At 64.3% G+C, this 57671-nt stretch carries 48 protein-coding genes and 2 pseudogenes (1 of these 50 running past the window's edge); 20 read left to right on the top strand and 30 right to left on the bottom strand.

Annotation, left to right across the window (positions count from 1 at the left end; translation table 11 throughout):
• Positions 1-232 precede the first annotated feature (232 nt).
• Complete coding sequence (locus ACTJLC_RS27665) at positions 233-523, top strand: co-chaperone GroES (RefSeq protein ID WP_006052637.1); 291 nt, start codon at positions 233-235, stop codon at positions 521-523.
• An 18-nt stretch (positions 524-541) separates the two neighbouring features.
• Positions 542-2182, top strand: a complete 1641-nt coding sequence (gene groL, locus ACTJLC_RS27670) for a chaperonin GroEL (protein WP_310133610.1) — start codon at positions 542-544, stop codon at positions 2180-2182.
• Between the two features lie 72 nt (positions 2183-2254).
• Here the strand turns inward: groL and ACTJLC_RS27675 are convergent, their stop codons facing one another.
• From ACTJLC_RS27675 to ACTJLC_RS27700, 6 genes are all read right to left on the bottom strand, one after another.
• Positions 2255-3598 (bottom strand): LLM class flavin-dependent oxidoreductase, encoded by a 1344-nt coding sequence (locus ACTJLC_RS27675; protein ID WP_310133613.1) that lies wholly within the window; start codon positions 3596-3598, stop codon positions 2255-2257.
• A gap of 139 nt (positions 3599-3737) precedes the next feature.
• Complete coding sequence (locus tag ACTJLC_RS27680) at positions 3738-4817, bottom strand: substrate-binding domain-containing protein (RefSeq protein ID WP_374710309.1); 1080 nt, start codon at positions 4815-4817, stop codon at positions 3738-3740.
• Between the two features lie 45 nt (positions 4818-4862).
• Complete coding sequence (locus ACTJLC_RS27685; protein WP_310133616.1) at positions 4863-6305, bottom strand: LLM class flavin-dependent oxidoreductase; 1443 nt, start codon at positions 6303-6305, stop codon at positions 4863-4865.
• 78 nt (positions 6306-6383) lie between these two features.
• Entirely contained in the window at positions 6384-7622 is a 1239-nt protein-coding gene (locus tag ACTJLC_RS27690) for an SfnB family sulfur acquisition oxidoreductase (protein WP_440845829.1), read from the bottom strand.
• Between the two features lie 145 nt (positions 7623-7767).
• Positions 7768-8832, bottom strand: coding sequence for an ABC transporter permease (locus tag ACTJLC_RS27695; protein ID WP_310133620.1), 1065 nt, complete (start codon positions 8830-8832; stop codon positions 7768-7770).
• Entirely contained in the window at positions 8829-10352 is a 1524-nt protein-coding gene (locus ACTJLC_RS27700) for a sugar ABC transporter ATP-binding protein (RefSeq protein WP_374710313.1), read from the bottom strand. The genes ACTJLC_RS27695 and ACTJLC_RS27700 overlap by 4 nt, the downstream gene beginning before the upstream one ends.
• A gap of 299 nt (positions 10353-10651) precedes the next feature.
• On the opposite strand from ACTJLC_RS27700, the gene ACTJLC_RS27705 reads away from it, so the two are divergent.
• Entirely contained in the window at positions 10652-12004 is a 1353-nt protein-coding gene (locus ACTJLC_RS27705) for an LLM class flavin-dependent oxidoreductase (protein WP_310133625.1), read from the top strand.
• A gap of 61 nt (positions 12005-12065) precedes the next feature.
• On the opposite strand, the gene ACTJLC_RS27710 is transcribed toward ACTJLC_RS27705, so the two are convergent.
• The 7 genes from ACTJLC_RS27710 to ACTJLC_RS27740 form a co-directional block, all read right to left on the bottom strand.
• Positions 12066-13826 carry a dipeptide ABC transporter ATP-binding protein gene (locus ACTJLC_RS27710; RefSeq protein WP_440845831.1) on the bottom strand — a complete coding sequence of 587 codons (1761 nt, stop codon included), beginning with the start codon at positions 13824-13826 and terminating at the stop codon, positions 12066-12068.
• The gene (locus ACTJLC_RS27715; RefSeq protein ID WP_310133629.1) at positions 13823-14692 is read right to left on the bottom strand and encodes an ABC transporter permease; all 870 of its coding nucleotides are present in this window, start codon (positions 14690-14692) and stop codon (positions 13823-13825) included. The genes ACTJLC_RS27710 and ACTJLC_RS27715 overlap by 4 nt, the downstream gene beginning before the upstream one ends.
• Positions 14689-15618, bottom strand: coding sequence for an ABC transporter permease (locus tag ACTJLC_RS27720; RefSeq protein ID WP_310133631.1), 930 nt, complete (start codon positions 15616-15618; stop codon positions 14689-14691). Before ACTJLC_RS27720 ends, ACTJLC_RS27715 begins: the two co-directional genes overlap by 4 nt.
• Before the next feature lies 1 nt (position 15619).
• Positions 15620-17287: an ABC transporter substrate-binding protein gene (locus ACTJLC_RS27725; RefSeq protein ID WP_310133634.1), complete on the bottom strand. Its 1668-nt coding sequence runs from the start codon at positions 17285-17287 to the stop codon at positions 15620-15622.
• Positions 17288-17422, bottom strand: coding sequence for a hypothetical protein (locus ACTJLC_RS27730; protein ID WP_310133636.1), 135 nt, complete (start codon positions 17420-17422; stop codon positions 17288-17290). It abuts the gene before it with no gap.
• A gap of 91 nt (positions 17423-17513) precedes the next feature.
• Complete coding sequence (locus ACTJLC_RS27735) at positions 17514-18404, bottom strand: CmcJ/NvfI family oxidoreductase (protein ID WP_440845835.1); 891 nt, start codon at positions 18402-18404, stop codon at positions 17514-17516.
• A gap of 18 nt (positions 18405-18422) precedes the next feature.
• Positions 18423-19178 (bottom strand): SDR family NAD(P)-dependent oxidoreductase, encoded by a 756-nt coding sequence (locus tag ACTJLC_RS27740; protein ID WP_310133641.1) that lies wholly within the window; start codon positions 19176-19178, stop codon positions 18423-18425.
• Positions 19179-19691: 513 nt separating this feature from the next.
• Here ACTJLC_RS27740 and ACTJLC_RS27745 point away from each other — a divergent pair.
• The 6 genes from ACTJLC_RS27745 to ACTJLC_RS27770 all read left to right on the top strand — a co-directional run bounded on the left by ACTJLC_RS27745 (position 19692) and on the right by ACTJLC_RS27770 (position 25191).
• Positions 19692-20531: an ABC transporter permease subunit gene (locus tag ACTJLC_RS27745; protein ID WP_310133643.1), complete on the top strand. Its 840-nt coding sequence runs from the start codon at positions 19692-19694 to the stop codon at positions 20529-20531.
• Positions 20528-21268 (top strand): ABC transporter ATP-binding protein, encoded by a 741-nt coding sequence (locus tag ACTJLC_RS27750; RefSeq protein ID WP_374710310.1) that lies wholly within the window; start codon positions 20528-20530, stop codon positions 21266-21268. The genes ACTJLC_RS27745 and ACTJLC_RS27750 overlap by 4 nt, the downstream gene beginning before the upstream one ends.
• Positions 21269-21301: 33 nt before the next feature.
• Entirely contained in the window at positions 21302-22306 is a 1005-nt protein-coding gene (locus tag ACTJLC_RS27755) for an NrtA/SsuA/CpmA family ABC transporter substrate-binding protein (RefSeq protein WP_310133646.1), read from the top strand.
• 195 nt (positions 22307-22501) lie between these two features.
• Complete coding sequence (locus tag ACTJLC_RS27760; RefSeq protein WP_310133649.1) at positions 22502-23533, top strand: aliphatic sulfonate ABC transporter substrate-binding protein; 1032 nt, start codon at positions 22502-22504, stop codon at positions 23531-23533.
• Positions 23534-23539: 6 nt separating this feature from the next.
• Positions 23540-24430, top strand: coding sequence for an ABC transporter permease (locus ACTJLC_RS27765; protein ID WP_310133651.1), 891 nt, complete (start codon positions 23540-23542; stop codon positions 24428-24430).
• On the top strand, positions 24430-25191 hold the full coding sequence (locus ACTJLC_RS27770) for an ABC transporter ATP-binding protein (RefSeq protein WP_310133653.1): 762 nt from the start codon (positions 24430-24432) through the stop codon (positions 25189-25191). Before ACTJLC_RS27765 ends, ACTJLC_RS27770 begins: the two co-directional genes overlap by 1 nt.
• A 206-nt stretch (positions 25192-25397) precedes the next feature.
• Here the strand turns inward: ACTJLC_RS27770 and ACTJLC_RS27775 are convergent, their stop codons facing one another.
• The 8 genes from ACTJLC_RS27775 to ACTJLC_RS27810 all read right to left on the bottom strand — a co-directional run bounded on the left by ACTJLC_RS27775 (position 25398) and on the right by ACTJLC_RS27810 (position 35356).
• Complete coding sequence (locus ACTJLC_RS27775; RefSeq protein ID WP_440845839.1) at positions 25398-27056, bottom strand: ABC transporter substrate-binding protein; 1659 nt, start codon at positions 27054-27056, stop codon at positions 25398-25400.
• A 10-nt stretch (positions 27057-27066) separates the two neighbouring features.
• Complete coding sequence (locus ACTJLC_RS27780) at positions 27067-27999, bottom strand: ABC transporter substrate-binding protein (RefSeq protein WP_310133655.1); 933 nt, start codon at positions 27997-27999, stop codon at positions 27067-27069.
• Positions 28000-28020: 21 nt separating this feature from the next.
• Complete coding sequence (locus ACTJLC_RS27785) at positions 28021-29844, bottom strand: amino acid ABC transporter permease/ATP-binding protein (protein ID WP_310133658.1); 1824 nt, start codon at positions 29842-29844, stop codon at positions 28021-28023.
• Positions 29845-29895: 51 nt separating this feature from the next.
• The gene (locus tag ACTJLC_RS27790; RefSeq protein ID WP_440845842.1) at positions 29896-31215 is read right to left on the bottom strand and encodes an LLM class flavin-dependent oxidoreductase; all 1320 of its coding nucleotides are present in this window, start codon (positions 31213-31215) and stop codon (positions 29896-29898) included.
• A 76-nt stretch (positions 31216-31291) separates the two neighbouring features.
• Positions 31292-32233, bottom strand: a complete 942-nt coding sequence (locus ACTJLC_RS27795; protein ID WP_310133712.1) for an ABC transporter substrate-binding protein — start codon at positions 32231-32233, stop codon at positions 31292-31294.
• Between the two features lie 32 nt (positions 32234-32265).
• Positions 32266-32817 (bottom strand): GNAT family N-acetyltransferase, encoded by a 552-nt coding sequence (locus ACTJLC_RS27800; RefSeq protein WP_073428017.1) that lies wholly within the window; start codon positions 32815-32817, stop codon positions 32266-32268.
• A gap of 183 nt (positions 32818-33000) precedes the next feature.
• The gene (locus ACTJLC_RS27805; RefSeq protein ID WP_310133664.1) at positions 33001-34029 is read right to left on the bottom strand and encodes a succinylglutamate desuccinylase/aspartoacylase family protein; all 1029 of its coding nucleotides are present in this window, start codon (positions 34027-34029) and stop codon (positions 33001-33003) included.
• A 10-nt stretch (positions 34030-34039) separates the two neighbouring features.
• Positions 34040-35356, bottom strand: a complete 1317-nt coding sequence (locus ACTJLC_RS27810) for an NtaA/DmoA family FMN-dependent monooxygenase (RefSeq protein ID WP_244219901.1) — start codon at positions 35354-35356, stop codon at positions 34040-34042.
• Between the two features lie 314 nt (positions 35357-35670).
• Between ACTJLC_RS27810 and ACTJLC_RS27815 the strand changes: the two genes are divergently transcribed.
• The 6 genes from ACTJLC_RS27815 to ACTJLC_RS27840 all read left to right on the top strand — a co-directional run bounded on the left by ACTJLC_RS27815 (position 35671) and on the right by ACTJLC_RS27840 (position 42752).
• Positions 35671-36735: an LLM class flavin-dependent oxidoreductase gene (locus tag ACTJLC_RS27815; RefSeq protein ID WP_310133668.1), complete on the top strand. Its 1065-nt coding sequence runs from the start codon at positions 35671-35673 to the stop codon at positions 36733-36735.
• Between the two features lie 30 nt (positions 36736-36765).
• Positions 36766-37338, top strand: coding sequence for a GNAT family N-acetyltransferase (locus ACTJLC_RS27820; RefSeq protein WP_310133670.1), 573 nt, complete (start codon positions 36766-36768; stop codon positions 37336-37338).
• A gap of 62 nt (positions 37339-37400) precedes the next feature.
• Positions 37401-39050: an ABC transporter substrate-binding protein gene (locus ACTJLC_RS27825; RefSeq protein ID WP_310133672.1), complete on the top strand. Its 1650-nt coding sequence runs from the start codon at positions 37401-37403 to the stop codon at positions 39048-39050.
• Between the two features lie 38 nt (positions 39051-39088).
• Positions 39089-40129: an ABC transporter permease gene (locus tag ACTJLC_RS27830; protein ID WP_310133675.1), complete on the top strand. Its 1041-nt coding sequence runs from the start codon at positions 39089-39091 to the stop codon at positions 40127-40129.
• Positions 40130-40203: 74 nt separating this feature from the next.
• Positions 40204-41010 carry an ABC transporter permease gene (locus ACTJLC_RS27835; RefSeq protein WP_310133678.1) on the top strand — a complete coding sequence of 269 codons (807 nt, stop codon included), beginning with the start codon at positions 40204-40206 and terminating at the stop codon, positions 41008-41010.
• Entirely contained in the window at positions 41007-42752 is a 1746-nt protein-coding gene (locus ACTJLC_RS27840; protein ID WP_440845846.1) for a dipeptide ABC transporter ATP-binding protein, read from the top strand. The genes ACTJLC_RS27835 and ACTJLC_RS27840 overlap by 4 nt, the downstream gene beginning before the upstream one ends.
• 68 nt (positions 42753-42820) lie before the next feature.
• Here the strand turns inward: ACTJLC_RS27840 and ACTJLC_RS27845 are convergent, their stop codons facing one another.
• The 4 genes and pseudogenes from ACTJLC_RS27845 to ACTJLC_RS27860 all read right to left on the bottom strand — a co-directional run bounded on the left by ACTJLC_RS27845 (position 42821) and on the right by ACTJLC_RS27860 (position 46850).
• Entirely contained in the window at positions 42821-44011 is a 1191-nt protein-coding gene (locus tag ACTJLC_RS27845; RefSeq protein ID WP_073428011.1) for a porin, read from the bottom strand.
• A gap of 358 nt (positions 44012-44369) precedes the next feature.
• Positions 44370-44481: pseudogene (locus ACTJLC_RS27850) on the bottom strand (LysR family transcriptional regulator); the annotation flags it as partial.
• Positions 44482-44487: 6 nt separating this feature from the next.
• Positions 44488-45660, bottom strand: a complete 1173-nt coding sequence (locus tag ACTJLC_RS27855) for an MFS transporter (protein ID WP_310133684.1) — start codon at positions 45658-45660, stop codon at positions 44488-44490.
• Entirely contained in the window at positions 45657-46850 is a 1194-nt protein-coding gene (locus ACTJLC_RS27860) for a serine hydrolase domain-containing protein (protein ID WP_310133687.1), read from the bottom strand. The genes ACTJLC_RS27855 and ACTJLC_RS27860 overlap by 4 nt, the downstream gene beginning before the upstream one ends.
• A gap of 116 nt (positions 46851-46966) precedes the next feature.
• Between ACTJLC_RS27860 and ACTJLC_RS27865 the strand changes: the two genes are divergently transcribed.
• Entirely contained in the window at positions 46967-47869 is a 903-nt protein-coding gene (locus tag ACTJLC_RS27865; protein WP_310133689.1) for a LysR family transcriptional regulator, read from the top strand.
• Positions 47870-47922: 53 nt separating this feature from the next.
• Here the strand turns inward: ACTJLC_RS27865 and ACTJLC_RS27870 are convergent.
• Positions 47923-48297 (bottom strand): annotated as a pseudogene (locus ACTJLC_RS27870) (FAD-dependent oxidoreductase); the annotation flags it as partial.
• A gap of 40 nt (positions 48298-48337) precedes the next feature.
• Positions 48338-48874: a carboxymuconolactone decarboxylase family protein gene (locus tag ACTJLC_RS27875; RefSeq protein ID WP_310133692.1), complete on the bottom strand. Its 537-nt coding sequence runs from the start codon at positions 48872-48874 to the stop codon at positions 48338-48340.
• 130 nt (positions 48875-49004) lie between these two features.
• Here ACTJLC_RS27875 and ACTJLC_RS27880 point away from each other — a divergent pair, with 130 nt between their 5' ends.
• Complete coding sequence (locus ACTJLC_RS27880; RefSeq protein ID WP_440845850.1) at positions 49005-49985, top strand: cupin domain-containing protein; 981 nt, start codon at positions 49005-49007, stop codon at positions 49983-49985.
• Positions 49986-50208: 223 nt separating this feature from the next.
• Here ACTJLC_RS27880 and ACTJLC_RS27885 read toward each other — a convergent pair whose 3' ends face one another.
• The gene (locus ACTJLC_RS27885; protein WP_440845852.1) at positions 50209-52278 is read right to left on the bottom strand and encodes a G1 family glutamic endopeptidase; all 2070 of its coding nucleotides are present in this window, start codon (positions 52276-52278) and stop codon (positions 50209-50211) included.
• Positions 52279-52929: 651 nt separating this feature from the next.
• Here ACTJLC_RS27885 and ACTJLC_RS27890 point away from each other — a divergent pair.
• Both ACTJLC_RS27890 and ACTJLC_RS27895 read left to right on the top strand, forming a co-directional pair.
• The gene (locus tag ACTJLC_RS27890) at positions 52930-53727 is read left to right on the top strand and encodes an alpha/beta hydrolase (protein ID WP_310136277.1); all 798 of its coding nucleotides are present in this window, start codon (positions 52930-52932) and stop codon (positions 53725-53727) included.
• Between the two features lie 3 nt (positions 53728-53730).
• Positions 53731-54072, top strand: a complete 342-nt coding sequence (locus tag ACTJLC_RS27895) for a hypothetical protein (RefSeq protein WP_310136278.1) — start codon at positions 53731-53733, stop codon at positions 54070-54072.
• Between the two features lie 465 nt (positions 54073-54537).
• Here the strand turns inward: ACTJLC_RS27895 and ACTJLC_RS27900 are convergent, their stop codons facing one another.
• Positions 54538-55428 carry a LysR family transcriptional regulator gene (locus ACTJLC_RS27900; RefSeq protein WP_310136280.1) on the bottom strand — a complete coding sequence of 297 codons (891 nt, stop codon included), beginning with the start codon at positions 55426-55428 and terminating at the stop codon, positions 54538-54540.
• 149 nt (positions 55429-55577) lie between these two features.
• Here ACTJLC_RS27900 and ACTJLC_RS27905 point away from each other — a divergent pair, with 149 nt between their 5' ends.
• Entirely contained in the window at positions 55578-57185 is a 1608-nt protein-coding gene (locus tag ACTJLC_RS27905) for an MFS transporter (RefSeq protein WP_440845855.1), read from the top strand.
• Between the two features lie 222 nt (positions 57186-57407).
• Here ACTJLC_RS27905 and ACTJLC_RS27910 read toward each other — a convergent pair whose 3' ends face one another.
• A protein-coding gene (locus tag ACTJLC_RS27910) for a lanthionine synthetase C family protein (RefSeq protein WP_440845857.1) crosses the window boundary here: on the bottom strand, positions 57408-57671 show its final stretch. 1020 nt of this gene lie beyond the right edge of the window; the window shows 264 of its 1284 coding nt (coding positions 1021-1284); the start codon falls outside the window, past its right edge; it ends in the stop codon at positions 57408-57410.

The raw sequence follows: 57671 nt of genomic DNA on the forward strand, positions 1-57671 counted from the left end.
ACTGTCCAGCTTCGCGTGAAATCGCTGTCCAGCTTGCCGTGAAATCCGTGCCCACCTTCGCGTGAAATGCCTGTCCAGCTTGGCGCGAAATCGCTGTCCAGCTTGGTGTGAAATACGCAGATAAGGATCGCTGAATCTGTTATTGGAGCAACGCGCGCTCTTTTTTCTATACTCGATTCCGGTCAGCACTCACCAACGACGAGTGCCAAAACTCATACGCGGAATTCGAACCATGAGCCTACGTCCCTTGCATGACCGCCTGATCGTCAAGCGTCTCGACCAGGAAACCAAAACCGCTTCCGGCATTGTGATTCCCGAAAGCGCCGCCGAGAAACCCGATCAGGGCGAAGTGATCGCGATTGGGCCGGGCAAGCGCGATAGCGATGGCAAGCGCGTCGAACCCGATCTTAAAGTCGGCGAGCGCGTGCTGTTCGGCAAATATGCGGGTCAGTCGGTCAAAGTGGACGGCAACGAATTGCTCGTGCTGCGCGAAGAAGACGTGGTCGCCGTCGTCACTCAATAAAGAACGGAGCTTTCAATCATGGCAGCCAAGGAAATCATCTTCAGCGACATCGCCCGCTCGAAACTCGTGGAGGGCGTCAACACCCTCGCCAACGCGGTCAAGGTCACGCTCGGTCCGAAGGGACGCAACGTGGTACTGGAACGCAGCTTCGGCTCGCCGGTCGTGACCAAGGACGGCGTATCGGTTGCGAAGGAAATCGAATTACCGGATCGCGTGCAGAACATCGGCGCGCAACTCGTGAAGGAAGTCGCGTCGCGCACCAGCGACGCCGCCGGCGACGGCACGACGACTGCAACCGTGCTCGCGCAAGCCATCGTTCGCGAAGGACAGAAGTACGTCGCGGCGGGGCTCAATCCGCTGGACCTGAAGCGCGGCATCGACAAGGCCGTGGTCGCCGCCATCGACGAACTCAAGAAGATCAGCAAACCGACCACCACCAGCAAGGAAATTGCGCAGGTCGCGACGATCTCGGCTAACGGCGAAGAGTCGATCGGGCAGCGCATTGCCGAAGCGATCGACCGTGTCGGCAAGGAAGGCGTGATCACCGTCGAAGACGGCAAGTCGCTCGACGACGAACTCGACGTGGTCGAAGGCCTGCAATTCGATCGCGGCTACCAGTCGCCGTATTTCATCAACGACCAGGACAAACAGGTCGCCGTGCTCGACAACCCGTTCGTGTTGCTGCACGACAAGAAGGTGTCGAACATTCGCGATCTGCTGCCGATTCTGGAACAGGTCGCCAAAGCGGGCCGGCCGCTTCTGATCATCGCGGAAGACGTGGAAGGCGAAGCGCTGGCCACGCTCGTGGTCAACAACATTCGCGGCATCCTGAAGACGGTCGCCGTCAAGGCACCGGGCTTCGGCGATCGTCGCAAGGCGCTGCTCGAAGACATCGCGATTCTGACCGGCGGCCAGGTGATCGCCGAGGAGACGGGACTGTCGCTCGAAAAAGCGACGCTCGCGGAACTCGGTCAAGCCAAGCGCATCGAGGTGGGCAAGGAAAACACCACCGTGATCGACGGCGCCGGCGACAGCAAGAATATCGAAGCGCGCGTCAAACAGATCCGCGTGCAGATCGAGGAAGCGACCTCCGACTACGATCGCGAAAAGCTCCAGGAACGTGTCGCGAAACTCGCGGGCGGCGTGGCCGTGATCAAGGTCGGCGGCGCGACCGAAATCGAGGTGAAGGAAAAGAAGGACCGCGTCGACGACGCACTGCACGCCACGCGCGCCGCGGTTGAAGAAGGCATCGTGCCGGGCGGCGGCGTCGCGTTGATTCGCGTGAAACAGGCGATCAGCGGCCTTCGGGGCGCGAACGCCGATCAGGACGCGGGCATCAAGATCGTGCTGCGCGCACTGGAGGAACCGCTGCGCCAGATCGTCACGAATGCCGGCGAGGAAGCCAGCGTGGTCGTCGCGAAAGTGGCCGAAGGCACCGGCAATTTCGGCTACAACGCGCAGACCGGCGAGTACGGCGACCTCGTGCAATCAGGCGTGCTCGATCCGACCAAGGTCACGCGCACCGCGCTGCAAAACGCGGCATCGGTGGCGGGTCTGCTGCTGACTACCGACGCGACCGTGCATGAAGCACCGAAGGAGGCACCGGCCGCAGGACAGCCGGGCGGTCCGGGCGCAGGCGGCCCCGGACTGGACTTCTAAACGGTTGAGCTTGTAACGGACTCGAGAACATACACACGCCGGCATGCGCCGGCGTGTGTCGTTTCACCTTCATCACTTCGGAAAGAAGCGGTTTTCCGGCCGCCGCAAACCGAGGTTTTCGCGCAGCGTGCTGCCTTCGTATTCTTCGCGAAACAGTCCGCGTCGCCGCAATTCCGGCAATACCAGTTCGACGAAATCATTGAGCCCATTCGGCAATACCGGCGGCATCACGTTGAAGCCGTCCGCGCCGTAGTTCATGAAACGCTCTTCGAGTTGATCGACGATCTGCGCCGGCGTTCCGACCAGTTGCCAATGACCGCGGGCGCCCGCCACTCGCAGATAGAGCTCGCGTATCGTCAGATTCTCGCGGCGCGCGAGTTCGAGTGTGAGCAGTTGGCGGCTCTTGCTCGCATTCGTATCGGGCAGTTGAGGAATCGGACCGTCGAGCGGATAGCCGGACAGATCGAACCCGCCCGTGAGTCCCGATACCAGCGCGAATCCCACCTTCGGATCGACGAGCGACTGCAACTCCTCGAACTTCTCCTTCGCCTCGCTCTCGCTGCGGCCGACGATCGGGAACACGCCGGGCATGATCTTCAGATCGTCAGGCCGGCGGCCACGGGATTCAAGCCGCCCTTTCACGTCCGCGTAGAAATCGATCGCGTCCTGCAAAGTCTGTTGCGCGGTGAAGATGACTTCGGCGGTTTTTGCGGCCAGTTCGCGCCCCGCCTCCGACGATCCGGCCTGCACGACGACCGGATGCCCCTGCGGAGACCGCGCGACATTGAGCGGCCCTCTGACCTGGAAGAAGCGTCCCCTGTGGTCCAGCACGTGGCGCTTGCGCGGATCGAAGAAGCGGCCTTCGGTTTTGTCGCGAACGAACGCGTCGTCTTCCCAGCTGTCCCACAGGCCGGCCGTGACTTCGGCGAACTCGGCCGCGCGCTCATAGCGCTCGGCGTGGTCGAAATGCTTGTCGCGATTGAAGTTCTTCGCCTCGTGCTCGCTTGACGACGTGACGAGATTCCAGCCCGCGCGGCCGCCGCTGATGTGATCGAGCGACGCGAATTTACGGGCGATGTGATACGGCTCGTTGAAACTCGTCGACGCGGTGCCGACGAGCCCGATGCGCTCGGTCACCGCCGCCAGCGCGGACAGCAGCGTGATCGGCTCGAACTGCGCGACATAGCTGTGGGCGGTGCGGCTCAGAAAATCGACATCGTCGCCGCGCGTGCCCACGCCGTCGGCGAGAAACACCAGATCGAACTTCGCGGCCTCGGCCGTTTGCGCGAGCCGCACGTAGTGACGGAAATCGACGCCGGCGTCCGCCTTCGCGTCAGGGTGGCGCCACGCCGCGATGTGGTGGCCGGAAGGATAGAGAAATGCGCCGAGGCGCAGGTGTCCGCTACGTCTGCTCATGGAAGTCCGCGATAGAAATGACGACAGGAGGAATTGGCTACAAGTGGTGCGCGGCGTCGAGCCGGCCACGCGAGCGTTGCGTGAAGGAGGTGTTGATTCCGTGCTCGATGCGATGTGCCATCGCCCAGGTCCGCGATGCTCAGTCGGCCGCCGGAATCCATGCAGCGGTGGCCGCGTCGCTGGCGCGGAATGCCGGAAACTTCTGGCCGAGCTCGGCGATCGTCCTGATGTTGTTCTTCACCAGATCGTCGCGCGTGATCAACGTCGGCTTGACGACGATCCGGTGCTCGGGTTCCTGCCCCGCCAGCAACAGCGCGGCGGCGCGCACCGACACCGCGCCAACCACCGCCGGGTTGGTCGCCGCGGTCGCGACCCATGCGCTGTTCGGCGCGCGAATCGCCTCGATGTCGGACGTCGAAATGTCGGCGCTGTAGATGCGCAGCTTCGACGCGAGGTTCGCCTCGTCCGCGGCGAGCTTCGCGCCGCGCGCGAATTCGTCGTAAGGCGCGAACACCACGCGAATCTCGGGATGCGCGCGATAAGCGGCCGCGGCCTGATTGGCGACGGACTGCGCGATCGGATTGTCGACCGTGCCCCAGCGCGCCTTCTCCTGAACCTTCGGATGCGCGGCCTTGAAGTCGCGCCACACCGCATCGCGCCGGTCGAGCGGCGCAAAACCGGCGACATACACGTAGCCGGCCGAGAACGCGTCGCCGTTGTCTTTCACCGCCTGGTCGAGCAGCAGCGCGGCGAGGTCGTGATCGCTCTGCTCGATCTGGGGCACCTTCGAATTGCCGAGGTCGACGTCGAACGCGACGACCTTGATGCCCTTGTCGAGCGCACGTTGCACGACGTCCTTCAGCGATTCGGGCAAGCCGTGATTGACGATGATCGCCGACACGCCGAGGCTGATCGCCTGCTGGATCTGCTCGCGTTGCTCCGCCGCGTCCTGGCGGCCTTCGTAGATGCGCAGATCGATGCCGAGCGCCTTCGCCTGCTTCTGCGCGCCGGCCTCGTAGGCCTGGAAGAAATCGCCGGTGGACAGATAGTTGACGAGCGCGACTTTCACGCCGCCCTTGTCGAACGGCGCCGGCGCGCCCTTGAGCGGCGCGGCGTGCGCGGCGGCGCCTGCCAGCATCGTGGCGGCCGTGGCGACGACGACGGCAAGCGCGCGCGCCTTCAGGCTCGTCTCGAACTTACGACGCGGAAATGATTTCATCAGCGATCTCCAGACCGGAAAGGACAGCGTTGTGATGGATAGTTTTTATCCGGCATGTGCCGGTGTGTGGGTCGGCGCATCGGCCTGCCCATTGGCACTCGCTTGATTCAGCGCTTGATTCAGCGTCCGAGTTCGATAAGCCGCGCCCGGATGCGGCTCGGCGAGCCGCGGACCGCGCCCGTGCAGCTTCTCGCGCAACGAGCCCGCCGCGTAGTCGGTTTTATAAACGCCGCGCCGTTGCAGTTCGGGCACGACGAGGTCGACGAAATCACTGAAGCTCTCGTGCGTCAGCGCATACGCGAGGTTGAAGCCGTCGACATCGGTTTCCTCGACCCACGACTGCAACTCGTCGGCGATCTCCTGCGGGCTGCCGACCGACAGCGGCCCCAGGCCGCCAATGCCACCCCACTTCGCGATCTCGCGCACGGTCCACACGCGCGTCGGATCGGCGCTCGACAGCGCCTCCACCGCCGATTGCACCGCATTGCTCTCGACATAGCGCAACGGCTCGTCGAGGTCGTATTTCGACAGGTCGATGCCGGTCCATCCCGACATCAGCGCGAGCGCGCCCTCGTCGCTCGTATAGCGGCGATAGTCGGCGTGCTTCGCGTGCGCCTCGGCCGACGTGTTGCCGGTGATCACCGTGTGCAGATTGAAGATCAGCACGTCGTGCGGATCGCGTCCGAACGACTTCACGCGCGCGCGGATATCGGCGACGAAATGCTTCAGGATCGTGCGCGACGGCGCCGCGATAAAAATGCACTCGGCGTGCTGCGCGGCGAAATCCTTGCCGCGCTTCGAGGCGCCCGCCTGGTACAGCACCGGCGTGCGCTGCGGCGACGGCTCGCAGAGGTGGATGCCCGGCACGTCGAAATAGGGGCCGAGGTGGTTGATCGGGTGGACCTTGGACGGCTCGGTGAACACGCGCCGCCCGGCGTCGCGCACCACCGCATCGTCTTCCCACGACGCTTCCCAGAGCTTGTAGCAGACTTCGAGATATTCCTCGGCGAGCGAATAACGCTCGTCGTGACTCACCTGGGCGGGCAGGCCGACATTGCGCGCCGCGCTATCCAGATACGACGTGACGATGTTCCAGCCAACCCGGCCGTCGGTCAGATGATCGAGCGTCGACATGCGCCGCGCGAACGGATACGGATGTTCGTACGACAGCGAGCAGGTCAGGCCGAAGCCGAGATGCTCGGTCACGTTCGCCATCGCCGACACCAGCAGAATCGGATCGTTGACGGGCACCTGCGCGGCCTGGCGGATCGCGGCCTCGCCGTTGCCGTTGAAGACGTCGTAAATACCCAGCACGTCGGCGATGAACAGGCCGTCGAACTTGCCGCGCTCGAGCAGCTTCGCGAGGTCGGTCCAGTAGTCGATCTGCTTGTAACGCCACGATGCATCGCGCGGATGCGCCCATAAGCCCGGCGACTGATGCCCCACGCAGTTCATGTCGAAAGCGTTGAGGCGGATTTCTCTAGCCATGTTCGGATTCAGTGGAAGATGACGACGGCGCGCCGGCAGAGCCGGCCGCGAGCGATAGCGCGAAGCACGGTCATCCCGTCAATTCCACGGATGCCGCACCGGTTTGACGCCGTTCAGATAGTAGTTGCCGACCAGGTGATATTTCCAGCGCACCGGATCGTGCAGCGTATGCACGCGCGCGTTGCGCCAGTGACGATCGAAGTTGTGCTCGGCGAGCGTCGACTGCGTGCCGGCAAGCTCGAACAGCTTTTCGCCCGCGAGCAGCGCGACTTCCGTGGTCAGCACCTTCGCCTCGCCGACCGCGACCGACGCGCGCGCGACGTCGTCTTCGGTCATTTCAGGCTTTGCCGCGCTCGCGTCGAGCACGCGCGCCGCCCGTTCGAGCAGCGCTTCGGCCGCATGCAACTGGATATGCAGATGACCGATTTCGCGCACCGTCAACGGATCGTCGCTCGCGCGTTCGACCCCGCTGTCGATCCACGGCCGCGAGCGCGCGCGCACGAACGTCAGCGTGTCGGCGAGCGCGGCCTGGGCGATGCCCGCATCGATCGCGGCCTGGATGATCTGCGAGATCGGCCCGTTGAGCGTCGGAAAATCGGTCACGCGATGCGCGGGCAACACGAGCGATGCCGGCACGCGCACGTGGTCGAGCGTCACCGTGCCGCTGGCGGTCGTGCGTTGGCCGAAGCCCGACCAGTCGTCGATCACGCTCAGCCCCGGCGTGCCCTTCGGAATATAGGCGAGCCAGCCCTTGCGCTCGGCGTCGAGTCCGAGCACCGGTACGAAGTCGGCGAACAGCGCGCCGGTCGAATAGAACTTCGTGCCGTGCACCACGTAGTGATCGCCGTCGCGCGTCACGCTCGTCTTCAGATCCAGCACGTTCTTCGTGCCCTTCTCCGAAAAGCCGTTGCCGAAGCGTTTGCCGCCCAGCACCTGCGCGAAGAAATACCGCTTCTGGGCTTCGCTGCCGGTCAGCGCGACCACGTCGACGAGACCGAAGTGGTTTTGCGGCAACTGTCCGAGCGACGAATCCGCTGCTGCAATGATCTTGATCACCTCGGTCAGCGTGACGAAGGACACGCCCGCGCCGCCGTATGCCTTCGGCACGGTGATCGCCCACAGGCCCGACTGCGAGAACCATTCGATTTCGTCGTACGGCAGACGGCGCTCCGCATCGCGCCCGGCGGCGCCTTTCGCGAGACGGGCCGCCAGTTCGTGGGCCACGGCGAGCGCTTTGGCGTCGTCGGCAATCACATGCGCCGCGGACCGGTTTGCATCGAACGTTTTCGAGGAAACCGCTTCGTCAACTTCTGCCATGGGAGTCTCCGTTTGCATGACCGTTCGTTCAATCTATCAGCGGCCATCACGCGCGCAAACTGAACGATTCCGCAATCGATATTCCTTGGCGAATGCAAAGGATTTGCGCGCAGCGCGTGCGCGGCCGTGGCCGCTCCCAGGCGGCTTACGCGCGCGAGTCCGTACGCCGCCCGACGCTGAACGTGAATGCCAGCGCGAGCACCAGCAGCACGCCCTTGATGAAATCCTGCATGTAGTAAGGCGCGTTGAGCATCGTCAGCCCATTGAGCAACACGCCGACGAACACCGCGCCCACCACCGTGCCGAACACGTTGGGCCGCTTCGCGCCCCACACCGCGTAACCCATCAGCGCCGCCGCCACCGCATCGAGCAGCAGCGAGTGACCGGCGCTGACATCGCCACGCCCGACCCGCGCGGCGATCAGCACGCCGCCCAGCGACGCGATCGCGCCCGACGCCACGTAGGCCGCGATCCGGTAACGCGCGCTCGGCGCGCCCGCGAGTCGCGCGGCCGTCTCGTTGCCGCCGATCGCATAGATCACGCGTCCCCAGCGGGTCGTTTCCATCACGATGCACGCGAGCACGGTCAGCACCGCGAGCACCAGCACGGGCAACGGCACCACGTCGAACAGACGCAGGCGGCCGAGCGCCAGAAACGCGTCGGGGAACATCCCGCTCGCCTCGGAGCCGTCGGGCAAGATCGTGCCGGTGGCAAGAGAGCGCCCGCCGGTCGGAATCAATTGCAGCCCGGCCAGCAGGAACAACGTGCCGAGCGTCGCCAGTTGATCCGGCACGCGCAGCCGCGTGATCAGGAGGCCGTTGAACAGGCCGGCTGCTACGCCGAGCACGAGACACGCGGCGACCGCTTCCAGCATCCCGCCATGCCAGACGATCAGCACGTAGCTCGCCGCCATCTGCGCCGACGCGGCCACGCTGCCGACCGAAAGATCGAAGCCGCCCGCGGCCAGCGTGATCGTCACGCCGATCCCGAGCAGCGCAACGATCGATACCGCCTGGAGGATGCTGAACAGATTGTCGATGTTCAGGAACGCGGGTTCTTTCCTCGCGAACACGGCGATCAGGATCGCAAGCACCAGCAGGATGCCGGTGCGCTCCAGATGGTCGCGCAAGCTACGTAGGCCGCGCAGCGCGGGACGCGCACGGCGGTTGCCGGCCGCATCGCGCACAATGGGAGGGGTGACGGATTTCATCGATCGGAAAGAGCACTCAGGTCGTGGGTGGGATGATGATCGAGCGTCGCGCGATCGAAGCGGACCACGCGATCGGCGATCTCGAAGGCCTCTTCGAGATCGCTGACGAACACGATCGTCGCACGCTGTGGCGCATGGTGCCGCAACGTATCGGCGATGTCGGCGCGCGCGCCCGCGTCGACGCCCTGAAACGGTTCGTCGAGCAGCAGCAGCCGCGCGGGTTCGACGTGCCAGCGAGCCAGCACGACCTTCTGCTGATTGCCGCCCGATAACCGCGTCAGGCGATCGTCGGGGCCGGTGCAGCGAATCCCGAAACTGGCGATCGCCTGCGTGGCGACTTCGCGTTCCGTCGCCCGTTTCACCGTGCCGCGCCGGAACCAGCGCGACAGGAACGGAAAGCTGAGCGTGCCCGCGATCGACGCGAACGGCACGCTGTCGGGAAACAGCGAGGACCGCCAACGGTCTTCGCCGGCGAGGAACACGCCCGCGCGAATCGCCGCGGCTGGCGAGCGCGGACGCCACGGCTGTCCGTCGAGCAGCATCCGGCCGCCGCTCGCGCGCGTCGCGCCGAAGATCGCGCTCGCGAGCCGCGACTTGCCGCCGCCGACCGGACCCGCGATCGCGACGATCTCGCCGCGTCGCACGTCGAGGTCGAACGGCACGCTGTGCGGCGTCAACTGGAAATCGCGGAGGCTGAACGACGGTTCGAGCGGCAGCGTGCCGGCCGTCCGCCGAGTGCGCGCATCCGGCAACGGGCGCCCGATCATCGTTTCGACGGCGGCGTCGAAATCGATCGGCGGATGAAGGTCGGCAACCAGGCGTCCATCGCGCACCACCGCGACCCGGTCCGCGATACGCCGCAAATCGCCGATGCGATGCGAGACCAGCAGAATCGCGACGCCCTCCTCCCGCAACGGTTCGAGCTGCGCGAACAGCCGCTCGGCTTCGGCGGCGGACAGGCTCGCGGTGGGTTCGTCGAGAATCAGCAGCCTGGGGTGCGAAGCGAGCGCCCGGGCCAGCGTCACGCGTTGCTGATTCGCGAGCGACAGCGAACCCAGCGGCGCCGCGAGGTCGACCCGCAGACCGACGCGTTGCGCGAGCGGTCGGGCCGCCGCGCGCCGCGCGGCAGGCGGCACGCGCCACGGCGAACCCGGATCGCACAGGCGCTCGAGCAGCAGGTTGTCGGCGATCGACAGCGCGGGCACGACCGCATCGGCGATCGACTGGTGCACCGTCGCGACGCCGAGTTGCTTCGCGGCCTGCGCGGACGTGGGGCGGTACGGTTTGCCGTCGAGCGTCAACGCGCCGCTGTCGGGTGAATAAATGCCGCTCAGGATCTTCACGAGCGTCGACTTGCCCGCTCCGTTGGCGCCCATCAACGCGACGACTTCGCCCGGATGAATCGACAGATCGAGGTTCGACAGCGCGAGCGTCGCGCCGAAGCGTTTCGTCACGGCGGTGGCGCTTAAAAGCGGTGCGCGCGAAGCGCTACCTGCCGGCTGCGCCGCGACGCCGGCAATCCGTTCCTGCGTTGCGTTTTCCGTGGCGCTCTCCTGAACGATCCGATCGACTAGCTTGTAATCACAGCAGCCTTCAAGCGAACCATGCTAGCGGCGATTCAAGCGCGACAGAAACGATCATTTGTGATTTGAATATGGCGCCGGTCCTTAGTCCCTGCCGACATATCGATACCAGAATTGATTGATGGTCCAGGATCGCCGGGCGATCGACAATGGAACGATTCGCCAGACGCAGTCGCGCGCAGTCGCATCTTCGCAATCGATCTTCCCGCCGGCCTCTTCCGTATTCGAAACGATCCATGACAAGCTCTCCGCGTCGCCAGCTCCATCTGAACGTCAATATTCTCCACTCGGGCTTCGTCCCCTCCGCATGGCGCGTGGACGAAGCCGATCCGCGCGCGTTCGTCGACATCGACCATTACGTGCGCGTCGCGCGGATCGCGGAAGCCGCGAAATTCGACGCGGTGTTTCTCGCGGACAACGCGTCGATTGCCGATCAGATCGACTTCCGCCCGATCACCGCGCTGGAGCCCACCGTGCTGCTGGCCGGCATCGCGTCGGCCACCTCGCAGATCGGCGTGATCGGCACCGCGTCGACCAGTTACAACGAGCCGTACAACATCGCGCGGCGCTTCGCGACGCTCGATCATCTGAGCGGCGGACGCGCCGGCTGGAACATCGTGACGACCGCCGACCTCGGCTCGGCACGCAATTTCGGCCGCGACGCGGTGCCGAATCACGCGGCGCGCTACGAACGCGCGGCCGAGTTCACCGACGTGGTGAAAGCGCTATGGGATAGCTGGGAAGACGACGCGTTCATCGGCGACAAGGCGAGCGGCCGTTTCATCGATACGGCGAAAGTGCACCGCATCGAGCATCGCGGCAAGTACTTCAGCGTCGACGGTCCGTTCAATCTGCCGCGCAGCGCGCAAGGACATCCGGTGCTGATCCAGGCGGGCGGCTCGGCGGACGGGCGCGATCTCGCCTCGCGCCATGCGGAAGCGGTGTTCTCGGCGTCGCAATCGTTCGATGAAGCGGCTGCCTACGCGCGGGAACTCAAATCGCGCGCCGCGGCGCTCGGGCGCGGCGACGAAGCGATTCGCGTGCTGCCGGGCCTCACGACGATCATCGGCGCGACCGAAGCGGACGCACTGCGCCGTCGCGACGAACTGGTCGACCTGATTCCGTGGAGCTACAGCCTCACGCGGCTGGCCGGCATCCTCGGCGTGGGCGTCGAGCGGCTGAAACTCGACGAGCGTCTGCCCGACGATCTCACGCTGCCCGGCGGCGGCAACGGCAATCACACGTTCTTCCACGCGACGCTTGCGCAAGCGCGCGGCAACGGCTATACGGCGCGTCAGTTGATCCGGGCGCTGGCGGGCGGCGGCGGACATCGCGTGGTCGTCGGCACGCCGGAACAGATCGCCGACGATATCGAGCACTGGTTCAAGGGCGGCGCCGCCGACGGTTTCAACCTGATGCCGGACGTGCTGCCCGGCGGCTTGCAGGATTTCGCGGACGGCGTCGTGCCGCTTCTGCAACAGCGCGGCATTTTCCGCACCGAATACGAAGGACGGACGCTGCGCGAGCACTTCGGTTTGCCGCGGCCGGCGAGCCGCCACCTGGAAGCCCGGCAAGCCGCGGCTGTGTGAACGCCGCGCGGCGGCCGTGGCGGCCGTGGCGGCAACCGCGAGCGGCAACGCGGCCCTGAGTTCAGCCCGTTGCCGACTCCACTATCCGAGCCGCGGCGGCCGCGCGCTTACCGCGCCGCAGCGACGGCGAGGCGGCCATCAATTCGCGCGTATAGGCGTGCCGCGGCGAATCGAAAACACTTTGCGCGTCGCCGGCTTCGACCACGCGTCCGTTGCTGAACACCAGCACGCGATCGCTGACATGACGCACGACATCGAGGTCATGTGAAATGAACAGCAAGGACATGTCGAGCCGCGCCTGCAACGCGGCGAGTAGATCGAGCACCTGAGCCTGCACATAGACGTCGAGCGCCGAGACCGGCTCGTCGCAGACGATCAATGCCGGCTCCGGTGCGATGGCCCGCGCAATGGCGACACGCTGACGCTGCCCGCCCGAGAGCGTGGCGGGCCGCCGCCCGAGATAGCTCGCGTCGAGCCCGACCTGTTCGAGCAGTTCGACGCTGCGATCGAGCAACGCGCGCTTGTCGAGCCGCGCTGAAAACAGCCCCTCTTGCAGCAACTGCTGCACGGTATGGCGCGGATCGAACGAGCTGAGCGGGTCTTGCGGGATGTACTGCAATCGCGGCCGCAGCGCGCGCCGCGAGCTTTCGCTCACGTTCGCGCCGTTCCAGTGCGCGCCCAGAAAAGTCACGTCGCCCGCCGATGGTGGGACGAGCCCGAGCACCACGTTCGCGCACGTGCTCTTGCCGGAACCCGATTCGCCCACAATGCCGACCACTTCCCCTTTGTGCACGCTGAACGATACATCGGCGAGCGCGGTGAATGTGTCGTTACCGGCCCTGCCGACGCCGCGTTTTGCATATCGCTTGCCGATGGCGGACACCTGCAGCACCGCTTCATCCGACCGTGCCGCCCGCGCCGGCAACGGCTCGCGCACGATCGACAATTCTCCGCTACCGCTCAATCCGTCCACATCGGCGGCAATGCGCGCCGAGCTGAGCTTATGGCCGCGCGACAACGCGGACGGCTGCGCGGCGAGCAGTTGCCGCGTGTACGCATGCGACGGATTGTTCAGCACGCTTGCGGTCGTCCCGCTATCGACGACTTCGCCCTCATGCATCACCAGCACGCGGTCGGCGATATCGGCAACCACCGCGAGATCGTGTGATATCAGCAGCACGCCGACGCCTTCGCGCAAGCGCGCCGCGAGCACGGCGAGAACCTGCGCCTGCACGGTCACGTCGAGCGCCGTGGTCGGCTCGTCGGCGATCACGAGCGCGGGCCCCGCCGCAATTGCCGACGCGATCAGCGCGCGCTGCCGCAATCCGCCCGACAACTCGTGCGCATATTGATGCGCGCGCCGCTCAGGCTCGGGAATGCCGACATCGCTCATCACGTCGCGCACCCTTGCCGCGCGCTCTGCGCGCGAGCGCAGCTTCGCGTGCAGCGCGACCGCCTCGCCAATCTCCGCGCCGACGGTGCGCAGCGGATCGAGCGACACGAGCGCGTCCTGCATCACGAGCCCGGCAAACGCGCCGCGCAGCGCGCGCCAGTCGTGCTCACCGAAGCCGAGCGCGGAGCGGCCGTCGATCTCGAAACGCTGCGCGTCGATCCGCGCGCCCTGGCCGGCGAGGCCGATCAGGCTGCGCGCAGTGAGGCTCTTGCCCGAGCCCGATTCGCCGACCAGCGCGACGCACTCGCCCGCGCGGATCGTCAGATCGACACCGCGCACCAGTGGCCGGCCTTCGTTCGCGTGCGGGAAACGGATGCTCAGACCGCGAATATCGACGAGCGGCCGGAGCAACGGCAGATCTGTTTTCATCGTGCTCGCACTCCACTCACGCGGGACAGGAATTTGCCGATCAGCGAAAACGCCATCACCGTGAGCGTAAGCGCCATGCCGGGAAACACGCTCGGCCACCACGCGACACGCAGCACGTCGCGCCCCTCGGCCAGCATCACGCCCCACTCGGGCGTCGGCGGTTGCGGTCCCAGACCGAGAAAGCTCAATCCGGACACGGCGATGATCGCGCTGCCGATGTCGATTGTCGCGATCACCGGCACGGCCGCGAGCACGTTCGGCAGGATGTGCCGCACGAACACCTGGCGGCGCGACAGGCCGAAGGTCACCGCGTGCGTCACGTAGTCCGTGCGCCGCACTACCAGCGTCTGCGAGCGCAGGACGCGGCCGAACTTGGGAATGCCCGCGATGCCGACCGCGACCGCGATGTTGACGATCCCCTGACCGAGAAAAGTCACCACGAACAGCGACAGCAGAATCGGCGGAAACGCGGACAGCACGTCGAACACGCGCGACGCGCCTTCATCCACCGCGCGGCGGCCGAGGCCCGCCGTCACGCCGATCACGAGGCCGATCAACAGGCTCACGAGCATGCTTGAGAGGCCGATCAGCAGCGAATAGCGCGCGCCGTGGATCACCCGCGCGAACACGTCGCGGCCGATCCGGTCGGTGCCGAACCAGTGGCCCGCGTCGGGCGGCTGCATGGCGTGCGCGACATCGCTGACGAGCGGATCGTAGGACGTGACGACGCGCGGAAACGCCAGCGCGAACGCGAGCACCAGCAGGAACGCGGCGGCCAGCCACACCGGCGGCGGAATGCGCGAAGCCGTGCGGGCACGCGCACGCGACGAAGCGCGGCCAGGAGGAGAAAGCGGAAGGTCGCTCATTGGCTGCGCAGTCGGGGATCGATGAAGAGATAGGCGACATCGAGCAGCGTCGACATGAGCACGTGGACGAACGCCGCCAGCAGGACGACGGCCAGCACCACAGGCACGTCCTGCGACGTGACCGCCGTCAGCGTGACGCTGCCGATGCCGGGCCGGCCGAACATTTTCTCGGTAATCACCGCGCCGCCGAGCAGGCTGCCGATCAGCCAGCCGCCCAACGTGACGACGGGCAGCAGCGCGTGACGGAGCACATGCCGCACGCGCAACGCGGCTTCGGACACGCCTCGGGCCCGCACGGTCACCACGAACGGCTTGTCGAGCGTCGTTTCCAGTGCTTCGCGCATGACCTGCGACAGAATCCCCGCCGTCGGCAACGCCAGCGTCACGGCCGGCAGCACGAGCGAGCGCCAGCCCGCCGCGCCTGACACCGGGAACAGCCGCCAGTGAAACGAAAACGCGATCAACAGCAGCATGCCGAGCCAGAACACGGGCGTCGACGTGAACGCGAGTTCGAGTGTCGACGCGAGGCGGGTGCCCCACGCGCCGCGGCCGGCGCTCAAACCCGCTGTCGATGTCGCGACCACCAGCGCGAGCGCGATCGCCAGCAGGCCCGCCGCGCCCGCCAGTTGCACGGTCGGCCACAGTTGGCTGCCGAGCACCCCGAGCACCGGCTGCTGCATCACGAACGAGGTGCCGAGATCCGCGTGAGCGAGACGCAGCAGGAACTGCCCGTATTGCCATGGCAGGCTATGGTCGAGTCCCCACTGCGCGGCGATTGCCTCGCGCAAGCCCGGATACGACAGATCGCCGGCCAGCACGTCCTCGATACGCCCCGGTAGCGCGTGAATCGCGACGAACGCCGCGCTCGCCGCGAGCCACAACACGAGCACGCCGGTTAAGAGACGCGTGACGATTTTCCTCAACACGTCAGCCTCCCTGCTTGTCGACCCACAGATCGTACGAACTGGCCGGACCGTCGAGTTGCGGCTCGAAGCCGATCCCATGCACCGACGACTTCGCCGCCAGGTGATAGGCCGGCGCGAACAGCGGCACGATAAACGCCTGATCGACCGCGCGCTTCTGCACGTCGGCGAGCAACTGGCGCCGCGCGTCGCCGACCGGCAGCAGGCGCGCGCGGTTGATCGCGTCGGTGATGGTGGGGTCCGGGTTCTTGATCGCGTTGTACAGAAAGCCCTTGTCGCCAAGCATGTCCCACAGCTCCATCGCGACGTCGGACGGATTGTCCGTGTTCGGATAAATGGCCCAGTTGCCGGTCGCCTTCTGGTTGGTGAAATCGCCCGCCGTGGTGATGCGCAAGCCGAGATCGAGCCCCAGGTTCTGCCGCAATGCCGACTGCACCGCGCGGATCAGCACGTCGCGACTGTCGCGCACATACGGCTGCGGATAGCCCACTTCGAGCGACAGACGCTTGCCGTCTTTCGTGCGGAACCCTTCGCTGTCGCGCTGGGTCCAGCCGGCGTCGTCGAGCAGCTTGTTGGCCGCGGCGACATTGTTGCCCCACGAGCCTTTGAGCGCGGCGTTGTAGTCGGGATTGTCGGGACCGATGTTCGACCACGCGCGCTGCACCGTGCCGAGATACACGCTTTTGACGATTGCATCGAGATCGAAGCCGTCGCGCAGCGCGCGCCGCACCCGCACGTCGTTGGCCGGAGCGACCGTGTAGTTGATATTGAGCGTGAAAGACGTGGTCGCCGATGGCCCGCTCAGGTACTGGAAACCGTCGACCTTGTCGAACACATTCGCATCTGTCGGTTGAACACCTTCGATCAGATCGACCTGGCCGGAACTCAACGCGCCGGTACGCACCGCGGCCTCGGGCAGGAAGCGATACGTGACCCGGTCGAGGTACGCCGCGCCCTGATGCTGCGCATTGTCCGGCGCCCAGTTATACGCGGCGTTGCGCTCGAACGTGACCGATTGCCCGCGCTGATATGCGCCGAAGACGAACGGGCCGGTCCCGACGACTCCAGGTCCGCCGCCGCACAGGTCCTTGTTTTGCGCGAGCGCTTTCGGCGAAATGAAGCCGAGCTTCACGCTGGACAGCGATTCGAGCGTGGTCGAATCGGCTTGCTTCATCACGAGACGCACCACGTACGGCGACACGACTTCGGCATGGTCGTAGTGAACCAGCAGCGACGCGGATGCGGACGTCGTGCTGACGTTGTTCAGGATGTAGTCGAAGTTGGCCTTGACGGCTTCGGCGTTGAACGGCGTGCCGTCGGTGAAGTGCACGTCGTCGCGCAGATTGAACGTGTAGCGCTTGCCGTCGTCGGCCACGCTCCACGACTTCGCGAGCCAGGGTGCGTAGGTGCCGTCGGTCTTCTTGCTGATCAGCGAATCGATGTAATTGCGGATCACCCAGAACGAGTTCTGTTGCGACGAACGGTGCGGGTCGAAGCAGGCCGGCTCGGTCGTCACGCCCCAGGTGAGCTTGCCGCCCGTAGCGGGTTTGGATGCATGCGCCGACTGCGCGGCTTGCGCCGGCTCGGTCTTGTCGCAGCCGGCGAGCAGCGCAACGGATGCCACGGCGGTCGCGACAGACAGGCCGCCCAGAGAAAATTGAAGTGCCTTCATTTAGCGAAGCCACTTCATCGCATCGTGTGCGCGTTCGCGATTCTGCTCGCGTGCGATGCTGCCGTCCGCGATGCGCTCGAAAATCGGCGCGTAACGCTCGTCGAGTTGCGCGTCGCTCAAAATAGCCCCGGTCATAGGTACGGTATCCACAAGAGATGATCTTCGAGGATACGGGCCACCCGATGCGTCATGCAACGAAGCAAACTTGCTTTGTATATCTCGACGCCTATGTGAAGAATTCGAGCGCTGCGCGAACCGCCGGCTCAGAGGCTGCGAATCGGAAAAACAGCAGCGTGCGCAATTCGATGCTGCGTCGTGGCGGCGCATCGGCGGGCGTGGTCGGATCGTCGAACGCGGTGTGCGCGGTCAGCCTCGCGATGCCGTCGCCGGCCGAATCGTAGATCTTGAGCAGCAGGCATTCATCGGGCGTCATGTTGGGGAAGTAATACCAACGGTGACGCGGATTGAACACCAGCGCGTACGTTTCGCCCACCTTGTTCGGATAGACGAGGTCCGACGCCACCAGATCGTTCAGCGCGATACTGCGCGAATCGCACAGTGCGAGCGGCGACGACTGCGCGGGCGCGCCGATCGGCCGCCACAGATTGACGATCGCGACGCGCCCTTGCAGTAGCTGCTCGGCCTCGCCCGTCGGCAGATGATCGCGCACGCGGCGCGGGCCCGACACGAAGGTCTGATCGTTGTGAATGTACTTGACCGGTTCGCGCACGCCGTCGGCGCGGCCGGTGTTGCCGTCGCGCAGCGTGTGATCGAACACGACGACGCGGCGCGCGCCGGTGGCCTGCTTCAACAGTTGCTCGGCTTCGCGGTAATAGACGGATTCGATCTGCGCCGGATCGGAGAAGTCGCTCAATGCGCTCGCGTGCCGATGCAGTTCAAAGCCGTTGCGATCAAGCGATAACGCGCCAGGCGGCGGTGCGACGCGCGCATTCGACACGCTCACCCGGTACGGCCGGTACACGCCGCTGCGCTTCGGCACGCCGGGCGGCGGCTCGTACTGATACGACACCGGCCTTTCGCCGTTGAATTCGAGGTAGTTCAGTTCCGCGTCGACCGCCGTGACGGCCACCGGTTTATCGATGACGAAATCGCTCATGGTCACGCCCTCATCACATCAAAACGATTCGTTGAACGGCCGCAGATCGATTTCCTGCGACCACGCACTGCGCCCTTGCTGATGCAGATGCCAGTAAGCGTCGGCTATATGGTCCGGATTCAACAGGCCGTCCGGCCCACGTTCGGCGACCCGCTGCGGCGACGCACTGCGCAGGCGTTCGCCGTCGATGCCGCCGTCGACCACCACATGCGCGACGTGGATATTGCGCGGCCCGAATTCGCGCGCGAGGCTCTGCGCGAGCGAGCGCAAGCCGGCTTTCGCGGACGCGAACGCGGCAAACGGCGGACGGCCGCGCAGCGACGCCGTCGCGCCCGTGAACAACAGCGAGCCGCGTCCGGCCTCCAGCAACGGCTGCAACGCCGCCTTCGCGAACAGGAAGCCGCCTAGTGTGGTGACGCGCCATGCCGCTTCGAACTGCTCGGCGCTCAGTTCGAGCGTCGGGGCCCGCGTCATCCCGGCGGCATTGAAAATCGCGACGTCGAGCGTGCCGTGTTCCGCGAGTTGCCGCGCGATCGCGTTCAGATCGCTTTCGTTCGTCACGTCGCCGGGTAAAGCGAGCGCGTGCCCGCCCGTCGCACGAATTTCCGCGACGACCGCATCGAGCCGCTCACGTGAGCGTCCCGTCACCGCGACGCTAAATCCTTCGCTCGCGAAACGGCGGGCGAGCGCCGCGCCGAGTCCCGCGCTTGCGCCAACGCCCGCGATCCATGCGAGGCGCGCGCCGGTTTCCTTACTGTCGACGGCTTCGGTCATGACTTTCTCCATGGCATCCGATCAGCGTAGGCAAGCGCCGCCACCGAGGGAAATAACGAATCATGGAAAGTTAAGCGTGGGATATAGGGTTTCATCGATGCACTTCGCGCGATCTTTGCCTGGGCCAACCGCCTCATGCTGTCGCTGGGCGAACCGGTGTTCCCGTAATAGCGACATGGACAGCCTCGACCATCAAGGCAAGCTGTCCGATATTTTTTGAAATGCTTGACGCGCGATGGCTGGAAAGCAAAGCACAAAAAAGCGTTTGTCATGGCGTCACCTGACAGCTTTTAATAACCAGCTCGCCTTTGCGACGTACCGAAGGCAACCGATCGCCGCTGCCAGGCGCGGCGTGCGCGGCTGCTCGCCGGAACGCGTCCGCTCGACGCTTCGAACCAGCCTGGACAACGAGAAACGCTTCTTCAGAGGCGAAGCGACGACACCTCGCACAGTGATGACCTGCTTCCGCTCCTCACCGCGGCAGCTCGTCCTCCACGCTGACATGGAAATGACATGGCCGACCTGACTTCTATCCGCAACCGCTATGTCGCTTTGCAACCGTCCCGCGCGGGCGTTTCGAAAGTCACGCTGTACAGGTGGCTCTCGTGGATGATCCCCGTGGTCGTCGTGCTGCTGTGGGAATCCGCGGCGCGCCTCGAACTGATCGCGCCGCAGGTGCTGCCTGCCCCGAGCAGCGTGCTCGAAACGGCCGTGGACATGGCCCGAAACGGCGATCTCTTCGTTCATCTCGGTGTGTCGCTGCTGCGTGCGGCAGGCGGCTTCGTCATCGGCGGAACGCTCGGCCTCGCGCTCGGCATCGTCGTCGGCTTCTCGCCGCTCGCGCAGGCGCTGCTCGACCGCTCGATCCAGATGGTGCGCGCCATTCCGTTCCTCGCGATGCTGCCGCTCGTGATCGTCTGGTTCGGAGTCGGCGAGGTCGCGAAGATCTTCCTGGTGGCGCTGGCGGTTCTCTTTCCGATCTACATCAACACGATGCTCGGCATCCGCCAGATCGACCCGAAGCTGATGGAGCTTGCCCGGGTCATCGGACTCGAACGGGCCGCTATCGTGCGACGAATCATTCTTCCGGGCGCGATGCCGTCGATTCTCACGGGCGTGCGCTATGCGCTAGCCCATGCCTGGCTCGCGCTGGTCATCGCCGAAACGCTCGCGACGACGAAAGGCATCGGCTTCCTGGCGATGGACGCCCGCGAATTCCTCAACACCCATGTCATTTTGCTCACCATGATCATCTACGCGATCATCGGCGTCGTCGCGGACGCGCTCGTGCGTCTGCTCGAAGCCCGCTTCCTCTCATGGCACGCGAATTACGCCAAGGGAGCGCGCAAGTGATGCAGAGCATTGCCCTTTCCCGCGATCAGGCTACGGCAGCGCCCTCCGACAAACGCGTCAGCCCGCCGGCGCTGGCCGTATCGGTCCGTGGACTGCAACGACGCTATGGCAGCCGTGTCGTGATCGACGCGCTGGAGCTCGACATTCACAAGGGCGAATTCGTCGCGTTGCTGGGCGAAAGCGGCTGCGGCAAGACCACGCTGCTGCGCGTTCTGGCGGGGCTCGATCTGCCCGACGCGGGGACAATCCGCGCGCCGGAGCGTTCGTCCGTCGTGTTCCAGGAGCATCGCCTGTTGCCTTGGGCGACGTTGTGGCAGAACGTCGCGCTCGGTCACGAAAGGACGATTGGCCGCGACGGCGCCGCGCGTGCGCTGGCCGAAGTCGGACTCGCCGGCCGGGAGGACGACTGGCCGCGCAACCTCTCGGGCGGTCAGGCTCAGCGCGTGGCGCTGGCGCGGGCCCTCGTTCCCGATCCCGCGCTGCTGTTGCTCGACGAGCCGTTCGCAGCGCTCGACGCGCTGACCCGCATCAAGATGCACGGACTCGTCAAGGATCTCGTCGCGCTCCACCAGCCCGGCGTACTGATCGTCACGCACGACGTCGACGAAGCATTGACCCTTGCCGACAAGATCCTCGTGATGCGCGCCGGGCGCATCGCGGCCTCCTTCCGACCGCAAGACCACGCTCACACGCTGCGGCCCATCCTGCTCGACGAGCTAGGCGTTCAGCCTCACTGACCCATTTTCCGTAAAACCGAAGGACCTGAAAGGATGAACGATTCATTGTTGAGCCGCCGCGACATCTTGCGCGCGGCGGGCGGCCTGCTGGCCGGCGTTGCCGCCGGTGGCCTCGTTCCGGCGCGGGCAGCCGAGCCGCGCAAGCTGACGCGCAATACCGACACGGTACGAATCGGCTGGGGCTACGGCAGCCTGCCCGACATCGCGAAGCAACGCGGCGTGTTCGAAAAGACTTTGGCCGGCAAGGGCATCAAGGTCGAATGGATCGGGCCGTTCCCGAACCATGCGCCGTCGATTCAGGCCGTGGTCGGCGGCAGCGCGGACTTCGGCTTCTGGGGATCGACGACGCCCGCGCTCGCTGCCATGCTGGCCGGCTCCCCGATCGTCTTCAATGCGTTCGACATCTATTCGCCGCGCTCGACGTCCATCATCGCGAAGAAGTCCAGCGGCATCAACTCGGTTGCGGATCTGGCGGGCCGCAAGGTCGCCGTCAACCGTTCCGGACTCGGGGAATTCCTGCTTATCGCGGCGCTGGAGAAACATCGCATCGACCGGGACAAAGTGCAGTTCGTCTATCTGAATCCGCCCGATGCCGCACCGGCTTTCGCGCAAGGCAAGGTCGACGCATGGTCGATGTGGTCGCCGGGCGTGGACATCGCGCGCTTCTCGAACGACGCGAAAGACATCTTCAACGAAGGCCGCGACCTGGACTTCCTGATCGACTATAGCTCGCTGGTGACGCGCCGCAAGTTCACCGAGGAAAACGCCGAGCTGATTCGCGCCGTGATCGACGCGTATTACGTGGAAGGCGCATGGCAGTCGGCGCATTCCGCCGAAGCTGAGCAGCTCGTGCAGCGCGAGGGCAAATACCCCGATCAGGTGCGCGACTATCTGGCTAGCCTCAAGCGCGTGAATCAGTTCCACGAGGCCGACGACGCCGCCTTTATCGCGCAGTTCCAGCGCGCCGCCGACTGGCTCGCGGAACGCAAGATCATCCATTCGCGCATCAAGGTCGCGGACTACAGCATCCGCGTTTGACGACGGACACGAACAGCAGCGAGGAAGCGGGTCGAGCGCAGTGGGTCTCGCCGCTGAGCGCGACCCGTGGCTTCCCGGAGATGATTGCCGCTATTGCGGCCGCCGTGCTTTGATTGTGAGCTTTTATTGGTTCGCTTGCGCCTGTGCATTGATTACATTGACCGGTCACAACGATACGGTTTCAAGGACCATTCAATGACATTCTCCCGGGGTGCATTCGTACAGAAGCCGCGCCGTCTGCTGGCCGGACTGGCCGCTTCTCTCGCGTCTGCGGCGGTCGCTATAGCCGCCCTCGCGCCTCTTGCAGCGCAGGCTGCACCGCCGGCCGAACTCAAACTCGACTATGCGTACTATTCGCCCGAGAGCCTCGTCATCAAGCGCAATGGCTGGCTCGAACAGGAACTCGCGCCCGATCATACGCAAGTCAAATGGGTGTTGAGTCTCGGCAGCAATCGCGCGCTCGAATATCTGAACAGCGGCGCCATCGACATCGGTTCGACCGCGGGCCTCGCCGCGGTGCTCGCCAAGGCGAACGGCAATCCGATTCGCGCCGTGTATATCTTTTCGCGGCCCGAATGGACGGCGCTTGTCGTGCGCAAGGATTCATCGATCACGACGCTTGCCGATCTGAAAGGCAAAAAGATCGCCGCAACCAAGGGCACCGATCCCTTCCTCTTCACGTTGCGTGCGCTGCACACTGCAGGCCTGTCGCGCGACGATGTCGAGATCGTCAACCTGCAACACCCGGACGGACGCGTCGCGCTGGCGAACGGTCAGGTGGACGCATGGGCGGGTCTCGATCCGCATATGGCGGCCGCGCAGATCGACGACGGCGCCCGCCTGCTTTACCGCAACGTGGACTTCAACACGTGGGGTTTTCTGAATGCGCGGCAAGACTTTATCAACGCGCATCCGGATACGCTGGCTCACGTGCTGAAGGCATACGAGAAAGCACGCCTGTGGATCGCCGCCCATCCGGACGACGCGGCAAAAATCGTCGCGGAGGATTCGAAGCTGTCGCTGCCGGTTGCGAGACTGCAATTGAGCCGCAACGATTTCAGTCAACCTCAGCCCGGCGAACGGCAACTGGCTGCGCTGAAAGCCGCCGCCCCGCTCCTCGTGCGCGAGCAATTGGTCAAACCCGGCACCGATCTGAATGCCGTGATCGATGCGTTGATCGACGTAAAGGCAGCACAACCGGTCATCGCGACGAGCAGCGGCAAGTAACGACACATGAGCCGCACAGTCCGTCAGATCAGCATAGCCGCCGACGATTCGCTCGCGCTCCCCAACCGCGGCTCAGCCGAACCCGTTCGCCGCGCGCTCGCGCGCCCGCGCGATCCGCTCAAGCCGTGGCGCATCGCCGGCCTCGCCTTGCCATTCGGGTTCCTTGCCGTTGTCGAAGTGCTGGTTCGCCTGTCGGTCCTGCCGGAACATCTGGTGCCGGCGCCGAGCGCCATCGCGCAGACACTGTGGGAGCTTGGCGGCGCCCGCCTCGGTCGTCATATCGGGGCAAGCTGCGTTCGCGTCCTGGCAGGCTTCGGCCTCGGCGCCGCACTCGCGTTGCTGCTCGGCGCGGCGATGGGTTTGAGCCGGCGTCTCGACGCGTTGCTCGATCCGGCGTTTCAGGCACTGCGCGCGATTCCGTCGCTGGCGTGGGTGCCCATTCTCCTGCTGTGGATGGGTATCGACGAGGCGCCGAAAATCACGCTGATCGCGATCGGCGCGTTTTTTCCGGTGCAATTGAGCGTCGTGGCGGGGATTCGCGACGTCGACAGAAAACTGATCGAACTCGGTGAAGTCAATCGATTGGATCAGCGTGCGCTTTTCACACGCATCCTGTTGCCCGCCTCGCTTCCCCAGATCTTCACCGGACTGCGCACAGGCTTGAGTCTTGCGTGGATGTTCATGGTGGCGGCGGAATTGATCGCGGCCACCCGCGGACTCGGCTACCTGCTCAGCGATGGGCGCGAGACCGGGCGTCCCGACCTCGTGTTCGGCGCGATCCTGCTGCTCGCGTTGCTGGGCAAGCTCAGCGACAGTGTCCTTAAGGCGATCGAGGCGCATACGCTGTCGTGGCGCGACACGGCAACCGATCAACGCTCTTCGCGGAGCGTGCGCTGATGCAGCCGAACGCACCGACTTTGCTCGAAGTCCGCGCAGTCAGCAAGGGCTACGACGGACGCACCGTGCTCGAACGCGTGACGTTCGCGATCGGACGCGGCGAAATCGTGAGCCTCGTGGGGCCGAGCGGCTGCGGCAAGAGCACCCTGCTGCGCGCGATCGCGGGTCTCGACCGCGACTTCGATGGCGAGATCCTGCTCGACGGCGTGCCGCAACGCGGACCATCGGCGAGGGTTGGCGTGATTTTCCAGGAGCCTCGCCTGTTGCCATGGCTGAACGTCGGCCACAATGTCGCGTTTTCCTCCCCGCCGCAACGAGGCACCAATCCGCGCGTGGCGGAATTGCTCGGCGAGGTAGGTCTCGCCGGACTCGAGGACACGTTGCCCAAGCAGCTCTCCGGCGGCATGGCGCAGCGCGTCGCACTGGCACGCGGCCTGTTCCCACAGCCCGATCTGCTGCTGCTCGACGAACCGTTCAGCGCCGTCGATGCGATCACCCGGACACGGCTGCAGGATCTATTGTTATCGCTCACGCGGGCGCACGGCACCGCGGCGCTGCTCGTCACGCACGATCTCGACGAAGCGCTGTATTTGTCGGATCGCGTGCTGTTGCTCGCGCCATCCGGCAGGAACGGCGCGGGCTGTCTCGCGCGAGACGTCGCGATTGCCGCGCCACGGCCGCGCGACCGGCGCGACGCATCGCTAGCCCGCGTCCGGGACGAATTGCTGAGCGGTATCGGCGCGGCGCTGCCTGCTGCTTGAGCCGCCAGTCATCGCTGCGCGAAGGTTAAAACCTGGTGGCCTGTATCGCAGGAAGGATCGAACGTGATGAACTGCGCCGACGTCCAAACCTTGCTGTCATCCCGCTGCCGCCGCCCGAACAGATACACCGGCCGCAAGCCAAACGGGGCCTGCCCATGTCGAATCACTCTTCGAATGGCGGATCGGGCATGCCGACATGTCGACCCTCACTCCAACCACACGCCTTCGAAGCGATGACTGCCGAGCGGCGAAAACGCGAGCCCCTTGACACGCTTCGACACCGGCAGAGAGACGATGGAATGCGCGATCGGCGTATACGGCACCTGCTGCTTGAAGATGACCTGCGCCTGCTGATAGAGCGCCGTCCGCTCGTCGACGTTCGCCGCCGCGCGCGCCTTGTCGATCAACGCGTTGAACGCCGGATCGCACCATTTCGACACGTTGCTGCCGTGTACCGCATCGCACCCGAGCAAGGTGCCAAGCCAGTTGTCGGGGTCGCCGTTGTCGCCCGACCAGCCGTACAGCATTGCGTCGTGTTCGCCGCCCTGCTTCGCGCGGCGGTTATATTCGCCCCACTCGTAGCTCACGATCTTCGCGCGCACGCCGATCTTCGCCCAGTCCTGCTGGATCAGTTGCGCCATCAATTGCGCATTGGGATTGTACGGACGCTGCACCGGCATCGCCCACAGCGAAATCTCGAAACCGTTGGGAAAGCCCGCCTGCGCAAGCAGCGCCTTGGCTTTTGCGGGATCGTACGGCGCGTCCTTCAACTGCTTGTTGTACGACCATTGGGCAGGCGGCATCGGATTCGACGCAATGGTCGCATTGCCCGAAAAAACCGACTGAATGATCGCGGGTTTGTCGATGGCCATATCGAGTGCGCGGCGCACTTCCACCTGGTTGAGCGGCGCATGTTGCGTGTTATAGGCGACGAAGCCCACATTGAAGCCGACGCCCGAAACGGCGGTAAGCGCGGCGTTTCGCTTCAGAACCTCCAGATCGGCGGGACGTGGAAATACCGACACCTGGCATTCGCCGCTCGCGAGCTTCTGGATACGTACCGCCGGATCAGGCGTGATCGCAAAGATCAGATGCGCGAGCTTGACGTCGTCCGGACGCCAGTAGCCGGGATTGGCGTCGTAGCGGATCAGCGCGTCCTTCTGGTACGAGCGGAACACGAAGGGCCCCGTTCCCACCGGCAATTGATTGATGTCCGCCTCGCGATGCGCCGCGCTCAGCTTCTCCGCATATTCGGCTGACAGAATCGACGCGAAGCTCATCGCAAGATTGCGCACGAAGATCACGTCCGGCTCCTTGAGCCGGAAGCGCACCGTGAGAGCATCGACCTTCTCGATGCTCTCGATGTTCCTGTCGAAACCCAGATCGCTGAAATACGGAAAACTGGCCGGGTAGGCCTTGCGGAATGGATCGTCGGCATGCAGCATCCGGTTGAACGTAAACAGTACATCGTCGGCGTTGAAGTCGCGGGTCGGGCGAAACCATGCGGTCGTATGGAACTTCACGCCGCCGCGCAGATGAAACGTGTACGTGCGCTGATCCGCGGAAATGTCCCAACTCGTCGCCAGTGCGGGTTCGAGATCGAGCGTGCCGCGCCGGAACTGCACCAGTTCGTTATAGACGGTGTTGGTGCTCGCGTCGAAATCGGTGCTGGTCGTATGCTGGCCCGGATCGAACCCGGCGGGGCTGCCTTCGGAGCAGAACACGAGCGTGCCTGTCGGCGCCGCGTGGACGGGCGCGCCGTTCATCAGCAGCGCGCCGATCAGCACCACTGGGACGCCGAGACGCGAGACACGCAACATGGCGCGCCGCAGCGGCGCGCCGGAAAGAATGGAACGGAAGGTCATTGGCGTTGAGTCAGAATTTTGGCAGGCCCGGCGGGTTGCTTTCGCAACGGTTCAGCGCCTCGGCCTGAATCCCCCAGCGCGCGAGCGAGCGCGCGTAAGTACCGTTGGCGATCACACCGTTGGTCGCGAGTGTCAGCCCGTCGACGAGTCCGCTGCCCTTGCGTGTTGCAATCGCAACGTCCGCTCTCGCAGGCCAGCCCGCATTCACGGTTCCCACCTGGCGAATCGCGCCGCTTCGCGCGGCGTCGTACGCAAGCGGCGCATTGGGATTGAACTCGACGTCCGCTCGACCGGAAAGCAGCGCAACGCGGCTCGCCGCGTCGTCGTCGAAATACTGAAGCTCGACGGGCTTGAGACCTTTCGCGACGTTCTGCCGGTTCCATTCGAGGATGATCTTTTCCTGAATCGTTCCCGAGCCGGTGATCACGCGCAGGCCCGCAATGTCTTTCGGCTCCGCGATGCCGCGTATCGGGCTGGCGGTTCGCACGTAGAAACCATGCAAGCCCTGACGGTACGTGGTGAAGTCGAACTTCTCCTTGCGCTGTTCCGTGACGCCGACGTTCGAGATGACCGCGTCGTATTTCCCCGACGTCAAACCTAATGGCCAGTCGACCCATGCAATCGGCACGATGTCGAGCTTGAGTCCCAGCGCGTCGGCGATCAGTTGCGCGTAATCCGCATCCGACCCGACGACGGTTCGCGCATCCGTCGCATAGGTCGCGGTGGGCGGGCCGTGCGGCGAGATGGCGACCGTAAAGAACCCTTCCCTCACGAACCGGTAGCGATTCGCGAGCGCCGCGATCGCCTGCTCGTTTTTGCCGGTACGTAGACGTCCCGGCTGTTGCGGACTGAGGTCGATGCCGGTCTGCGCGGCATGAGCGCCGCCGATCGTCGCCAACCCCGCCGCGATGCCCGTCATAACGAATGTTCGCCTGTTGATCATCGTGTTGCGAAGAAGGAGTTGTCAGAGCACGCGCGACAAAAATTCGCGCGTGCGGGAATGTTGCGGTGCGTTCAGCACGCTCGCCGGCGGACCGACTTCGATTACCCGGCCGCGATCCATGAACACGATGGTGTCGGCCACCTCCCGCGCAAAGCCGATCTCATGCGTGACGATCACCATCGTGGTCCCGGAGCGCGCCAGTTCCTCGATGACGTCGAGCACTTCGTTCACCAGTTCGGGATCGAGAGCGGATGTCGGCTCGTCGAACAGCAGCACCTTTGGCCGCAATGCCAATGCGCGAGCAATCGCGACCCGTTGCTGCTGGCCGCCCGACAATTGCCGCGGCCACGCGTGCGCCTTATCCGCCAGCCCGACGCGCGCAAGCAGACCCTGGGCGAGCCGCTCCGCTTCCTTGCGCGGCAGGCGGCCAAGCGCGACAGGCGCCTCGACGATGTTGTCCAGCACGCTCAGATGCGGGAAGAGATTGAAGTTCTGAAAAACCATGCCGACGTCCCCGCGACGCCGCAGCACGTCCCTCTCCTTCAGTTCGTAGAGCGTCATGCCTTCACGGCGATATCCGATCAGTTCGCCGTCGATATCGATAAAACCGTCGTCGACGCGTTCGAGATGATTGATCGTGCGCAGCAACGTCGACTTGCCAGAGCCGGATTGACCGAGGACCACCGTCACGCTGCCGGGACGCATGGTGAGCGAAACGTTGTCGAGCACTTTCAGTGCGCCGAAGCTCTTGGAGACGTTGTGGATGACGACCTCGCCGCCTGCGCGCTGATCGATCCAAGGGTTTGCATCGCTGGCGATCTTCGAATCAATCGGCGCGACGGCAGGCCGCGACTCGCCGGACAATGCGGTTCCGTGCCGGCGCGGCCGCCGACGGAAAACAAACCCTGCAAGCGCCTTGATTAAATCGTCGAATGGGGACGACGTTGTGCTGCGCGTGGCCCCGCGCGAGAAATAGCGTTCGACATACACCTGAATCGCCGAGAGCACCGTGAGAATGATCAGATACCACACGGTCGCCACCATCAGCAGCGGGATGACCTCGAGATTGCGCCGATAGATGATCTGCACCGTGTAAAACAGTTCGGGCATGGCGAGCACATAGACCATTGCCGATCCCTTCGCCAGCGAGATGAGATCGTTGAACGCGGTCGGCACGATGGCCCGCATGGCCTGCGGCAGCACGATGCGCCTCGCCTGGCGAAGCCGCGGCAGCCCCAGCGCCGCAGCCGCTTCGAGCTGCCCCTGATCGACCGACAGAATCCCGCCGCGAATCACCTCCGCTGAAAAAGCGGCGTGATTGAGCGTCAGGCCGAGAACGGCCGCGCAGAAAGGACTGATGACCTCGATGGTCGGCCAGTGTGCAAACGCGATGCCGGTAAAGGGAATGCCGATGCTGATGGTCTCGTACAGATAGCCGAGGTTGTTCAGAATGAGTAGCAGCACGATGAGCGGAATCGAGCGGAACAACCACACGAAGACCCACGCGCTGCCTGCCAGAAGCGAAGAACGCGAGACTCTTGCCAGCGCGATGAGCATACCGAGCGCAAAGCCGATCGACGCACCCAGCGCCGTGAGCAGCAGTGTTCGCCCAAGTCCCGAGAGCACCGGTTCCGACAGAAACCATTCGGCAAAAACGCCCCAGCCCCAGCGCGGATTACCCAGCACGGAGTCGAGCACGAGCGCGATCAGGATCGCCGCGACGGCCGCGCCGGCAGTGCGCGCGCAATGCTTCGCGGGCACGACGTGATATCGGTTGCGGTCCCGTTGCGATTCTCCTTGCACGGAACCCGGCGCCTGTACGGCGACTTTAGCGGCTTCGTTCATCGTTCGTACCGTGTTCGTTCTGGTGCCCGTCTGGTGCCCGTTCGTGTCCGTTTATGCAGTCTCGGTCAGCGTGTAGCGGCTTTCCTTGCGCGGCAAGCCAAGATGGTCGCGCAGCGTCGCGCCCGTGAGCGTCGTCTCGTAACGGCCTCGCCGCTGCAGTTCGGGAATCACGTAACGGACGAAATCGTCGAGGCCCTGCGCCTGCACCGCGAAGCCGAGAATGAATCCGTCGGCGGCGTCCGCCTCTATCCAGCGAATGAGCTCATCGGCCACGTATTCGGCCGTTCCCAGGAAATGCGTCTTCGGCGTCGCCACTTCGAGCGCGACTTCGCGCAAGGTTTGCCCCTGGTTGCGCGCGTTGGCCTTGATGCGGTCGGTCGTCGAGCGGAAGCTGTTTCTGCCGATATCGCCGAGTTCGGGGAACGGGGCATCGAGCGGGTACTGCGTAAAGTCGTGATGGTCGAAAAAGCGGCCCAGATAGGCGAGCGCTTCATCGATATTGAGCAGATCGCGAATCGCCCGGTACTTCGCTTCGGCTTCTTCATGCGTCGCGCCGACAATCGGGCCGATGCCGGGGAAGATCTTTACGTGGTCGCGGCTGCGCCCCTGCGCCGCGGCGCTGTCCCTGACGCGCTGCGCGAACAGCCGCGTCTCCTCGACCGAGACCGAATGCGTGAACACCGCATCGGCATACTTGCCCGCCAAGGCGATGCCCGCATCCGACGAGCCGGCCTGAAAGATCACCGGCTGCCCTTGCGGTGAACGCTGGATATTGAGCGGCCCCGCTACCTGAAAAAATTTTCCCTCATGATTCAGCGCGTGCAGCTTGTCGCGATCGAAAAACACGCCGCGCTCGCGGTCACGCACGAATGCATCGTCATCCCAACTGTCCCACAGCCCTTGTGTCACGCTCAGGTATTCGTCCGCGATTTCATAACGCAACGCGTGTTCCGGATGCGATCCGCCGTAGTTCCTGGCGGTGCCTTCGAGCGGCGTCGTGACGACGTTCCAGCCGGCGCGGCCGCCGCTGATCAGATCGAGCGAGGCGAACTGCCGTGCGACCGTGAACGGATCGCTATACGACGTTGAAACCGTACCCGCGAGACCGATCTTCGACGTGACCGTAGCGAGTGCCGACAGGATCGAAACAGGCTCGAAGCGGTTCAGGAAGTGCGGGATCGATTTCTCGTTGATATAGAGACCGTCCGCGACGAATGCGAACGCAATGCCGTTGGCTTCGGCTTTTTGCGCCGTCCCGATCATGAAATCCAGGTTGACGCTGGCATCCGCGGGACCGGCGGGATGCTTCCACGCGTTCATGTGGCTGCCGGCACCTTGCAGCATGATGCCGAATGGGATGTGCTTGCTCATGATGTCGTTCGCCACACAGAAGAAAAAGATTGAAGCGGGTGATGCGTTTGCGCTCGCAAGAGGATCGCCCCGCGTGTCACGACTTCGGCAAACCCGGCGGATTGGTCGCCGCCTTCCCGATTGCCTCGGACTCGAGATGCCAGCGCGCGAGCACCGAACGATACTGTCCGTTCTGGATGAGATCGTTCAGCGCGATGGTGAGCGGATCGGCAAGGCCGCTGCCCTTGCGGGACGTCACCGCGACCTCCGCCGTGCGCGGCCAGCCGCCGCTCAACGTGCCGACCTGGCGCGTCTTGCCTTGCCTCGCTGCATCGTAGGCAAGCACCGCGTTGACGCTGAAAATCGCGTCCGCCCGTCCCGACTGCAGCGCGACGGACTTCACCGCATCGTCGTCGTAGTACTGCACGGAAACCGGCTTGAGTCCGTGCGCGACGTTCTGCCGGTCCCACTCCAGCAGGATCTTTTCCTGATTGGTCCCGGCGTCGGTGATGATCCGCAGACCGGCAACGTCCTTCGGCTCCGCGATTTGCCTGATCGGACTGTCGGTTCTCACATAGAAGCCGATCTGATCCTGCCGGTAGGTCGAAAAGTCGAACTTCGCTTTGCGCTCTTCCGTCACCGTGACGTTGGAAATCACCACGTCGACCTTGCCCGACACAAGGGCCAGCGGCCAGTCCGGCCACGAGAGAATCACGACGTCGAGATGCTTGCCGAGACTGTCCGCAATCAGTTGCGCGAGATCCGGGTCGAATCCGACTACCGTCCTCGCGTCGCTCGCGTAGGTGCTGATCGGCGGATGACTAACAACGATGCCCACCGTCAACGCATTCTTCGCGACGAAACCGAAGTTCGAAGGTATGGCCTTGATGGCGGCCGGGTCCTGCGTGCCGCGAATCCGGTTCTGTTGCGCCGGGCTCAGATCGAAGCTAGGCGCGGCGGCGAGGGCTGGAGCGATGCCGGCCGTCATGACGGCCGTGCTCGCCAATAGAAGCGTTGCAAGATGCGCGTGCAATCTCATCGTCATTTTCTCTATGGGAATTGCAGGTAGGTTTATCGGGTTGCGAGGTGGACTTCTTTCGCGCGAAGATCGTCGAGGGTATCGATGCGGCCCGGAGCGAGTAGATCCTTGCCGTAGCGCAAATGAACATGCACCTCAGGCGGCAAGGACGTGTCGAACAGGCTGGCGTAGCCGGTATTCGTGTACAACGCCCACGCTTCGGGCTGCCGGAAGCCGGTGGTCAGATAAACGCGGGTGTAACCCTGAGCGAGCGCACGCTGTTCGAGCTCTTGCACGACGCGGCGCGCGAGACCCTGGCGGCGCACATCGTCGCGCGTCCAGACACGCTTGAGTTCCGCGGTGCGCGCGTCGTAGCGCTTGAATGCGCCACCGCCGATCGCCGCGCCGTCCCGCAGCAGCAGAATGAATGCGCCCTCCGGCGGCGCAAACGCCTCGGCCGGATAACGCGCGATTTCCTGCGCGGCCGACTCGCCGTTATCCTTGTGAAACGATGCGTAGCGCGTGGCGTACTCGCGCTGTAAAGCGCTCAGCAAAGGCGCGGCGAGCGGATCGAGCGGAGTGGTATCGACAACGCTAAGGCTCATGACGATCGACCGGACGTGCCGGCTTGTCTTCGGGAGCTCACACGATAGCGCGCCGTCGTTCGACGGCTAAACAAGCAATTGGTATATGAATATGGTGCCGCTGCGGCGAACGTTTTTTGATGTCCGTTCGATTGCCCGCGCATCGCTTTCCGTTATCGGCGCATCGTATCCGTCAATAGAACATCATCGCCGCGTGGGCACCGCGGAGAACGACGCGTCGTCCTCCGCAAGATGAAACAGACAATCGCCTCTTCGGACCAGCGCGGGCACGCGTTTGCAGACCACTTCTCCGTCGCTGTCGAAATGGCGAATCACAGGCTCGCGCCATGGCGTATCGGGGAAATGGATTCGCGCAGCGGGTTGCCCATGACTCACTCGTTCGCCGAGTTCGACAAGCGGCTCGTAAACGCCGCTGTCGTAGGCATAAACGTAGTGCCGCGCACCGGCGACGCGTCTGAAACGCGTACTCGCAGGCGGCGATTCCGGCACGAGCGGTCCATGCAGCAGACCGACATGGCCGAGGAAATGCAGCAGCCCCTGGCGCGCCTCGCGAATCAGCGTGGGGTTGACCGTTCCCGCACCGCCCAGTTCGGTCGTGATCGATACCGCGCCTTGACGGCGCGCCGCTGCCGCCGCGTGCACAGAATTCTCGCGATGAATGAACGCGTTCGGCAAGCCGAATGCATTCAGTAAATCGATCAGCCGCGCTTTCTCGGCTTCGTCGCGCGGCTCGATCGCGAGCAGGTTGCCGCCGTGATAGAGCAGTGAACTTCCGCCCGAATGGAGATCGATCAGATAGTCGGCACGCGCGAGCAGCTCGTGCTCGATGTAATGCGCGATGATTTGCGTGGGAGAGCCTCGCGGGTCGCCGGGAAACGCGCGGTTGAGGTTGCCGTCGTCTATCGGGGAGGTCCGTAGACCCTGTTCCACCGCGGGCGCATTGGCGGCCGGCAACACGATGATTTGCCCTGTTACATGCGCGGGATCGATCTCGCGCGTGAGCTGCGCGGCGAGAATCTGCCCTTCGAATTCGTCGCCATGATTGCCGGCCATCACGAGCACGACAGGCCCGCCTCCATTTCGGATCGAAACAACCGGTATGGGCAGCCAGCCGTATGCGGAACGATGCACCGAGTGCGGGAGACGGAGATAACCGGTGTGCCGGCCCGGCACGTCGAAATCGATTTCGCTGACGATCGGATTCAAGTGCATATGAAACGTCCTATGGCAGTGCGGGCAACTCGAGGTTGGAGCGGAAGTCGCCACCTGGGTAATCCGCGTCGAGCAGATCGCGCTTGCGCAGTTCCGGCAGCAGGCCGTTTAGAAGCAGATCTTCCTGATCCGGTTGTCCGAGTCCGTGCAGCGAAACGACGTCCACGAGGCCGGCGCGGTAACGTTCCTCTATGGCATCCGCGAGGCGCTCCGGTGTGCCGGCCACGAACCAGTGTCCCGTTTCCTGTGCCTCTATGATCAGTTCTCGCAGCGTCATGCCTTGCAGCGCATATCGGCGGAAGATCTCCACGCGGCCGCGCCGGCGATTGACGTTCCCCACATCTGGAAGTACCTCGGCCGGCAGCGGCCGATCGAGAGGAAAATCGCTCAGATCGAGTCCACCTCCGAGCATGTCGGAGAGTTTCAGGCGCCCCTGGTGGAAGTCGATGCGCTCATGCTTCTCGCGCAAGCGCCGTGCGACGTCCGCATCCGATTCACCGATCACCGAGTGAAACGAGTTCATGATCAACGGTCCGCCGTCCACGCGTCCCAGTTCGATTGCCTCGCGACGCAATGCGGTGACGAACGCCTCCGCGTCGGTCAGCGTGGGTTGCGATGTATAGACGACCTCGGCATAACGCGCGCCGAGCGTGACGCCCTGCTTCGACTGGCCGGCCTGAAACAGCACAGGACGGCGCTGCGGCGGTGGCGGAACATTGAGCGGCCCTTGCACCTGGAAATGCTGGCCGCGATAGTCGATACGCTTTAGCTTGCGAGGATCGACGGCAACCGCGCCGCTCGCGGTGCGCCGCGCCGCCGTCGTATCGTTGGCATCGAACAGCGCGTTCACGACCTCGATGAATTCGGTGGCGCGCGCATAACGCCTTGCGGGATCGGGTAATCCGGAATCGCCGAAGTTCTCTTCGCCGACAGAAGACGTCACCGCATTCCACGCGGCACGCCCGCCACTCAGATGATCCAATGTACCGATCATGCGCGCGATGTTGTAGGGATGATGGTACGTGGTCGAGACGGTCGCGACCAGCCCGATGTCCGAGGTCACCTGACTCAAACCCGCCAGCGCCACGATCGGCTCCTGGCTGCCCGTTCCACCCGATAATCCTTCGGCATCGGCCTGGAGAAGATCGGCGGTGAAGAGGCCCGTGATCTTCGCGGCCTCTGCCTTGCGAGCCAGATCGGCCGCACGTTTCGCGCCGCGCCGCCGCTCGGCGTCTTCGTTCGCGAACAACACGCTGCCCGCGCCGACGAGCGTCTTCAGTTTTCTCCGTTTCGCAGCGCACATCAGCCGCACCTCACTGCGTGACAAGGCATCGTCTCGTTGCCTGCGCCGCTCATTGTTTCGCACTGTCCGCGAACAGGCGAGTTCATTCGATCATGCATGCGATTGTCTTCCAAAGCCGATGAGAGTGACCCGCGTTATCAGGCGCGGCTTTCGAGTGTATCGATGTTGGCTTCACTAAACATCGGTCGGCGTGGCCGCATTGAACAAATCTTTTTGCCTTTACTTATTCTTCTTGATTGTTTGACCGCGCCGTTCACGGAGAAATACCATCGCGATACTAATCAGATCGGCTCACCAGGCCGCGCGAGCCGACCCATGTCGTACTTCCAGAACTTCCAATGACCGCCTACGCTTTGAGCCTGCTGGACAAGAGCCCTATCGCACGAGGCGAGACAGCGACCCAGGCACTGACGCGCACGATCGACCTCGCGCGCCACGCAGAGGCGTGGGGATACCGGCGCTATTGGCTGGCCGAGCATCACAACACGAGTCAGCTCGCCTGCCCTTCGCCTGAAATCCTGATCGCTTATATCCTTGCACGCACAAGTCGCATACGTGTCGGTTCCGGCGGCGTGATGCTGCAGCACTACAGTCCATACAAGGTTGCGGAGAATTTCAATCTGCTGGCCTCGCTCGCCCCCGGCCGCGTCGATCTCGGCATCGGCAAGGCACCCGGCGGGTTGCCGCTCTCGACGCGCGCGCTGCAATCCGCGCACGACCCCGCGCGCAAACCGGACTTCGCGGCGCTCGCATTCGAGCTGAACGGCCATCTCGTCGATCACCCCGCCGGGAATCGCGAGCACGGTGCTGCCGACGGCGAGGAGCAATTCGGTTCCGTTCTGCGAGCCACGCCGCTGCCGCCGTCGCCTGCGCGCCCTTTCCTGCTCGGAGCGAGCATCGAAAGCGCGGCGCTCGCGGCCCGGCTTGGCTGGGACTTCGTGTACGCGGCTCACATCAACGGCGCACCGGACGAGATCGAGCGCGCTTTCGGGCGCTATCGCGCGGCATCGAACGGACGCAAGCCATTGCTGGCCATCTCCGTCATAGCAGCGGAAAGCGCTGACGAAGCAGCGCGGCTCGCATCTGACACACGGCGCTTTCGCGTGCAAGTCGGCGATCAACAGCCGGTAACGGTGGGCAGCATCGCCCAGGCCGAAGAGTTCGTTCGCCAGGCAGGCGGCGGTGCCCATCGCATCGACGAACGCGAGACGCACATCGTGCATGGCACACCCGACGCCGTCCATGACACGCTCGGCGAACTGCAAGACCGCTATGGCGTGGATGAATTCATCATCGACAACCCGGTGACGGACGCCACGCAACGTATCGCCTCGGTGCGTTTGCTGGCGCGCGGGCTCCTGCACGGCGAAACGCCGCACGCCGCCGAAACAACGCGCGGCTGAAACGATTCCAGCGACTCCAGCGACTCAGCGATGAAAGACACAGTCCGCGTTGCCACTGCCGACGATGCACCGGCACTTTACCGTCTGCTTCAACAGTCGTATGCGCCGCTCGCGCAGCAGGGCATTCACTTCACGATTACTCGCACGCCGTTCGAACAGGTCCGCGAAAAGATTCTGCGCGAATCGACATTCGTGCTCGAACGCACGCATTCGCCGCATGCGGAAACGGAGATCGTCGCCACGCTGACGGTGCGGTTTCCCTGGCTGTCTCAGGACGAGCAGGCGCCGCCGTATCCCTTCATCCACTGGTTTGCCGTTTCCGAACGCTATAAGCGCCAGGGCGCGGGCAGCGCATTGCTGGATCACGTCGAAACCGCGTTCCTGCGCGCGCAGATCAAGGCGCCCGCCACCTATCTCGCGACGGCGGTCGGGCATCCCTGGCTGCGCAACGTCTACGAGCGCCGCGGCTATGAGCCCTTTCGCCACTCCATCAACGCGCTGGGTACGCCGCTCGTGTGGCTACGCAAGATTCTGATCGCGGATATTTACCGCGATCTGCCCGAGGCGAGACGCCCCTCTCGCGACGAGCTCACCACATCCTGATTCCGTGCGCCGCGCGGCGCGGATCTCACTCCACGATTGAACATTCCTGAAGGCATTAATCGATGAATCACTCATTGCGGGCGTCTGGATTCAACCATCGCGTTTCGCTGCGCCAGGCCGCCCTCGCGGTTGTGTTTGCATTCGCGGCACAGCACGCATTGAGCGCGCAAAGCGCGCCTGTCGCCGGCGGCACGCTCAATTGGGGCGTGGAGACCGAACCTCGCACGCTCAATCCGCAGCTCAACGGACAGGACAAGGTCGAACTGCTGCTGCGCAACGCATACGAGAGCCTGCTTGCCCGCAACGCGGACGGCAGTTTCGTGCCGTGGCTCGCAACCGCATACAAGGTATCGGCGGACGGCAAGACCTATACCTTTACGTTGCGCGAAGGCGTGAAGTTCTCCGACGGCGCGACATTCGACGCCGCCGCTGTCGCCCGCAATTTCCTGAATGCGCGCGAGCCGGCCTACTCGGGAGGCAGCAGCCTCGCCACGCTGATTTCGCACGTCGCGGCCGTGACCACGCCGGACAGCCGCACGGTCGAGATCACACTGAAGGAACCGTACTCGCCGTTCCTCACGTTCGCGGCTCGCTTGCCGCTGCTATCGCCCGCTTCGTTCGACCGCCCCAATCTCAAGGCCGGCGGCATCGGCATAGCGGGTACAGGTCCCTTCATCCTGCACAAATACGATAAGGGCCAGGAGATCGAGTTCGTCAAGAATCCCGACTACAGGTGGGCTCCCGCGAATACCGGCCATCAAGGCGCGGCGTATCTGGATCGCGTCGTATATCGCTTCCTGCCCGAATCGTCGGTTCGCACAGGCGCGTTGCTTTCGGGACAGGTCGACGTGATCGAAGGCGTGTCGGGCAACGACGCCGGGTTGATCCGCAAGAATCCGGATTTCAGCTACCGGCAGGCACTCAACACGGGCACGCCCTATTCGCTGTTTCTCAACGTGACGTATGGTCCGACGCAGGACCCCAAGGTGCGTCGCGCGCTGCTCGAAGGTCTCGATGTCGGCGGCATTATCCAGTCGATCTATCGCGGGCAGCGCACCCGCGCGTGGGGCATCGTGTCGCCGATCGACCCGCTGTACGACAGGCGGATCGAACAGGCCTACGGCAACAACCCGACGCTCGCGAATTCGCTGCTGGACGAGGCCGGCTGGAGCACGCGCGACAGCGCCGGCTTCAGGACCAGGCATGCCCAGCGCCTGACCATCGACGTGATCCAGGCGCAAGCCACCGTGCGCGATCAGCGCGACGTGCTGTTGCAGGCGCTACAGGCCCAGGCGCGCCAGCGTCTGGGCGTCGACCTGAAGATCAACTATGTCGACGACGGTACCTACACGGATCTCCGCAAGAGCGGCAAGTTCGGCGCCATCGCGAACTCCAACACGCCGCCGGACGGCATCGACATCGAAGGCCACTATCTTCCTGTCGACCGCGGCGGTGCGCTGAACTACAGCCGCAGTCCGGCACCCGAACTGAGCCGGTGGCTGCAAGCCGCCGCCGGCACGCAAAACACCGCGGAACGCAAGAAGGCCTACGGCGAGCTGCAGCAGTTCGCGATCAAGGAGCAGGCGCTCGCCGTGCCGCTCTACGAACCCGAGGACCAGATCGCGGCGGCAACCTACGTGCAGGGCATCCGCTTTCGCCCGTTCGCGCAGATGCCGGAGAACCCGTACGACATCTGGCTCACGCGACGTTGAACGCGACCGCCGCGCCGCTCGACGCAAGGTAATCCGACATGAATCCGCCACGCATACTGCCCGAACTCGCCGCCGAGCGAACTTCGCGTCCCGCCCTCGCCACGCCGAAACACGGGCTGCGTCGCGTAGCGCGCGGCTTGCGGGCGTTGCTGCGCTCGCCGGGGCTCACGCGCATCGCGACTGGACTGCTGGTGCTGTGGGCAGCCGTGTCGCTGTCGTTCGCCGCCGTACAACTGGCGCCCGGCGACATCGTCAGTCTCCTGATCGGCGAACAGGTCAGCACGCCGGCAATCGAAGCGGCGATCCGTCAGGAATGGGGACTCGACGAACCGCTTTACCTTCGGTATCTGCACTACCTGTGGCGCGTCCTGCACGGGAATTTCGGCCGCTCGTACATCCTCAACACGGACGTCGCCGCGCTCGTGTCGAGCCAACTACGGCCGACGCTCAAGCTCACCGGCTGCGCGCTCGTCGTGACGATAGTCTTCGCCGTCGGGCTTGCCGTGCTGACGGCGGGCCGGCGCTGGGGCGGCCGGCTGGCGTCGGGCATCGAACTCGTGCTGGCATCGACGCCGTCGTTCTGGCTCGGCATCGTGCTGCTGTTCATCTTCAGCTTCACGCTGCGGCTCTTTCCCGTTGCCGGAGACCGGGGCTTCGCGTCGCTGGTTTTGCCCGCCGTTTCGCTCGGTCTCGCGCAGGGAGCGGTCGTCGGCCAGGTGCTGCGTCATGGACTCACGCGGGCGCTCGACGAACCCTTCGCGCTGACCGTGCGCTCGTGGGGCGTGAGCGGCAGCGCACTGCGCTTTCGTCACGCGTTGCGCCATGCCGCGCTACCCGCGGTGACGCTCGCCGGCTGGCTCTTCGGCGGGCTGTTGAGCGGCGCCGTCATCACGGAGCAGGTCTTCGGCCGTCCCGGCCTCGGCAAGATCACCGTGGATGCGGTGCTCGCGAAGGATATGCCGGTCATTCTCGCGATCGCCATTTTTTCCGCGCTGATCTACGTCGTGCTGAGCACGGTCGTCGATCTGCTCTACCTGCTGATCGACCCGCGCCTGCGTGAGCGGCGCACGCGCCATTGAGGAAAGCCGCCCTGTCGACCGAATCCGTTTCATACCTTCCGTCCCTCGCGATCAGTCGTGCCTCGAGCTGGGCGTTGCGCCATTCGCCCCTCGTGCTTGCCGCGAGCTATCTGCTGTTGTGCGCGCTCGCCACGCTCGAGCCGTCGTGGCTCGCGCGCGCCGATCCGCTCGCGGCCGATCCGCTCGCCGCGCAACTCGGCAGCAGCGGCGAACACTGGCTGGGCACCGATCAGCTTGGACGCGACATTTTCTCGAGAGTCGTTCACGGCGCGCGTTACTCGCTGAGCATCAGCGCCGCGGCCATCGTCATTGCGGCGCTGTTCGGCACCGTCGCGGGCCTGATCGCGGGTCTCGCGCGCGGCTGGCTCGACGAACTGATCACCCGCCTGCTCGACGTCGTCTCGTCGTTCCCGGACCTGCTGCTCGCCTTGATGCTCATTTCGTTCACCGGACCCGGCACGTTCAACCTCATCGTCGCGCTCGGCGTCGCGTCGATTCCGCGCTTCGCGCGTGTCGTTCGCAGCCAGACCTTCGTGGTGATGGAGTCCGGCTATGTCGAACAGGCGCGCACCTTCGGCCTGACATTCCCGGTGCTGGTCTGGCGCCACGTCCTCCCGCATGCCGTCGCCCAGGTGCCGATTCTCGCCACCGTCGGACTCGGCGGCGCGATCATCGGCACGGCCGGTCTGAGCTTTCTCGGCATGGGTCCGCAGCCGCCCACGGCCGAATGGGGCTTGATGCTCGCCGAAGGCCGCAACTATCTCTACAACGCCTGGTGGATTGCCGTATGGCCGGGTATCGCCATCACGCTGACGGTCATGTCGGTGAGCGCGCTCGGCCGCTACTGGCAGGCCCGCTTCGAAGGACGGGAGTATTCATGAAACCCGCTTTCGAGCCGGGCATCGCGGCGGCGTCGCACGATGCGCCCATCGTGCGGGTCAGGAACCTCACTATCGGATTTCGCACGCGCAGCGAAGTCAAAACCGTCGTGTCCCATCTCGATCTGACGATACGGGCCGGCGAATGCGTCGCGCTGGTCGGCGAATCGGGCTCGGGCAAGTCCGTTACCGCGCGTGCCCTGATCGGCCTGAACGGCGCACGCGCCGAACTGAGCGCGGAGCGCTTCGACATCGCGAGCCGCGACGCACGCCGCCTGAGCGAGCGCGAATGGCGCCGCATCCGCGGCCGCGAGATCGGCTATGTGCTGCAGGACGCGCTGATCTCGCTGGACCCGCTTTGCCGGGTTCGAAGCCTGCTCGCCGAAGCGCTCGGCGCGCAGACCAAACTGCGGCGCAGTGAAATCGACGCGCGCAGCATCGAGATCCTGCAATCGGTGGGTATTCCCGACGCCGCGCGCCGTTTGCCGCACTATCCGCATCAGCTTTCCGGCGGACTGCGCCAGCGCGTGCTGATCGGCACGGCCATCGCCGGACGCCCGGCGCTGCTGATTGCGGACGAGCCCACGACCGCGCTCGACATGACGGTTCAAAAGCAGATTCTCGAACTGCTGCATCAGCGCCGTGCCGCGGGCGACGCACTGCTGCTGATCAGCAATGATCTGGCGCTCGTCGGCCAGTTGGCCGATCGCGTGCTGGTGATGAAGGCGGGTCGCGTGGTGGAGGAAGGCCCCGCGCATGAGGTGCTTGCCGCGCCCAATCATCCCTATACGCGCCTGTTGCTGCAAGCCGTGCCCACTGTGGAATCGCGCGGTTATCGTCTCGCAGCGGCGGAGCCGGCGCGCGACGACGGCACCTTGCCGCGCGTACTCAGCCGCATACCGTTGCCTGAAAAACACATCGACGCCCGCTCGCACGTGCTGTCGGTCGAATCGGTTTCGAAGCGGTACGGCTCGCGTGCCGACGCTCCGCTCGCGGTGGATGACGTATCGTTCACGCTGGCGAAAGGCGAGACGCTCGGCATCGTCGGCGAATCGGGGTCCGGCAAGACGACCGTGGCGAAGATCGTCCTCGGCCTGGTGGCGCCCGACATCGGCCGGGTGCTGCTCGACGGCGAGCCGTGGAGCGCGGTGCCGGAAGCGAGGCGCAGGAGCCGACGTCCCGGTCTTCAGCTCATCGCACAGGACCCGTACAGTTCGTTCGATCCGCGCTACACGGTCGGCCAGATCATCGCCGAGAGCCTGGACGCCGCCAACGTTCGCGGCGCCGAACGGCGCCGGCGTGTATTACAGGCACTCGACGAGGTGAAGCTCGGCGCCGCCTGCATCGACCGTTACCCGCGTGATCTGTCTGGCGGACAGCGTCAACGCGTCGCGATCGCGCGTGCGTTCGCTCCGAATCCGGCGCTGCTCGTCGCCGACGAGCCCGTCAGCGCGCTCGATGTCTCGATCCAGGCGCAGGTGCTCGATCTGCTCGCCGAACTCCAGGCCGAGTACGGAACCTCGATGCTGTTCATCTCGCACGATCTGGCCGTCGTCCATCATGTGTCCGACCGCATCATCGTGATGAAGAGCGGTCGGGTCGTGGAGAGCGGCCCCGTCGCAACGGTGTTCTCCGCGCCTGTGCACTCTTATACCCGCACGTTGCTGGACGCGTTGCCCGAGTTGCCGGAATTCGATGCGTGCTATCGCCGCTATGGATCAGGCGAGCGTGACGAGCAGCGCTAACGTGCCGTATCTCTCTCTTGAACACCGCGACGGCAGACTCATTGGCGTCATGCCGTCGCGGCTTCCCGTCAGAACTTCACGCGCAAGCCCGACAACACCGCGACCTGACGGTTCGTCGACGAGGCGGTGCCGGCATCGGCAATCGCCGCGATCGTGCGGTAGCCCGAGCCGACCCGCGTCGACGCGTCGCCGACCGCAAGCTGATACACGCCGGACAGATACACGTCGGTGCGCTTCGACAATGCATAGTCGACACCCAGCGTGAACTGATGCCAGCGCGGCTTCAGATTCGCACCATTGGTTCCCGGCAGGTTGGTCGCGCGGCCGTCCGTGTAGGTGTAGACGCCGATCAGCGTCAGCGCGGGCGTGAACAGGTAGCGCGCATTCAGATCGTAGTTGTTGAACTTGCGCGACGAGCCGTCGTTGTAGTCGAGCTGCGTATGGCTCCATGCGAAACCGACCGTTGCGCGGCCGAATGCGTAGTTGGTGCCCGCCACGGCGATCTGCTGGCGCAGCACGCCGCCGTTCAGTCCGTAGAAAAACGCGCCGCTGTAGTCGTCGCCGGTGGTGGTCGATGCGCCGCCGACCGCACCACTCGTGTTCGACGTCGTATCCGGATGATTCAGCACCACGTAGCCGCCGCCGATCGACAACGGTCCGTTCACGTAGTTCGCCGAGATGCCCCACGCGCGGTTGTTGCCGAAGCCTGTTCCGCTGCCGCCGTTCGCCTGGTTGCTGAACGCATACAGGCCGTCCACCGTGAATCCGGCAATCGTGTCGCTGCGGAACTTGACTGCGTTATTGACGCGGAAAGTCTGGTTCAGGTTGTCGTTATCGCCGACGTGTGTCGACGGCGACCAGAAACCGGAGCCCGCGTATTGCGCCGCGAGATCGGCGAGCGGTTCATACTGGCGTCCGAACGTCAGCGTGCCGATGCCCGTTTTCTGGACGCCGACAAATGCCTGCCGTCCGAACTCGCGACCGCCCTGGCCCAGCGTGCCGTCGTTGGGACGGAAACCGCCCTCGATGGTGAAGACGGCTTTCCATCCGTCGCCCAGGTCCTCGCTGCCTTTGAGACCCCATCGGCTGCCGCTCAACTTGCCGCTCGTCTGCTGGAAGTTGCTCGCGCCCTTCTGGTTGTTCGTATAGGTAATGCCCGCATCCACGAGCCCGTACAACGTGACCGAGCTTTGCGCCTGAGCGGCGAGTGGTGCAATTGCAAACAGGCCTGCGGCGCTGGCGAGAGCGACTCGTTTCATCGTTACCCCTTGTTGTCGTGTTAAACGTCATCGATTGAAAGGGGTCCAATTTTAGGTTGACGAAAGACGGGGTAGAAACATCGAAATCGGGTTTGCTACGGATTGCTCCGCGCATTTGAAATTCGGCGAGGGCTGGAAATGCATTTCCTCGGCGGCGGTATTTCGACTTGTATGTGAGTGCGGAGCAGCGGACGACACGTGGCGTATAAGGCGGAATTTCCCCGCATACTCGCAAAAGGTGTCTTACCCAATACCAGTCTTTCGGCGTCTGGCGGCACGCTTGACGAGAACATCGAAGCGCCGCCATGGCCCACTTCGCATCGCACAGGAGCCCACGCCGGGTGCGAATCGTCACTGCCTTGATCGCTCGCGACAGCGGCGACTGCTCGATGTGCAGCCGTTCAGCGGAGCTGAGCGAAGTGGAGTTCTTCAGCCACGACAAGGAAGCAACGAAGGTCGCGCAGTTCCATCCGATTTCATCCCACCGACACGGGAAAGCCGTGATGTCTGGCAGACCACGCCACCAGAAGTGTCGCCAGCAACAGCATTAGCAGCGCAGGAGAGAAAGCCCCCACACCGAGACGATCCAGTAGCACGCCACCAACGATGCCCCCACCGGCAATCGCCGTGTTCCAGGCAGTGACCAGCATGGACTGCGCGACATCAGCAGCATCGCCCGCCGTCTTGGCAAGTGCGGTCTGAAACAAGGTCGCAGCGCCGCCGAAAGCCAGTCCCCAGGCACCCACTGCCGCATAGACGGCGATGGGCTCGGTGCCTGCCATGCCCAGCACCAACGCCGAAAGTCCGAACAAGACCGTGCTCGCCAGCGTCAGTGCGCGCAGGTACTGGTCGATCAGCACGCCGATGATCCAGACACCCAGCAGCGATGTGATGCCGAAAACCAGCAGCACCAGATCCGTGCGGTCCACCATGCCGGCCATCACCAGAAACGGGGCGATGTAGGTGTAGAGGATGTTGTGTGCGAGGACGAAGGCCAGCACCACGAACAACACCGGGCGAATACCCGGCAGGGTGAACACATGCCGCAACGAAAGGCGTTTGCCCACGGCCTGCCCCGCGAAGTCCGGTACTTTCAGGCGCACCCAGACCATCAGCATCAGCGCCAGCACGCTCATGATGCCAAAGCACATGCGCCACCCCACCAGATCGCCAAGGAAGGTGCCGGCAGGCACGCCCAGCGAAAGCGCCAGCGGGGTGCCCACCATGGCGATCGCGATGGCGCGGCCTTGCTGGTGCTCGGGCACCATGCGCGCGGCATAGCCGGCCAGCAGCGCCCACAACAAACCCGCCGAGACGCCCGCCAGGAAGCGCGCCACCATGGTCAGCGCATAGCTGGTGGAAAGCGTCGTCACTGTGTTGGCGATGGCGAAGCCGGCAATGGCGGCCAGCAGCAACGGCCGGCGACGCATCCCTTGTGTGGCGGCGATCAGCGGAATCGCGGCCACCAGGGAGCCGATGGCATAGATGGTGACGGTCTGGCCGACCCATGCCTCGGAGACGGCCAGTCCCCGCGCCATCTGGGGCAGCAAGCCGGCCGGCAGCGCTTCGGTCAGGATGGTGATGAAAGCCGCCATGGCAAGCGCCAGCAGCGATGCGAGAGGCATGCGGTCCTGAGTTGCCGAAGTCATCGCGCACCCTCCAAGGCACCGTAGACCGCATCGCGCAGATCGGTGACGAAACGACCCGACATGCCTTCGTACAACGTGTTGGTGAAGGCGACGACGCTGAGTCCCCGCACCCGATCCACGAACCAGGCATGGCCGTAGGCACCGCCCCAACGCCAAGTGCCTTCCGACTCGGGCGAAGCTGCCAACGCCTGGTCGCGCAAGACCGAGAACCCCAGCCCGAAGCCGAAGCCCGGCGCATTGGGCAGTTCCTGACCGCCCGTCTGATCGCGCGCCATCTCCGCGATCAATTCGTTGGGCAGGAGCGCACCGCAACCCTGGCGCAAGGCTTCCAGCAGGCGCAGGAAGTCTTCGGCTGTTCCCGCCATGCCCGCGCCACCCGAAGGAAATGCCTGCGGATCGAAGATGCGCGCAGGGCTGTAGGGGATGCCGACCGCCCCCTCGAAGGGCGAAACGATTTCGCCTTCCGCCAGCGGGTGCGGCTGAGGCGTGTCATTCACATAGGCGGTCGCCACGCGCTGCGCATCCAGCGCGACAAAGCCGGTATCCGCCATGCCCAGCGGGCCGGTCACGAGCTGGCGCACGGCTGCGTCCAGTGGCTCGCCATGCACCTGCTCGATCAAGGCGCCCAGCACGTCGGTTGCCAGCGAATAGCCCCAGGCCGTGCCCGGTTCGTACAGCAGCGGCACGGTGGCGATGCGGCGCAGGTTCTCTCCCAGACTGATACCGGACGCATCCATGCCATCCGACACGCCGGCCCGCGCATAAGGGCCGTCCGCATCAGCCTCGAAGAAGCGGTAGTCCAGTCCCGCCGTGTGGCTGAGCAATTGCCGGGTAGTGATCCGCGCAGGTCGGCCATCGGCCAGCCGTGGCCGGAACTCGGGCAACCAGCGGTCGATGCCGTCATCCAGATTGAGTCGACCTTGCGCCACCAGCACCAGCGCCGCCGTCGAGACGATCGGCTTGCTCACCGACGCCAGACGGAAGACCGCATCCACGGTCATCGTCCGACGGCTCTCGCGGTCGGCCCAGCCGGCGGCCTGGCGGTGAATCAGTTCGCCGTCGCGGGCTACCAGTACCACGGCACCGACCAGGCGCCGCCCGTCCAGTGCCTGTTGAACCGCGGCCTGAATCCGGGTGGACAGAGACGCGGGCGGGACGCCTGTGCGCAGCGGAAATGCGGCAATCGTCACGGGGACTTCCTTTCATCAATGAACATTCCCGTCACGATAGAAGGTCTTCGATTAAAGAAAAACTGGAGTACAGTTCATTTCTTACCGGAACTATTTGTCCGCAATGGAGGTACGAGGTGGACAGCCTGAACGGCTTCGTGGTGTTCGTGCAGGTCGCCGAGACACGCAGCTTTGTCGCGGCCGGTCGGCTGCTGGGCGTATCGGCATCCGCCATCGGCAAGAGCGTGGCGCGGCTGGAAGAAAAGCTCGGCGTGCGCCTGTTCCACCGCAGCACGCGCAGCGTCACGCTGACAGCCGAGGGCACGCTGTTCCTGGAGCGCAGCCGCCGCATCCTTGCTGAAATCGAGGCGGCGGAACTGGAGCTGTCGCAGGCCACGGCTTTGCCGCGCGGTCGCTTGCGGGTCAGCTTGCCCCTGGTCAGTTCGCTGGTGCTGCCCGTGCTCGGCGAGTTCATGCGCGAGTACCCGGCCATCGAGCTGGACCTGGACTTCACCGACCGGCTGGCCGATGTGATCGAGGAAGGTTTCGACGCCGTGGTCAGAACCGGCGACCCGACGGACTCGCGCTTGTCCGCGCGCAGGCTGGGCGCCTTTCGTTCGATGCTGGTCGCCTCGCCCGACTACCTGGCGCGGCGAGGTACGCCCAAAGTGCCTGCGGATCTGCTGGAGCACACCTGCTTGCACTACCGCTTTCCCAACAGCGGCAAGCTGGAAACATGGGCGTTGCGCCGTGCTGCCGGCGAGCCCGAGTTGCCATTGCCGACCTCGATGATCTGCAACAACATCGAGACGCGCGTGTGCTTTGCACTACAAGGCTTGGGGATCGCCTATCTGCCGGAATTCTCGATCAAGGAGCCGCTGGCGGATGGACGGTTGCGCACCGTTCTGGTCGATCACGTGGAACGCACCGGCGTCTTCCACGTGCTCTGGCCCGCCAGCAAGCATCCCTCTCCGAAAGTCCGGGCCTTGGTCGATTTCCTGTGTGCTCGGGTATTTCCGTCCGCCCGGCTGTATCCGTAGTCGCCCCGCGAGGCGTCCGACGTCTGAGCGTCCCGAAAGAACTAGGCGCCGGCTTGCAGCAGCCGGTCGTCGATGAAGCGTACGTGGCCAATCAGCCGGTCCGCTTCCGGCAACGCGTGGACACCGTCCACGACGAAGCCGACGAAGCGGTCGCGCTCGCTGCGCACGCGATCCATGGCCGCCTGGCCGTCTACCCGCACCCCCTCGACGCGGACGCCAAATGCGTCGGCGTGGCTCGCGGCATGCGCGGCTTCCGCCGCCGCGATCAGCAGCTTCGACGGCATGCACCCCACTCTTGCACACGTCGTGCCGTATTCACCGCCTTCGATGATCACGGCCGTGCGGCCTTCGGCTTTGGCGCTGCGGTAGGCCGACAGCCCGGCCGTGCCTGCGCCGATAACGGCGACGTCTGTACGAACGGTGCGCATGGCGATCTCTCCTGTCGAGGCTGGGTGCGGGAACTACGGGTTACCTGACTGCCGGGAAGTCGAGCGTCGTGTCGTTCACGCGATTCACGAGATTCGTGAACGTAATCGACGCGATGGCGAGGTTGATTTCGATGATCTGGCGGTCGGTGTAACCCGCCGCGCGCACCGCATCGACGACCGCTTCGGGCACCGTTCCGCGCGTACCGACCAGCGTACGCACATACGTCACCAGCGCGTCCCGCTTCGCGTCGCCCGTTGCAACGCCGGCACGCACCTGCTTCATGTCATCGCCCGACAGCCCGGCGAGCTTGCCCATCAACGTATGCGCGGCGACACAGTAGTCACAGCCCACGTGTTCGCTGACGGCCAGCTTGATCACTTCGATGTCCGCCTTGCCAAGCGTGCTGGCAGCCACCGCTGCGTCGAACGCGAGCGCCGCGCCGAGCGCTTCGGGGCTGTGCGTGCCGACGGTCGCGTACGCATTGGGTACCTTGCCGACGGCCTTCTTGATCTTCGCGAACACTTCAGCGGCCGCGCCGGTTGCTTCCTCAGGGCGAATGGTGGTCAGACGGGACATGATTGACTCCTTCCTTCAGGGTTGAGGGTTGAACTGCTTAGCCATGTCGTATGGCATGGGAGTCAGTGTAGGGATGTGCGGCGAGTTCCTTAATGCCATACTTCCGCAACTTCATGCTCAAACGTCTCATATGGAACTGCTGGACCGACTCCTCTCGCTGATGCCGGTCACCGGACGGCTGGATGTACGGTGCCACTTCGGCTCGCCGTGGCGCATCGACCATCCCGAGTCGAACGAGTGGGAATTCCCCTATCACGTGCTGTTGCGCGGCGAGGCTGTCGTCGAAAGCGACACTGGAGGGAACAGTGAACCGGCGCTTCGCATGAAAGCCGACGACATTGTGCTGTTTCCTTCCGGCAGCGCTCACAGCTTGCACGACGGCAGCGGCAATCCCCCCCGGGCGGCACGCGAGCGGCACAAGGACGGATTGACCATTGCCACGAACGGCAACGCACGCGGAGGCGCCGATGTGTTGTGCGGGCGCTTCGTGCTGCCGGCCGTGCCGCAGCAACTGATGCGCGACCATCTGCCGGGACGTTTGCTGGTGAGCAGCGTGAGCGAGGGCGACGGACAGGCGCGCGACGCCGCGTTTGCAGCAACCCGGCTTGCCCGACTCATTGAATTGATGCGCGAGGAAGCGTTCGAGCAACGCCCGGGCAGCGCGACGGTCGTGAATCAGCTTTCGGGCGCGCTGTTTGCGCTGACCCTGCGCTGCGCCTCCGATACCGATCAAGCCCCGCGCGGCCTGCTTGCGCTTGCGCAGCGTCAGCGCCTGCAGCCGGCTCTCGCCGCCATGTTCGACGAACCAGAGAAGCCGTGGACTTTGCCGAAGCTGGCTGAACTCTGTCACATGTCGCGCGCTACGTTCGCACGCCACTTCGAAGAAGCCATCAACCGCTCAGCGAGCGACGTGCTCACGGACATTCGCATAGCGCTCGCTGGACGCAAACTGGCGCAGACGGGGATGTCTGTGGCCGAGATCGGGGAAGCGGTGGGATATCAATCGGAAGCCGCGTTTCAGCGCATGTTCAAACGGCAGGTAGGCATGACGCCAGCGAAGTGGCGCGCCCGTTCCTCGAGAAGCGGGGCATTCGAAGATGGTTCCGTGTGAGGAACCTGCGGGTACCCACCCTATCGGCCTGGCGCTCTTCTTCCACGACTGACCGTTGCGATGGGCGAAGGCGCCGGGCCGGTTTAATTCCACCGCCGGATTGTTCACGTAACTCCCATTCGGTAACAAAGAACCTGGGTCAATGCGGAGATGCGCGACAAACAAGATGAGAATGTCGCGCCGAAAACGATGTCGACGCGATGCCCGAACCGGACTAGCAGGCCTAGTTCCAGCCAACCCGATCGTTCCAGAACTCGCTCCACACGTGGTTATCGAAGCCGATCAGGAACAGATCAAGATTGCCCATCGCGCGTGACACTGCTGCGACCTGCTGGTTTTCGCGATCGAACACCGCCTGACCCGGCAGCGGAAACCAGTCGCCGTTCCAGCCCGCCTGGTCGTTCCAGAAGGTAGACCAGACGTGGTTATCGAAGCCGATCACGAACAGATCGAGATTCCCGGGTGCGCGCGACACCGCTGCGATCCGCTGCTTCTCGCGGTCGAACACCGCCTGACCCGGCAGCGGAAACCAGTCGCCGTTCCAGCCCGTTTGATCGTTCCAGAAGGTAGACCAGACGTGGTTGTCGAAGCCGATCACGAACAGATCGAGATTGCCGGATGCGCGCGACACCGCTGCGATCCGCTGCTTCTCGCGGTCGAACACCGCCTGACCCGGCAGCGGAAACCAGTCGCCGTTCCAGCCCGTTTGGTCGTTCCAGAATGTAGACCAGACGTGGTTATCGAAGCCGATCACGAACAGATCGAGATTCCCGGGTGCGCGTGACACCGCTGCGATCTGTTGCTGCTCGCGGTCAAACACCGCCTGACCCGGCAGGGGAAACCAGTCGCCGTTCCAGCCCGCCTGGTCGTTCCAGAAGGTAGACCAGACGTGGTTATCGAAGCCGATCACGAACAGATCGAGATTACCGGATGCGCGCGACACCGCTGCGATCTGCTGCTGCTCGCGGTCGAACACCGCCTGACCCGGCAGCGGAAACCAGTCGCCGTTCCAGCCCGCCTGGTCGTTCCAGAAGGTAGACCAGACGTGGTTATCGAAGCCGATCACGAACAGATCGAGATTACCGGATGCGCGCGACACCGCTGCGATCCGCTGCTTCTCGCGGTCGAACACCGCCTGACCCGGCAGCGGAAACCAGTCGCCGTTCCAGCCCGTTTGATCGTTCCAAAAGGTAGACCAGACGTGGTTATCGAAGCCGATCACGAACAGGTCGAGATTGCCTGAAGCGCGTGACACCGCCGCGATCTGCTGCTTTCCATGGTCAAACACCGCCTTTCCCGGCAACGGGAAAAATCCGGCATCCAGATAGTCCACCGTGAGAGCGTCGGTCGCCAAGGTGACGCTCGTCAGGTTCCTTCCGAATGCGACGATGTTGGTCGTGTCACCGGCGATGGGATCGGCTGTCAATGTGCTGTTCGCATTGGAGCCAAATGCCGCGGTAAAGCTCACGGGCGTGAACCTTGGCAGGGAAGTACCGGGTTCGCCGGTGTTCGGCGCTTCGACGATCCACTCCACGCTGTTGCCGCTAAAGGTCGCGCCCGGCGGAGCCGCGAGTTGGATGCTGAAGTAAACTCCCCGGTCCACGTTGCCGAACATGACGAAGCCCTGGCCGTTTTGATAGTGAACGCCGGCGAACACTTCGTCGCCGGGTTCGATGAGCATATTGTTGATGTTGGTCTGGTAGATGTAGTCCGGCGACCCGTTCACCTTCGGCGCGAACCACTCATACCACGCGACGTACGTCTTCGAGCCGTCAGCCTGGACGGACTGCTGCACGCCGGCCTGTAGAACGTCGTTCGAACCGTATGTTCCGTCGATACCCACCCACGAGGACGAGTCCCAACCGGAGTCTGTGCCGGGAGGAGTCGAGGGAACGCTTACTGATGGCACGCGCCAAATGCCGACGGCGTGCGCCCAGGTTCCCGATATCGTGCTGCCGGACCAGTTGTTCGAAGTGAATGCGGTGTCCGCGACTCGCTGAGGCGGCGTCAGTTGATGGGTAACGCCTATTTGCGGTACGAGATGAGGAACAATACGTGCGCCATCCGGCCATTGCTTGCGAAGCAGCCGCTGACGAAGCGCCGCGACCCGCATGTTAGAGCGATCTAGCGGTCCAAGCAGTTCGTCCGCCAGCGCTTCCGAATGACTTTGAGGTTTATCAGCGGCCTCCCTGGACCATCGGATTGCCGTCGCGCCCGCAAGGTTGGTGTCTGCGAGCTTGTGGATGTTCATGACTGTCTGGGGCATTGTGACCTCCCGATACGAAAGATGCACGACTCCGAGCGTTCGAAGCCGACGTCACCGCTATATGGGTGAAAAACGCGTAACACACGAACCGCTACTCTTCCCGTGCGATCGAGCCGGCTCCGGTTGCTACCAGTGCCCACTCGACGCGCAAGGAGTCAAAACGATAGACACTGGTGATGGGTGCCTTATTTACCCTTTCCTGAAAATGGTGCTCGGATGTATTCCGGAGGCACGGCGACATGGAAAGATGAACTCGGCAAGCCTGCCGCGATCATCGAAACATACGTAACGTAGACGACGCGCCTTCGAGTATTTTGAACCGTGATGGCAGGCAGGATGAAAGGGAGATCCCTTGCGGGCCAGCAATTTCCCAGAGGTATTGGCGAGACGCTGCGCCACGCGCTACAGCAAGAACTTCGAGGCGGCCGGTATCAGATCGGCACTGCCGTTCGAATGTCCACGTGAAAACTTGGGCCAAAGTCCGTAGTTGGCTGTCACCAAAGTTGTCAGCGCGGCCGTCGGTTTCGAGGGGCGGCGCGTTGTATTCAACGCCGAAGCCCTCCGAAACGGTCACGACTATGCGGCCGGCCGGCGACGACAAGCATGGACATAAGCGGTGGCCAAAGCACGCTAAACTGGGTGCGTTACTGAAACGATCGGTGGATCGGGCACAAGGCGATGAAATTCACCGGGTTGATGTTGCGTCTCACCGTCGCGTGCCTGATTGTGTTCGCAGGAGTCGCCATCTTGCAGGATCGTTTTATCTACTTCCCTGAGAAGGCTGCAACCGGGGACGTCGTTTCCAGCGTACTTCGCGCCTGGCCGACACCGGAGGCGTTCCGCGGCCTCGTGGCCGAGCCCGCCGGATCCGTGCGCGCCACCGTCATCGTTTTTCATGGCAACGCCGGGCATGCCGGACACCGTTCGTTCTACGCCGCAGCGCTCACGCCGCTCGGGCTGCGCGTGATCCTCGCCGAATATCCAGGCTACGGGCCGCGCGACGGCACGCCGGGCGAAGAGAGTCTGGTCGCTGATGCCCAACAGACCATCGCACTGGCGTATCGGTTCTATGGCGCGCCGCTGCTGCTCATCGGCGAATCGCTCGGGGCCGGCGTGGCGGCCGCGGCCGGCTCGCGTGAACGCGACAGGACCGCTGGCTTGCTGCTCATCACGCCATGGGATCGGCTTGAGCACGTCGCCGCTCATCACTATCCGTGGTTGCCCGTGAAATGGCTGCTGCGCGACCGATACGACAGCGTGACCCATTTGGCGTCGTTCGGGCGGCCTGTTGTCGTCGTGGTTGCGGAGCGCGACAGCATCGTCCCCCCGCGCTTCGGCGAAGCACTCTACAACTCGCTGGCCGAACCGAGGCAACTGTTAGCGGTGAAGGCGGCTGAACATAACGACTGGATTGGCCGCGTCGACGAAACCTGGTGGCGGGAGGTGACCGGCTTCCTGCTTACGCCTTCGCATTGAAATATGAAATCACGCTCCGTCCCGTCCGGCAGGGAACGCTTCTATGTCCTCGATGCGAAGAACAGACCTGTCGAGGTGTTCGACCGCGGCGAGTGGTCGCGCTGGATGACAGCGAACGAACTGATCTTCCGCCGCACGCTGCTGGACGAATCCGGTGTGACGGTCACCACCCGCTTTCGCGGTGTGTCCGAACCGAAAACCGGGGAGGGTTCGCTGTTCGTGACGCGCGTCGCCGGAATGGAAGCGCGAGACAACACGAGCTACGGAGCACGTACGGTCGATGAGGCGCTGGAGCAGCATGAGCTCATCGTGCAGAAGATCCTCCGCATGCTGACCAGGCGATGATCGCCACAGCACAACGATTCTCCCTCGACCATAACCATCCCGCCGCGCTGACGACATTGCCTGTCCGGGCGTCCGCCTGACGTTCGCCACGCCCAAAGTGACTATCTCTCCGACCGACGGCCCGCAGCCTTTCAGCCTTTCCGCGCCACTCTCGTCCGCCCGGCTGCAGCCCGATCTAACAATCCAGGCGCAGGACAGGCGATTGAAGAAGATCGGCGGCGACCGGCTGCACTTGACTGTAGTCGCCCCGTTGCAGACCTTCGACTTGGCGTGACCTCGATGACGGTTTCCGAAGGTATAACGGCCGTTCGTTCATTCGCGCAGGTTGGTGGCTGTTCGTCCCGAGTGGGCATTCAGACATCCGCGTAGGTTGCGGCAGCCACAGGTGACGTTTCCCTAAGTTCGCAATTCCGGTATCGGCAAACGTCAGCAGTTCACTGCGGTCGGATGCGTACCCGGTACATCTCATCTTTCCGAAAACAGATGCTCGCACAGGAAATCCACAAATACGCGCAACCTGGGCGATAGTTGACGGCTCGACGGCCACAGGATCGAGAACTGTCCGGGTGCGATCGGATGCGCGTCCAGCACCGGCACCAGCGTCCCGCTCGCGAGCGCATCGAGAACAAGGAAGTCCGGCATGAAGCCGACACCGAACCCCGCGGCTACCGCGCCACGCAGTGCTTCCATGTTGTTGCAGGTCAGCGCAGTGCACAGGTCAGGCGGTTCGCTGCCGTCCGGAGCGAGCGCCCACGGCTGCAACTTGCCAGTGGTCGGGAAGCGGTAGCGCACGCAGTCGTGCGTTGCCAGTTCGTCGAGCGTTTGCGGCAGGCCGGCGCGTGCAGCGTAGTCAGGCGACGCACACAGGATGAACCGGAACGCGCCGAGCCGGCGTGACATCAAACTGGAGTCGGAAAGCGTGCCACTTCGTATTACCGCGTCGAAGCCTCCCTCCACTACGTCGACGAGCCGATCGTTGAAATCGAGGTCCAGTTCGACTTGTGGATAGAGCGCTCTGAATCTGGGCAGCACCGGCAGCAGGAAGCGATAGCCAATCACGGGCAAGCTCACGCGTAGTCGGCCACGGGGTGTCTGCGCAGCCTCCGACAGGATCGCCTCTGCATCACGCAGTTCACCGAGAATCCTCTCACAGCTCTCGTGGAAGAGCCGCCCTTCGTCAGTAAGCGTGACCCGACGCGTGGTTCGATGGAAAAGCCGCACGCCGAGGGAGTGTTCGAGTTTCGCAATCGTCTTTCCAATCGCCGATGCCGAGATGCCGAGCTTGCGCCCGGCAGCGACGAAGCTAAGCGTCTCCGCGGTACGCACGAATGCGACAATACTGTTCAGGTTATCCATACGGGTTCGACCTTTTGATATCCGTCCTATTACGGAATCTACCTCCGCTATCTTCGGATTTTCCCAGTGTTTTTCTTCGATTGAATCCGAATTATCGTTCATCGCTCCGCCGCGCATCGCGATGTGCCGGCATTCCACAAGGAGCGGTGATGACTTCCACGATTTCTCCCGGCACGACGAGGCGGCTTGCCGTACTCGCTGCCGTCTGCATGGCGGCGCTCGCACTGCCGCTCGCCTTCTCCGGCGGCGCCCTGGCGACGCCCGCGATTGGCCGCGACCTCGGCGGCAGCCCCATCGCGATGAACTGGATCACGAACGCGTTCATGCTCGCATTCGGCAGCCTGCTGATGGCGGCGGGAACGCTCGCAGACCGGTTTGGCCGGAAGCGCGTGTTCGCCTGCGGTGTCGCGGGCTTCACACTGACCTCGGTGGCGCTCGGGTTCGCGCCGTCGATCGTCGTCGTCGATCTTCTGCGCGCGGCTCAAGGCGTCGCGGCCGCTGCGGCGCTCGCCGGCGGAACCGCCGCACTCGCTCAGGAGTTCGACGGCGCAGCGCGGACCAGCGCGTTCAGCGCGCTGGGCACAACGTTCGGGATCGGCCTCGCGTTCGGACCGCTACTGGCCGGCTGGCTGATTGCGCACTTCAGCTGGCGCGCAATCTTCCTGGCGGGAGCATTCGCCGGCGTTCTGTCGCTCGGTCTGGGCGTGCCGCGCATGCACGAGTCGCGCGACCCGCAGGCGCGCCGGTTCGACTGGGCGGGTACCGTGACGTTCACGGCGGCGCTCGCGAGCTTCACATGCGGCGTGATCGAAGCGCCTTCACGCGGCTGGGCATCAGCAAACGTCGTCGCGCTGCTTGCCGCGTGTGTCGCGTTCGCGATTGCGTTCGTCATCTTCGAAACGCGCAGTCCGCGACCGATGCTCGACCTGTCGCTGTTCCACTATCCCCGCTTCGTCGGCGTTCAGGTCTTGCCAATCGCGACGTGTTACTGCTACATCGTTCTGCTCGTCGTGCTGCCGCTGCGCTTCATCGGCATGGACGGCTACGATGAAATCCACGCGGGTTATTTGATGCTCGCGTTATCGGCGCCTATGCTTTTTGTCCCGTTCGTTGCCGCGATGCTCACGCGGTGGATGTCTGCGGGTGTCATCTCGGGAATCGGCCTCGTGATCGCCGGAGCAGGCCTGCATACGCTCGGCGGTGCGTTGCATGCCGGAGTCGGGCCAGCCGTAATCGGGCCGATGTTTGTAATCGGCGTTGGCGCTGGGCTGCCATGGGGGCTGATGGACGGGCTGTCCGTAAGCGTCGTGCCGAAGTCGCGCGCAGGGATGGCAACGGGCATCTTCGGCACCACGCGGGTTGCCGGCGAAGGTATTGCGTTAGCGATTGTGAATGCGCTTCTCGCTGCGCTCACGCAGATCAGCCTGCGCGCAGCAGTGCCCCATGCCGACTCCACTGATCTCTCTGACGCAGCCGCACGACTCTCTACGGGCGACCTCGCGCACGCCGCAACGAGATTGCCGGATGTTCCAGCCGCGACGCTTCAGGCTGCCTACCACGCGGCGTTCGGGCATCTACTTGATGGCCTTACTGCAATTACGCTGTTGTGCGCGTTTGCAGTTTTCGCTTTTCTGAGTCGGGTCCGCACGCAAGACGAGCCAGTCACCACCAGAACACATGACAAGCGAGTGAGCCTCGACTCGCCGATGGTTGAGCTGGCACCTCGACTCATCGAACTGACGGACGACAAGCGCTGACAGACTGGATGTTGGTACTCAAGTGGCCGGGTTGCGACGTAAAGCGGCCGCCATGGCCGTCGGGGGATGGGGCGGCCTGCGATGACCGATCTGGTCGTCGCCTGTCTCACGCAAACAACTTCTGATGCCGTCGTCAGACCAGGAAGTCCGCTCGCGGCATTGGATGAGAAGGCAAAAACCAGCCCGCGCGTGACGTCGGCCACCGAAGCTACGACCGGGACGCTAGCCGGCGCGCGGCGCATGCGTGGGCGCCGATGCGGTAGCGACACTGCTCCACGCCGCGATGCTGTGCGGCGGATAAAAGACGTCGAGCGTCGGAAAGGCGGCAACGCCGCGCAGGCAGTCAAACAGGTAAATGGCCACTCCCAGGTCGCCGGTCCATAGCGAGTAGCGCAGCCGCCCATACCGGGCGGCATCGGATTCGGACTGGTGGATGCTGTGCATCGCGAATGCGCGCGCCCGGTCGAGCCAGATCGCGTCTTTGGT

This window comes from Paraburkholderia sp. 22099 (assembly GCF_052045835.1).
Classification (GTDB): domain Bacteria; phylum Pseudomonadota; class Gammaproteobacteria; order Burkholderiales; family Burkholderiaceae; genus Paraburkholderia; species Paraburkholderia terricola.

Excerpts from the sequence above, each read along its gene's own strand:
- ACTJLC_RS27820 (WP_310133670.1), top strand. The coding sequence starts at position 36,766 with ATGAAAGACACAGTCCGCGTTGCCACTGCCGACGATGCACCGGCACTT.
- ACTJLC_RS27675 (WP_310133613.1), bottom strand. The coding sequence starts at position 3,598 with ATGAGCAGACGTAGCGGACACCTGCGCCTCGGCGCATTTCTCTATCCT.
- ACTJLC_RS27665 (WP_006052637.1), top strand. The coding sequence starts at position 233 with ATGAGCCTACGTCCCTTGCATGACCGCCTGATCGTCAAGCGTCTCGAC.
- ACTJLC_RS27775 (WP_440845839.1), bottom strand. The coding sequence starts at position 27,056 with ATGACCTTCCGTTCCATTCTTTCCGGCGCGCCGCTGCGGCGCGCCATG.
- ACTJLC_RS27815 (WP_310133668.1), top strand. The coding sequence starts at position 35,671 with ATGACCGCCTACGCTTTGAGCCTGCTGGACAAGAGCCCTATCGCACGA.
- ACTJLC_RS27780 (WP_310133655.1), bottom strand. The coding sequence starts at position 27,999 with ATGATCAACAGGCGAACATTCGTTATGACGGGCATCGCGGCGGGGTTG.
- ACTJLC_RS27760 (WP_310133649.1), top strand. The coding sequence starts at position 22,502 with ATGACATTCTCCCGGGGTGCATTCGTACAGAAGCCGCGCCGTCTGCTG.
- ACTJLC_RS27895 (WP_310136278.1), top strand. The coding sequence starts at position 53,731 with ATGAAATCACGCTCCGTCCCGTCCGGCAGGGAACGCTTCTATGTCCTC.
- ACTJLC_RS27685 (WP_310133616.1), bottom strand. The coding sequence starts at position 6,305 with ATGGCTAGAGAAATCCGCCTCAACGCTTTCGACATGAACTGCGTGGGG.
- ACTJLC_RS27840 (WP_440845846.1), top strand. The coding sequence starts at position 41,007 with ATGAAACCCGCTTTCGAGCCGGGCATCGCGGCGGCGTCGCACGATGCG.
- ACTJLC_RS27765 (WP_310133651.1), top strand. The coding sequence starts at position 23,540 with ATGAGCCGCACAGTCCGTCAGATCAGCATAGCCGCCGACGATTCGCTC.
- groL (WP_310133610.1), top strand. The coding sequence starts at position 542 with ATGGCAGCCAAGGAAATCATCTTCAGCGACATCGCCCGCTCGAAACTC.
- ACTJLC_RS27755 (WP_310133646.1), top strand. The coding sequence starts at position 21,302 with ATGAACGATTCATTGTTGAGCCGCCGCGACATCTTGCGCGCGGCGGGC.
- ACTJLC_RS27715 (WP_310133629.1), bottom strand. The coding sequence starts at position 14,692 with ATGAGCGACCTTCCGCTTTCTCCTCCTGGCCGCGCTTCGTCGCGTGCG.
- ACTJLC_RS27890 (WP_310136277.1), top strand. The coding sequence starts at position 52,930 with ATGAAATTCACCGGGTTGATGTTGCGTCTCACCGTCGCGTGCCTGATT.
- ACTJLC_RS27695 (WP_310133620.1), bottom strand. The coding sequence starts at position 8,832 with ATGAAATCCGTCACCCCTCCCATTGTGCGCGATGCGGCCGGCAACCGC.
- ACTJLC_RS27770 (WP_310133653.1), top strand. The coding sequence starts at position 24,430 with ATGCAGCCGAACGCACCGACTTTGCTCGAAGTCCGCGCAGTCAGCAAG.
- ACTJLC_RS27745 (WP_310133643.1), top strand. The coding sequence starts at position 19,692 with ATGGCCGACCTGACTTCTATCCGCAACCGCTATGTCGCTTTGCAACCG.
- ACTJLC_RS27905 (WP_440845855.1), top strand. The coding sequence starts at position 55,578 with ATGACTTCCACGATTTCTCCCGGCACGACGAGGCGGCTTGCCGTACTC.
- ACTJLC_RS27880 (WP_440845850.1), top strand. The coding sequence starts at position 49,005 with ATGGAACTGCTGGACCGACTCCTCTCGCTGATGCCGGTCACCGGACGG.
- ACTJLC_RS27800 (WP_073428017.1), bottom strand. The coding sequence starts at position 32,817 with ATGAGCCTTAGCGTTGTCGATACCACTCCGCTCGATCCGCTCGCCGCG.
- ACTJLC_RS27690 (WP_440845829.1), bottom strand. The coding sequence starts at position 7,622 with ATGGCAGAAGTTGACGAAGCGGTTTCCTCGAAAACGTTCGATGCAAAC.
- ACTJLC_RS27795 (WP_310133712.1), bottom strand. The coding sequence starts at position 32,233 with ATGAGATTGCACGCGCATCTTGCAACGCTTCTATTGGCGAGCACGGCC.
- ACTJLC_RS27705 (WP_310133625.1), top strand. The coding sequence starts at position 10,652 with ATGACAAGCTCTCCGCGTCGCCAGCTCCATCTGAACGTCAATATTCTC.
- ACTJLC_RS27790 (WP_440845842.1), bottom strand. The coding sequence starts at position 31,215 with ATGAGCAAGCACATCCCATTCGGCATCATGCTGCAAGGTGCCGGCAGC.
- ACTJLC_RS27875 (WP_310133692.1), bottom strand. The coding sequence starts at position 48,874 with ATGTCCCGTCTGACCACCATTCGCCCTGAGGAAGCAACCGGCGCGGCC.
- ACTJLC_RS27725 (WP_310133634.1), bottom strand. The coding sequence starts at position 17,287 with ATGAAGGCACTTCAATTTTCTCTGGGCGGCCTGTCTGTCGCGACCGCC.
- ACTJLC_RS27845 (WP_073428011.1), bottom strand. The coding sequence starts at position 44,011 with ATGAAACGAGTCGCTCTCGCCAGCGCCGCAGGCCTGTTTGCAATTGCA.
- ACTJLC_RS27735 (WP_440845835.1), bottom strand. The coding sequence starts at position 18,404 with ATGAGCGATTTCGTCATCGATAAACCGGTGGCCGTCACGGCGGTCGAC.
- ACTJLC_RS27805 (WP_310133664.1), bottom strand. The coding sequence starts at position 34,029 with ATGCACTTGAATCCGATCGTCAGCGAAATCGATTTCGACGTGCCGGGC.
- ACTJLC_RS27830 (WP_310133675.1), top strand. The coding sequence starts at position 39,089 with ATGAATCCGCCACGCATACTGCCCGAACTCGCCGCCGAGCGAACTTCG.
- ACTJLC_RS27855 (WP_310133684.1), bottom strand. The coding sequence starts at position 45,660 with ATGACTTCGGCAACTCAGGACCGCATGCCTCTCGCATCGCTGCTGGCG.
- ACTJLC_RS27900 (WP_310136280.1), bottom strand. The coding sequence starts at position 55,428 with ATGGATAACCTGAACAGTATTGTCGCATTCGTGCGTACCGCGGAGACG.
- ACTJLC_RS27825 (WP_310133672.1), top strand. The coding sequence starts at position 37,401 with ATGAATCACTCATTGCGGGCGTCTGGATTCAACCATCGCGTTTCGCTG.
- ACTJLC_RS27730 (WP_310133636.1), bottom strand. The coding sequence starts at position 17,422 with ATGACCGGGGCTATTTTGAGCGACGCGCAACTCGACGAGCGTTACGCG.
- ACTJLC_RS27710 (WP_440845831.1), bottom strand. The coding sequence starts at position 13,826 with ATGAAAACAGATCTGCCGTTGCTCCGGCCGCTCGTCGATATTCGCGGT.
- ACTJLC_RS27680 (WP_374710309.1), bottom strand. The coding sequence starts at position 4,817 with ATGAAATCATTTCCGCGTCGTAAGTTCGAGACGAGCCTGAAGGCGCGC.
- ACTJLC_RS27740 (WP_310133641.1), bottom strand. The coding sequence starts at position 19,178 with ATGACCGAAGCCGTCGACAGTAAGGAAACCGGCGCGCGCCTCGCATGG.
- ACTJLC_RS27785 (WP_310133658.1), bottom strand. The coding sequence starts at position 29,844 with ATGAACGAAGCCGCTAAAGTCGCCGTACAGGCGCCGGGTTCCGTGCAA.